Origin of the sequence: Gottfriedia sp. NPDC058432, from assembly GCF_042721555.1 — a bacterium.
Taxonomy (GTDB): domain Bacteria; phylum Bacillota; class Bacilli; order Bacillales; family Bacillaceae_G; genus Gottfriedia.
The window spans coordinates 1-57,671 of the sequence record NZ_JBHXLC010000014.1 but is presented as its reverse complement, the minus strand read 5'-3'; the positions used below and the strand labels follow the sequence as shown (position 1 = coordinate 57,671).

Genomic DNA, 57,671 nt, shown 5'->3' with positions numbered 1-57,671 from the left:
TAAATGAAATATTTCCATCGTCCCTACAACTGCCCCAAAAAATAAAATTGATATTTTAATAAAGCCTAAAATTACAAATACAATTACCGCTAGTGATTCTAATCTAGTAAAAAAGTCTCCAATGTTAATTAATGATACGCTTGAAAGGACTGGGTAAGTTGAAGCCTTAAAAATAATTTCACCTAAATTTGCAATATGAATGATTGTCGATATGATTAGAAAGAAACCCGCATAAATCATTGCTAAATAGCTCATTTTATGTACATTTTTTGGTTGTTCATAATATTGCAGTAATAATAAAAATACGATTGATTCCCCAAATGGAAAAGTTATAGTAGTTGGAAATACTGATTTTAAAACTGGTTTCCATCCATATTCAAGGAAAGGTTTTAAATGGGAAAAATTTAAAAATCCAGTTAATAATTGTGAGAAAATGAGAATAAAAACCATAATACCACTTAATAGAAAACAAACCCAAACAGTCCTTGCAAAGCTTGTAAAGCCATGCATCACAGTATAAATCAAGAGAAACATCATTAACATCGAAATTGTAAATAATCCTGTATTATCTAATGCAACTGTTAAAATAAGCTCTGCAAAATCTCTCATCACTCTCGATGCAATATATATACAATAAACCACATATAATACCCCAATAAAGTTGCCTATGTATTTCCCCCACGCTGTTTGTAAGCACTTAATTAGTGAATTAGAAGGGTTATTTTTATATATCCCCAAATATAAGCTTAATAAGATTAATCCACAAAAAAGACTGATCAAGATTGCTAACCAGGCATCTCTTCCAGCATCCTTTGCAGGGTCAACTGCTACAGCACTTCCTATTAAATAAATTGCTAACAAACTAAATAATTGCTCTGAATTAAATTTCATATTCTGCATTGCATCACCTTATTTCTTCTTCATAATTACAGGATCCCCTAATAAGCCACTGCGTTTAATAATGACCGTAGTTTTCACATTTACTTTTGCTTTTGCGAAATCTTCCGCCCAATGGTTTTTAAGTTGTTTCCATTTTTTAGGATCATTTGTATGAATCATATCTCCGAAACCAAAGACATCACTTTTATATCTTTGAGCAGATTTAATACTTTGCTCAATCTGTTGTTTAACTACTATAGCAGCTTGTTTTTCAATTTTTATTAAATCTTGAACACTTTCAATATTTACTGAACACCCCGTTTCATCAAGTAATGTAAGGAGTGTATTATCAATATATATAATTGGACTATTTCCTTTAACTTTCACATTTGATTTTATACTTTGAGCATGTAATCGAAGAGAGCTATATTTATTATTCCCACATGGTACTGCAAAATTTGTTTGTTGAATTTTATCCAATACCATTAAGATGCCTCTTACATCGCGTCCGGAGATCCAACCAGCTAGTTTACTATCTCTAAATAAAGCTAAGTTATCAATTTTTGTTTGGGCTGGTTCCATCGTTTGTAAATTAGATAACGTATTTTTTTCTTTATTCTCGTTAACAATTTCAACTCCACTAATCGCAATCTCTTTCCCTGAATAGGTAAGATCTTCTCCTAATTCAAATACATTAGGATTTACACTTTCTCCTAATGAAAAATTAACATTCTGTAATTTTGAAACCATTTCTGCTGAAGAAACTTTATTTATAGGTGTCATCGTATTTAATATTTGTTCAGCCGTTGAATTTTTAGCTACAAGAACAGACATAAAAGCAGAGACCCTTGGTTCTCGAATAATAGCGTCCACTATTTCTTCTATACCGTGCTTTGCTGCGTTCTCCCCTATTACCGTTAGGCCAACATGCGTAAAATCTTTGTTCTTCGTAATTTTTTTTCCTGCTTCTCGAATTGCTTCTGATAGTGTTTTCCCTTTACTTGTATAAAGAATTACCGGTGAAGAATTGCCACCACCATTTTGTCCGGTAGCTAATTCAGTTGGATTAATAACTTGTAATGTAACCTTAAAATTAGAATCGTCAGTCCAATCGACACCTAATCCTGTAATAAATGAAATTTTATTTAACTCCATATAATTACTACATCCTGTTAGTAACAATACAAATGACATTAACAACTTTATTTTAAGATTTCGTTTCATTATCTTCACCGTTTTTAGTTTTTTGTTGTTTTTTTGACCGAGTTGAATCTGGAACAAAATCTTTACTTGAAGTCTTCAAATTTTTCCAAGGTAAACGGATAAAATTATCTTCATTATCTCTAATTGATAATGGAGATATTGGCATTAAGTATGGCACTCCAAATGAATCGATTGTATTTAAATGAACTAGCCAAAATAAAAACATTAATGCAATTCCATACAAACCAGCAACTCCTGCACTTAAAATAAATAAATATCTGAGTAATCGTGCAGATGCAGCAACACTGTAATAAGGAAGAGTAAAACTTGAAATACCAGTAATAGAGACAAAGATAATCATTGCAGTAGATATAATTCCCGCTTGTACAACAGCTTGACCTATTACTAGTGCGCCAACAATTGCTACGGTTGATGCAAGTACTCTTGGGCTACGAATACTAGCTTCCCTAATAATTTCAAAAGCGAATTCCATTAGTAATAACTCAACGATCGCAGGAAATGGTACACTTTCTCTTTGCGCTGCAAGACTAACTAATAATGGTGTTGGGATCATCGAACGATGGTGTGTAATTAGCGCAAGATACAATGCCGAAACTAATAATGATGTAAAAAAAGCTGTAAATCTTAAAAATCGTAGAAAGGTTCCAACTATATATCGTTGATTATAATCATCAGGAGATTGGAAGAACATTGGTAAAGTAGCTGGAAGTACTAACCCCATTGGACTACCATCTACAATAATTCCAATTTTTCCTTCTAATAAATTTGCAGCAACTACATCAGGTCTTTCACTGTCCAAGACAGTTGGAAATGGACTAAAGGGTTTTGATTCAATTAAATATTCAATATCTATTGATTCTAAAACTCCATTAACTTTGGAGTTTTTTAATCTTTCTTTTAAAGTATGCAATATATTTTGATCAACCTTGTCATCAATATAGGAAATGACTACACTCGTATTCGTAACATCGCCAACTTTAATCATTTCCATTTTAAATTGAGCACTTCGAAGTCGATAACGAAGTAGCGACATATTCGTTGCGATTGATTCTGTAAAACTATCTTTCGGTCCTCGGATAATCGTCTGCGCAGTCGATTCTGATACTGAACGGAATTGCCCACTTTTTGTATCAATTAGCAATACTTTAAGCTGATTATCAATAAAAATCGCTGTGTCACCATTTAACACCGCCACCATTATGTTATTCCATTCATTTTCAATTTTAACTTGTGGAACATCAAACGTATTTTCTTTCATTTCATTGAAAAAATTAAGATCACTTAAACAGTCTAAATTCGTGTTTTTCCATCTATTAAGAATTGGTTCAACGATAAATTGACTAATCGTGTCACCATTAGAAATACCTTGCAAATGAATTAAAGCCATTTTTCTTTTTTTGGTTTCTCCAACCTCAAACTCTCTAACGATTAAATCCGCACAATATTGCAATTCACTATTTATGTTTTTTAAATTTTTTTGTAATTCGGATGATAAAACAACTGGAGCTTTAACTTCTTTTGATTGTTTACTTCTCTTCGGATATCCCAATCGCATATCAATCACCTAATTAATTTATTTATTACTATTTAAAATTTGTTAAATGTAGAAAAATTATGCTATTTATTACCAATTTTTTAAACAAGCGTATAATTACCGTGAAAAATAACCTTATTTATTTAAAATTTAGTAAACGTTTCAAATCAACAAAGTTCATTTTTTATTATGCTTTCTAATTTTCTTGTACAAATTTCTTAGGGGGTATTCTATTAGTCGTTCTAAAAGCTAAAAAGAAAATCAAAGGTAAAACTTAAGATGACATTTTGAAGAATTTAGAAATTCAATAATCAACTTTATAGAATCATAGAAAACGTCGGATCTATAGACCCGACGTTTTTCTTCCCATATACGTCTTATTGCTCAGCTAATTTATCAATTCGCTTATTCGTTGACATACTATTTCTTGTAATAAGACTTACAGCAACCATTATTAGCGTATTAATAATTAGTGCAATAATCCCTAGATTTAAATCTTTCACAAATTGTGGAAGGTGTGGAAAAGTTTGAGCAAACGTCTTTTCACCTAAATCAAAAATTGAAACAATAACACCACCAATTATAATTCCAGTTATAGCGCCCTGCTTTGTTACAAAGTTCTTATTCATTAAACTTAAGAAAAATGGCGGAGCAAGCTGCGTTATAAAATTATACGCCACAATTGCAATACTAAATAAAGAACTACCACCTTTAAAAGTAAAATATAATCCAATTAAAGTAATAAAAGGAACAATTAATTTTATTAGTTTTGTAATATGTACTTCTGATTTAGTAGGGACTATTACTTGGTATATATTTTTAACAAATAATGTGGATATTACCATTAGAATTAAAGAAGCAGGTACTAATGCAGCTAATACCCCTGTTCCTCCTATTAAACCGACGAACCATGGATCAAAAGTCTTTTTCGAAAGTAGTAATAATATTTTGTCACTATCACTTCCTTGTAACCCTTTAATTTGTAAGATTGCTGCAAAGCCCACGAAAAAAGCAAATAATAAAATTAACTGATACAATGGCATTATAATTGCGTTTTTTCTTAAAACCTTTGCATTTTTCGCTGCAAAAATAGGCGGAAATGAGTGAGGCCACATATACATCCCAATCCCACTTAATATAATAGTAGAAATATACCAAGTTAAATTCATCCCATGTTCTGGTAGGATTGTAAAGTTTGGCTTTGCTTGTTCAATAGCCTGATACATCGGCTTAATACCGCCATAAAAATGAATCGGAAAATAAATACCTAAAAATAAAATGATAGCAAGAATTAAAATATCCTTTAAAACAGAAGTCCATGCTGAACCATGAATTCCTGATAGCATGACGAATATAGTAACCCCGAGTGCGCCAAATAAAATAGCCATTTTTGAAGAAATAACTCCATAAGATGTAATCTCAACGATATAGCCTAGGCCTTTAAGTTGTAATACTAAGTAGCAAAATAAAGCCACGATTCCAACTATAGCAACAAGTACTCCAAGAATCGGACTACCGTATTTCTTCGCCATAAAATCTGACTGAGAAATTAGTTTATGTTTTTTAGAGTATTTCCAAATCTCAGGAAAAGCCCAATAAGATATAATTGATGCAATACACCCGTAAGATACGATACTAAATATGGAACCACCTTCACCGTATGCTGAGCCACTTGCACCTAAAAAGGTAAAGGTTGTATACATTTCGCCAGCTGATAATAAAAAGATGAAAAGCGTTCCCATTCCCCGGCCACCAACAGACCATTGTTCTAAGTTCATTTCTTTACCTTTTTTTGACCATATACCAATCACAATCGAAACAACGAAAAATAAGAAAATAAATAGTGTTCCAATATTCATTATATTTCCTCCTCTTTATTAGCAGGGTCAAATAAATAGATTAAACCTAAAAATGCAGTAGTAAGAAAAGACCACAGTACAATAGAGAAGTGAAAAAAAGGCATTCCAAGTACATAAGGTGTAACTTTATTCGAAAACAACGCACCTATTACAAAACCAATAATCGGAATAAAACCAAGTAAATAGATTTTCTTCATATTCTACTCTCCTTAATTTTTTAATTATTTAATATGTTAAATGCTCCTTGAACAAAAATCTTTACTCCATCCTTTAAAGCTCTCTCATCAATATTAAATTTTGGATGATGATGCGGATACACTATTCCCTCTGCCTCATTTCTTGCACCTACAAAAAAATAAGTCCCAGGAACTTCATGAAGGAATGCTGAAAAATCTTCACTTCCCATTATTGGTTTAATTAATTCACGATTTTCTTCTCCAACGATTTCACAAACAGTTTTGTCTATTAAACTAGTTACTTCATTATCATTAATGACCGGTGAGTACCCGAAATGGTATTCGATCTCGTATTTAGCTCCATGGGCATCGGTAATACCTTTTACGATTTGCTCGATCAACTTCGGTATATTCTTGCGAACTTCATGGTTAAAGCTCCGAACAGATCCACCAATAGTAGCAATATTTGGTATAACATTTACTGCTGTACCACCATTAAATTGTGTAACTGAAATGACAGCTGTATCAATTGGATCAATCTTCCTTGAGATGATATGCTGTATGTTTGTTACAACTTGAGTTCCAATCAGAATTGGATCAATTGTTTGATTTGGCAAAGAAGCATGGCCACCTTCACCAATGATTCTAATATTAAACATGTCCGCTCCTGCCATAATAGGGCCATAATTTAAACCAATTTTTCCGGTTGCCAAATTGCTTATTAGATGTGCTCCGATAATCATGTCAACCCCATCAAGCACTCCTGCATTTACCATCTCAATTGCACCACCAGGTGGTAATTCTTCTGCGTGTTGAAAAATAAATCGTATCTCACCTTTTATCTTTTCTTTTAAACTACAAAGGAGTTTCGCAGCTCCTAATAGCATCGCCGTGTGCCCATCGTGACCACATGCATGCATTATGCCATCCTTTTTAGAACGAAATTCAATTTCATTTTCTTCCTGTATTGGAAGTGCATCCATATCTGCTCTGATTGCAAGCACTTTTCCTGGATCATTTCCTTTTAGTCTAGCAACTATACTAGTCTTCGTTGGTTTAGAAATTTCTAAGTCACCAAATGATTTTAGTTTGTCATACACAAATTGAGCAGTATTTTCTTCTTGGAAAGATAATTCAGGGTTTTCATGTAAATACCTTCTCCATTCAATTACTTCATCGTTAATCGAACTTACTACATCATCTAATTTTAATTCAGAAAAAACATTATAGTTCATCGCTATACCTCCATGAATATTTCAATTTTATTTTAAGGAATATTTACGGTCTTTTTCCTTATATACCGATTTTATAACTTGAAAACGGTTTCCACAATATATTTTTGTTAAAAATTCAAAATATTAATAATATTTAACACAAAAAAATAAACACTCCAAATTTGAAATGTTTATTTTAAGCGATATATTTTACTAGGTCTCCCTCGGTAAGAGAGGGATTCTTCACCTATGCATTCTAGTAATTCAACTTCACATAAATCTGCTACAATACGTCTAGCATTTCGTTCAGTCATATTAAGTTGCTCAGCTAAACTCTTTGTTGTAAAATCATTCCACCTCATTCTCTTAATAAGGTTTTCAACTTTATGAAATGTCTTTACACTAATATTTCCTAATTTAAGCTTTTGCAACAACTCTTGGTCATCTGTTCGATAAGCATATGTAATCTCCTCTTCACTACCAAACGACTCAATGATTTCACCATTTTCTTGCACAATTAATATTTTACGATTATTCGATTCTTTTGATTGTTGAATTGATTCAATCGCATTTTTCTCTGCAGAAAAAACAGTCTCACCAAATCCAATCCCTACAGAAACGATCGAATCAGCTTCTAATGATAACTGCTCAATCGTATTTTCTAACATATTAATCTCTCTTTCAATTGCACCCCTAGAACTATAAATTAAATATTTCCCATATCCTTTTTCAATCAAAGAACCATTTAATTGTTCGCAAAGTGTTAGAAGTACATTCTTGATTCGAAGTTCGATATGCTGTAAATGATAAGGCGATTTTGATTTCCTTATAATACTCTCAAAATTCTCTATTTCAACCAATTCTACTCCAATTTGTGATTCTTTAAAATAAAGCCCTTTTACTTTCTCTATTATTAGCTTTAATGTATGTCGAATATCCACTTTACTAGTTGAAATCCATTCGACTGGAATTTCACGTTTTTTTAATTCCTGAAAAACAGATGGAAAATTAGTCAAAACACCTTCAGTTTTATTTGCGTTCCATAATTGAAGGTGAAATTGTAATATTTCCTCTAAATTAATATCTTCTTCATCAAACTTTTTTATAAAGAGCTGATCAAATGGGTTATTCAACTGCTCTAAAGCATCGTCTAATAAATTAGAATATGTAGGCATATCTACGCTTAATTGCCTAATTAATTTGCCATTAAGATACATAATATTTAACAGACTTTTATAAACAGAAGACTCTGTATGAGGAACATACAATAATTTTTCAATGGAATGTAGCGTTTTTTTTGCAATATTATATGGTAATTGCCCTGAAAAAAGCCAGACATCAACATCTCGATCATGTTTCTTTACAATCTCTTTTGTTTCCGCAGGCTCCTCATATGCAAATGGGAAAAATTCTAATTCCTTTTCATATTCTTTAGAAAAACTTAAAATTCGTTCTAAAGACCACTCCGGGCCGATCAGTCCAATACGATACATTATTACACCTACCAATTACTCTAAAATTTATATGGACTATGATTTTTTAATTTATCTAGTATTTTTTATATGCTTATTAATAATCTTAACAGTATTTCACTCGAAATGACCATGTTATTTACATATAGTTGAATAAAAAAACTTTTCATCAAGTCGTTTCTTGATGAAAAGTCTTGTTAATTCTTAAAAGTTTCCTTAGATCTGCTCCTAATATCCTTTTTAAGATTTCCTAAACATTAAAATGACCTTAAAAAATCCTTCATCTTGTTAGCTAACTCCTCAGGAGACTCATACATACTCATATGTCCGGCACTGTTTAGAGTAGCCGTTTTAATATTTTCTTTTTCGACCGAAAAAGTCTTTTCAGGTGGGATAATTTGATCGTCTTTCCCTGCCAATAAAAGTACAGGTAAACTTGTATCGCTAAGTACATGATTTCGGTCTGGTCTATTTTTCATGCTTATTAAGGCATTAACCGTGCCATCTACTGATGTTTTATACCCTATTTGCTTTGCTAAATCTATTTCGGCACTATTGGTTTGAATATTTTTTGGAGAGAATAGTTTAGGAATTAATCCGTCCACTACGTTTTTCACTCCTTCATTTTTCACTTTTTCACTAGTTGCTACTCTACCTTTTTTTGCTTCTTCACTATCCGGATAAGCAGTAGAGTGGATTAATGAAAATCCATTTAAGTAATTTGCATATCTTTGGGCAAATGCAAGTGTAATATAGCCTCCTAATGAGTGGCCAAACAATGTTATTTGCTTAATGTTTAGTTGATCAAGTAAATCTTTCAACACATCTGCATAATCTTCTATTGAATGCTCTTCTTTTATAGCTGTAGAGTCTCCATGTCCTGGTAAATCAATTGCGATCACGCGATAGTCTTCAGATAGCTTTGGAACTACTTTTTCCCAATATTCATGACTTCCCATAAAACCATGAATTAAAACGATTGGCTTCCCTTTGCCTTGTTCCTTATAAGAAATTGATAAATTTTCAAGTTCAACTTTACTATTAATGATCATTCAACTCCATTCGAGAATTTTAAAAGAATCTTATGAACAAAATTCTGCACTTAATTATTTTCTCCTCTCTTTTCTCTAAATAATCTTTAAATAGAAAAGGAGTGTCTCAAAAATGAGAGACACCCCTATTTATTAGATGGACATTAAAATTTATCTACTTTCTGATTATGAACTGCATCGTTTCGTTGAATTTTCTGACCATTATTTTTATTTATAAATAAGTAAGCCACAGATAATACAATTAACCAAGGTATACCGAATTGAAGCATAATTTTAAAGCCAGTAAACCAAGAAGTAATTGTTAGTCCCAACAATAATATTGCACCTAAAATTGTGAAGTAAGGGAATCCAATCATTTTCACTGGTAATTTTCGACCACCTGATTGTTCCCATTTCTTTCTAAAAAATAAATGTGAAATAAAGATGGTCATCCAAGTAAACATCGCACCAAACATTGAGATTCCCATCATAAATGCATAAGAGGAATCTGGTAGTATTGCATTTACGATTCCGGCAACTACAATACCAATAGTTGAAACTGCAAGAGCATTTGCTGGAACACCTTTTTTACTTACTTTTCCTAAAATATTTGGCGCATGATTAGTTTTTGAAAGTGAATAAACCATACGAGTTGAAGCATATAATTGGCTATTCATCGCTGACAAAGCTGCTGTTAATATAATAAAGTTCATAAGTCCTGATGCAAAAGGTATATTTAATATTTCCATCACCTTTACGAATGGACTTTCATCAACCCCCGCTGATTTCCACGGAACGATGATCAGCATGATTGCAATCGTTAATACATAAAAAATTGATAAACGAAAAACTGTTGCTTTGAGGGCTTTTGGAACAGCAATATCAGGCTCTTTTGCTTCACCCGCTGTAACCGCAATCATTTCAGTTCCTAGAAAACTAAATAATGATATAAAGACGGCTACCCACATGCCCCACCAGCCAAATGGCATAAATCCTCCATCATTTGTTAAGTTCTCTACACCGATATTTGAATGGTGAGATGAACCAAACAAAACATACGATCCAAGTAGGATAAACCCAACAATTGCACTTACTTTGATCATTGAAAACCAATACTCAAATGTTGCAAATGTATTAACACTAGTAGCATTTATATAGATTAATACTGCTGCAAAAAAGGCGATCCAAACGATTCCTGGTACAGTTGGAAACCAATATTTCATATAGACTGCAATTGCACTTACCTCTACTCCAACAGCAAGAACTTGAGCCACCCAATATGAGTAACGAACAAGATATCCCGCCATAGGATGAATATATTTTTCGGCAATTGTTCCAAACGAACCGCTAGTAGGATGTGCAACGGTCATTTCTGCTAAGCATCCCATGAGTAGTAAAACGATAAATGCACCAACTGCATAACTGAGTAATACGCTTGGACCAGCAGTTTTTATTGCTAGTCCGCTACCAAGGAACAACCCCGTCCCAATCGCACACCCCATTGCAATCATCGTTAGTTGACTAGTTTTCAACTCCCTTTTTAAGCCCTTTTCTTGCTCGTTTTCAATTTTATAATTAGTGGTGGATTCCTTCATGATCTCATCCCCTTGTCCCCTTAGATAGCCAACTAAACTTATGCCACAACTTCACGTTCATTTTTAAATTTTTCATATTGCTTTTCAGTCATGATTTTCTTAAGTGTTTGTACAACTTCCCAAACTTCCACATAAGAAGTGTAAAGTGCAACTGGTGCAAGTCGAATAATATTTGGTGCTCTAAAGTCAGGAATAATACCATTTTCTTTCAGAGACTTACAAATACGTGCGGCTTCTTCATGTTCTAGACTTACATGTCCTCCTCGTCGTGCATCCTCTCTAGGAGATCCAATGAAAAATCCCATGTTTGGCAATTCTTGTTCAATACAATCCATTAAATATTGATTTATTCGAAGTGATTTTTCTCGAATCGTATCAATTCCAGCTTCTGTAAAAATCTCTAAAGATCCTATTAATGGTGCACAGCTTAATACATGTGGAGTACCGATTTGATAAGCTCCAGCAGTTTCAGCAGGAGTTAGAGTGTGCTCCATATCAAATTGCTTATCTTTTCTTGAACTAAACCAGCCTGCAAGTCCTGGCATTGCACCAAAATGTTTACGATTAACAAATAATCCACCTACACCACCTGGTCCACCATTTAAGTGTTTATAATTACACCAATAGGCAAAATCAACATCCCACTCACTAAACGAATGAGGAATTGATCCAACAGAATGACATCCATCAAAACCAATTAAGATTCCTCGTTTATGAGCCTCTTCAGTTAAGCGCTTCATATCTAAAATTTGACCGCTACGGTATAAAACTGTCGGTAAAATAATCAAAGCGATTTCTTCTGTCATCGCATTAATAATATCGTCCTCTTCTAAATAGCGTCCATCTTTACTTTTTACGCATATTAGGTCTTGATCAGGATCTAATCCATGAATACGAAGTTGACTTTGAAGAGCATAAATATCTGATGGAAATGTAAGCTCATCAGCTAATATCTTTTTTCTACTACCATTTGGTTGAAAAAAAGTACCAACTAACTGATGCAAATTAACGGTCGTGGAACCGGTTACAATTACTTCCTCAGAAGAAGCACCTACTAATGGAGCTAATTTTTCTCCTAGTTTTTCAGCCATGAAAAACCATGGGTGATTTCCATTTGTCCAACCATCTATTCCAAAATTCTTCCAATCTTCCAATGATTCTAGTAAAGTACGTTCAGCTCTTTTAGAAAGTAGTCCTAATGAATTACCATCCATATAGATTGATCCAGGGTTTAAGTAAAACTCATCTCTAAACTTTCTAAGTGAATCGAGACTGTCCATTTTTACTGCGTATTCTAATGTTGTTTCTGTAACTTTCGTATTCATAATATTCCTCCTGTATCAATCTACTATTTAAATCTATTTGTGAAAAAATCATATCAAAATAACTGACATCATGTCATATTTTCTGATAATAACAAAATTTTAGATATAAAGAGATTATTTTATGTTAAACATACATAGTTTTCTGTGATTTCTTCCATTTTTATGAATTTACCTATATGCTAGAAGTAGCATATGTTGGAGGATCGTAGTATGAGTAATGACAAAGTAGAATCTAAGCGTCAATTACGTTCATTAATGACAAGACAAAAACTACTAGAAGCTGCTAAAGAAGTATTTCTTGAAGAAGGATTTCAAAAAGCAACGATTACACAAATGATAAAAAAAGCTGATATTGGTTATGGAACAGCTTATGTACACTTCAAAGGTAAAGAAGAGCTTTTAATTGTGTTAATGGAAAATGTAATGGAAAGGTTTTATGAAATTGCCGAAACTTCCTTTTTTCCAGAAACGAAAGAATCCGCTGAATCGATTATTTATAAACAAGCTACTTCTTTTCTAAAAATGGCAGAAGATGAGCGTAATATGATGCAAATTTTTGAACAGGCTATTGGAGTATCTGACGTCATCTCAGACAAATGGAAAACAATTCGTGAAAAGTTTATTGATCGCATATCACTCGATGTTTCTTATGCACAAGAAACAGGATTAGCAAGAAAAGAGCTAAATCATGAACTAGTCGCGCGTGCTTGGTTTTTTACAAATGAGATGTACTTATGGGAAATCGTTCGAAATGAACAGCATTATACTATTGAAGAAATTGCAAAAACAATCACATCACTTTATACAACTGGTCTTTATTAAGAACCAAATTTAAAAGCTCAAACTTTCACTACTTAAGTTTGAGCTCTTTTTGGTTTCTATTTTGAATTAGTGCTACAATACTTTTCTCGTAATATAAACTTCTGAACCTTACCAGATGCGTTTCGAGGAAGCTGGTCAATAAATTCAACTATTCTAGGAATCTTATACCCTGCCATTCTTTCACGACAAAAAGATCCAATCTCCTCAAAAGATAGACGATGCCCTGGTTTTAATACGACAAATGCGGTTACGACCTCTCCCCATTTAGCATCAGGCGTACCGATCACTGCCGCTTCCAAAATTGAATGATGCTCATACAAAACATTTTCAATTTCTACTGAATAAATATTTTCTCCACCAGAAATTAACATATCCTTACTACGATCAACTAACGTGATATATCCTTCCCCATCTACTACAGCTAAATCTCCTGTATATAACCAACCATCTTTAATCGTATCTGCTGTCTCTTTCGGCTTTTTATAATATTCCTTCATAATTGTTTCACCTTTTAAGATCAATTCACCAACTTCACCAGGTAAAACTTCTTCATCTTGCTTATTAACTAGTTTAATAATTGTATAGAGTAAAGGTGTTTTTCCTGTTTTTCCAAAATGGAGCTCATGATCTTCTGGTGAAAGATAAACCCCTGTAGGTCCCCCTTCTGTTAATCCACATAAGCTGAAAAATTGATTTGTATTAAATAATTTCATACTTTTCATTAAGATTTCAGGAGGCATTGGAGCTGCACCGTATGCACATCTTTTTATTGAAGAAAGATCATATTGGTCAGCATTTGGAACTTGCTGTAAATAGTTATACATTGTCGGAACACCAAAAAATAAAGTAATTTTATATTTTTCTATATCCTTTAACACATTTAACGGGTTAAAATCTCGATGAATAATATTTGTCATACCTAAATATAAACCCGGTAATAGAAAGATGACGAGCTGAGCACAATGGAATAATGGAGCAACATGTAAAAGCCGATCCTGACAGCTTTGTCCCATTACCGCACTCAATCCATTTATGAGCTTTTCAATTCGTTTATAGTCGAAAAGCGCACCTTTTGGTTGTCCAGTAGTACCTGAAGTATATAGTAAATGAAAATCATCGTCTCCTGAAATCTCTACTTGGGGATCTTCTTCAATTGATGACAACACATCAAAGAAGCTTAAACTATTCGGCGATGAAGCTAGAGGAGCAGTAATGATATTTCTTACTTTCGATGAGGATTTTGAAGCATCTAAGACGACTTTTTCTAGTTCTGAATCACAAATAACAAGTACACTATCAGACTGCTCTAAAATATATTCAACTTCTCGAGAAACAAGACGGAAGTTAATTGGAACGACAACGGCCCCTACTTTTACAGCAGCACAATAACCAATCACAAATAAGTCAGAGTTTGCCATCATAAGAGCTAATTTCTCACCTTTTTTTATACCTAGTTTCTGTAATCCCCATGCAAAACGATTAACCACTTTATTGAATTCCATATATGTGTATGTACGGTCTTGATAGACTAATGCTAATTTATCTGGGTGCCTTTTTTCGTTTAGCGATAATACATTTCCAAAACTCATTTGCTTACCCCCGTATTAAATAATTTAGATTTAATCAACTGACCTAATAATTCCTTTTTCAATGAATTGATTAATTGTTTGATCATCGTATCCTAAATTTAATAAAACCTCTTTTGTATTCGTCCCGGGTTTTACTCCAACATGTTGATAAGTAGGTTTAAACACTGAAGATTTAAAAGGTGAAGCAATTTGTAATTGATTGGTACCGTCATTTCTTTGGACGTTTACTAAAAGCCCCCTTTCTTTTACTTGCGGATGCTCACATGCTTCTTCAAAAGTTAACACTGGCTCAACACATGCATCAAATTTACTAAAAATTTCTTTAAACTCATTAAACGTTTTCTTACTAAATGCACGTTTTATTTCATTTTTAAATAAATCCACCTCATTTTTATCCTCACTAAAAGAATAAGGAAGAAATGGCATAATTTCTAATGCCTCACATAATTGTTTTCGAAATGAAGGTTCAAGACTGCCGATTGAAAAGAATCGACCATCTGATGTTTCGTAATAGTCATAAAACACGCCTCCATTTAAAAGATGTTCCTCAGGTTTTGGATTAATTTTTTGAGTTAACCAACCAGAACCCATTAAAGATTGCAACGTAAAAGTACAATCTGTCATGCTAATATCAACCCACTGTCCTTCACCAGTTTGCTCGCGATGAATTACAGCAGATAAAATGCCAATAATTGCGTGTAATGATCCACCAACTTGGTCTGCAACTTGAATTCCCATCGGAACTGGACGTTCATTCTTTCTTGTTGAATAACTCAAAACACCAGTTAATGAAAGATAATTGTTATCATGCCCTGCTCGATTTCGATACGGACCTGATTGCCCATATCCAGTAATTGAACAGTAAATTAGTTTCGGATTTATTTTCTTTAATTGCTCATAACTTAAGCCAAGCTTTTCCAACACTCCTGGTCGAAATTGCTCAATGAGTATATCGTACTCCTTTACTAGCTTATAGATGATTTCAGTACCTTCGTCGCTTTTTAAATCAAGGATAATAGATTTTTTAGAACGATTAATCGTTTGATGTGCGGCAGATTGGTCCCCATCAAATGGAGGTGAAGTTTGTAATAAGTCGGGATGAAATGGAGATTCGATTCGTAATATTTCTGCACCTAAATCCGCTAATATCATAGTTGCATAGGGACCCGGTAAAAGACGTGTAAAATCCAGAATTTTCAATTTATTCAACATATACTAAACCTACTATTCAATTTAATTTCCTCACTCCATCTCTATAATTTGTCATTGTACATTCATTATTCTAGATTACTTGGTATCTCTCCTTTTTTTAGGTTAATAAGTTTAACCATTTGAACTTTAATTCTACTAAAAAAAGCCATTCTCTAAAGGATGGCTTTAACAATTAGATAAATATATATTTAGTGCGTTACTAAATTTCCTCCGTTTTGAACAACTACATGAACTTTAAAATCTAATGTTAAATTAGGATAGTATTTCGTACGCCAATCATTTAGCTCATCTCTAGAAAGTTTATTTCTAAAAAACTGCCCTACCCCTAATATATCTGATTCATCTTTCTGTAACTTAGTAAACATATTATTAAATCGCTTTGTTAAAATATTCTCCATATCTTTTCTAATTGAATCGGCAGATACATCGCCTTTTATTTCAAGAATGCTCACTTTAAGATTAATCTTACTTTTTAAATAAGGTTTATTTTTTTTAAACATACTATCGTGTTTCATAGTATTTGTTAAAATTAGGACGCTTCCATCGTTAGTTATTTCGACCTTTCCAGTAGTGCTTTCATCATTGAATGCATTAAATAATAGTGTCTCATCTGGAGAAATCCGATCAATCATCTTTCCATTTTTCATGACTGCTGAGCCATTTAGTTCAATTAATGTTGTTTTTCCAACACTTAAAATAGGAATCGCAATGTCTTGAGTAGTAGTCTGGAAACTTCGATATGTCTCCCATACACTTGTTAATGCAATTTGAGGGGTCCATCCAGCAGTTTTTTCGAAATACTCCAAAAGAGCTGTTCCTCCTGGTTCAGATGATTCCTTCATCTTTGAAAAAAATGCATCCATATCATCTTCACATATAGCTACCAAAGTCTTTGGAGATACATCTCTTGACCTTACAAAGCCTGAAATAATGTCGTTCACGCCACTTTTGGCTAATTCTTCATCAATTACAATGACCTTTAGATGTAACAAGTCGACACTACTTTCCATATTCGTACTTATATTATCAATAGCATGTGTAATTGTCTTACCTTCTCCAATTACTACTTTAGTATTCATAGTTTTTTGATTAGGCTGAGGAATTTGGAGATAAACAATATAATTCTTATTCTTCATAGAAATCCCTAAAATTACAGGAAGTACTCTATGATTAATATCTTTATTATCCCAACATGCACTTAGAGTTAAGGATATTAGAAAGGTAGATATAATCACGCAAAGCTTCTTAAATCTTTCCAATATTTCCTTTCCCTCCTAACCGTTTACCAAAAAAGTATACTGATATCGGAACTGCAAACATGACAAAGAATCTTAAGAAAGAGTTCCATACAAAAAATTTCTCAATTGTACTCCAATCAGGTATTAATAAGCCAATAATAAAATTAAATATTGTAACCGAGATGACTATATATAAAGGTTTAATCGATGGAAAGTATGTATTTACTATTCTAACTGTATTACATAGCATTAATGAGATGAAAAGCATCGTAAAGGTCACCAGACTCAACAAGAAAAATGAAGTGACTCGATCAAACATAAGCCAATTCAATTCAACAGTATCTAATGCCATTATCAGCGGATACAATAAAGTGGATGCAGTGTTTTGTCCGAATGTAAGGAGTGGAATATATACTGCAAGAATATAGGCCGGGATTAGTATGATAGCGGCTAGAAATATTTTTTTCCGCTTAAAAGTTAGATATGGCTGAATAAAGCCTAAAAATAAAAAGCCCCCTCCAATCGCAAAAAAGCTTACATAAAATGACGACTTAGTAAAAAATAAAAATTGTTTATTCATAATTGGAAAAGCATAGTGCCAATCAGTATTCTGAAACGAGCTACAGAATATTAGGAATATAAGAGGAAAAAATAAACAAGCAATTAAAGTGCCCGTTCTAAAAATGACCTCTATTCCTTTAGTAGCTAGATAAGCTGATACAAAAAACAATATTGTCATAATTGCCCATAAAGGTGTTTTAGATAAAAAAGTGATTAATACGATTTCAGAATACGAACGAACAGTAATGATACTAAGCGTGATGAAGTAAATCATAATTGGTAATAAAAACAATATTGCAACTCCCTTACCCATGGCAAAATAAATAGAAATGATGTCTTTGTTTGGGCAATAACTCAAGCCTTTAGTATAAACGCCAATTATGATGAAATGAATAATCAACCCTATTGCAATTAGCATCCAATGACCATCATTAATGCTTGCAATTATGTTTCTTGGATACAAAAAGAAAATGATACTTAGATGAGTCAAAATATACATAATTACAACTTGCCAGCTTCGATCCATTTTAATTTTCTTCCTTTGTCAGATTTATAGAAAGATAAGGGACCCCGAAAGTACTAATCCCCGCTAAATATGTACAAATCAACACTATACCGGCCATTACTCCTAATATACCGTAGAAAGATGCTAAAATGGCTACTACATATTTAAACAATCGAACTGAATAAGAATTTTGAAATCCAACTAGAGTAGAGTTTGCAATAGTGGTAGCAGCAAGTATGATAATCAAAAGATTACTTACTAGTTTCGCCTCTACAACAGCCTGTCCTATAATAATACCCCCAACCATCGTGATCGTAGGTCCTACACTTTTAGGCAGTCTAATACTTGCTTCAATAATTAATTCTAAGATTATTAGCATTAGTATAATTTCGACTAGTGCTGGATATGGAACTCCATTACGACTTTGAGCAATTGATAATGCGATCTCTATTCGTAAAACCTCAGGGTTTACGGCTACTAAAGCAACATAAAGACCAGGTAATATAAGTGTTAATAAAAAACCGATTATTCTTAAAAAGCGCATTGTCATCATTAGTGGAATTGGATAATTCTTATCATTTTCTAAAGCAAACATATCCCAAAACAAGCCAGGAAGTACAAGGGCTAATGGTATTTTGTCTACGAATATAATAACCCTACCTTTTAGTAATGAATTTGTAGCCTCTTGGGGCAATTCCGTTGTATTAAATTTTATAACGGCCAACCAAGGAGAAAATCCTAGCATTTTTGATAAGTCTTGCAGATTATTAATGTCCATATCAAGATTCTTTTCAAGCTGTTTTTCGATTTTATTAAAAAGTCCTAGACTTGAATGATTTTCGAAATATAAGACTGACAGATTCCTTTTTCTCTCACTTCCGACAGAATAAGCTCTAATATGTAATTTCTCTGAATTTACTTGTTTTCGCATAATCCCGATATTAGAATTTATATCTTCTGTAAAAGAATTTAATGGCCCTTGAATGACATTTTCATTTGTTGGTAGAGTTATTGAACGATTTAAAGGTAGTGAAGCCGCTTCTACTATTACGTATTTGTTTTTTTCTGAATCTAAAAGTATAAGTAATTTTCCCTCTGCAATAGCTGAAATTGCTTCATTCGAATTATTCTCCTTTACCAACCCGATCCAATGCATTATTTGATCGAATGTCTTATCAGTTAGAAAAATAGATTCTATTTTATTTTGAATCGTCTTTAATGTTTGAGGTAAATCAACTAGACTCTTAAACCCTAACAGGACAACAGGAGCATTAACAAAATGCTCTTTCATTATAAAAAAATCATCATCATTACCGAAATGGTTTTTAATATCCTGCAATATTGTTTCCATACATGAAAATACCTCCTACAAAAGACACATATTTATAAATTTTCCCATTTGATTTTTTTTATTCTTTTCAACCATTTTTTGTAAAAAAACAAGTTTAATTGAAAAATACAAACTGTCTATTAAATAGTATTAGACTAAAATTTGCAACATGTATTGGAGAAAATTACACTATTTGAATATTTATAAAAGTTTTATAATAAATATACATGATTAAACATTCTTAAAACTTTATATAATTAGCACTTATAAATTTCGTTCTACAAAAGGAGATACAATATGTACCACACACATGAAAGATTTGACAATCGATTTAACGATATGATCTACACAAACACATATCCAAACGATATTTTGGATACAAAACCTCCAAAAAAACGATGATGAACAAGAATACAGCAATTAGATTAATCATTCGAACAGAATGCGATTACTAATAAATGATTTCATATTGAAAGTAAAAAAATGCACCGACCAGTAAATGGTCAGTGCATTTTTTCATTTGCTTGCACATACATATGACATTTGTACAGTTCAAGTGGAGCCGTTTGTTTTAACATGCTAAACAACTTGAACTAATGCATTTCATTTGATTAATAGTCACTCACTGCTGAAAAAAGTCACTTAAAAAGTGGTCTTTTATTCACGCATTGCCCCTGCCTCACGTGAAGTCATTGCTCCCTGTCCATGGCTTACATCACTTTGAATTTGCTGTTTTACCTTTTGAGGATTCGTTCCTGATTTCATATTAGTTCCCATATTCCCTTTACCTTGTGTATTCTGTGGCATAAAATCCCTCCTAAGATTATTCTTAACAATTATATTATTTACAATAAAAATCCTTATATCCTGTGAATCTGAGCAAAAAAATCGTTCCTTTATTTAACAGGTATTAAAAAATTAAACAATAAAATAGTTTGACTATTCAGATTTAACATTCTATAATCATATTAAACTAACTACCGGTAGTTAATAACCGGAAAAACAAATTAGGAGATGATTTTTGTGAAATATCCACTTACACCTGATGTAAAACCTGAGTTTTGTACAACTGGTACTTTTATGAGACTACCTTCAACAAGAGAAAATGCGAAATTAGCAATCGTTGGCATGCCTTTTGATACTGCTGCCTCATTTCGTGTTGGTGCACGATTTGCTCCTCAAGCTATCCGACAAGCATCTATGACTTTATTCCCATATCATCCAATTCATAAGGTATATCCATTTGACGACAGCAATGCGATCGATATTGGAGATGTATCAGTGATCCCACATAATATCCATCGAAGCTATAAACTAATGGAAGACGCAATGTTTGAATTAATGGATGGTAATATTATCCCAATTGGTTTAGGTGGTGACCACTCAATTACTTTAGCAAACCTACGAGCTGCGGCTAAAAAACATGGTCCAGTTGCGATGATTCACTTTGATTCGCATACTGACACTTGGGATACATATTACGATGAAAAATATTGGCATGGATCACCTTTTATCCGAGCTCACGAAGAAGGACTTCTAATCCCTAATAAGGTTTTCCAAATAGGTATACGAGGCACATTAAATCATCCTGGAGATATAGATGCTAGCCATGAGCTTGGCTACAATGTTATTACTACTCCTGAAATGTATGAGCGTGGTTTTGAAAGTATTTTAAAAGAAATGAAAGAAGTTATTGGAGATACACCATGTTTCTTAACTTTTGATATTGATTTCGTCGACCCTTCTTGTGCACCAGGAACTGGGACTCTTGAAGTAGGTGGATACAATAGTATGGAAACATTAAAAATGATTCGCTCATTAACTGATTTCAATTTTATTGGTTTTGATGTCGTTGAAGTACTCCCATCCTATGACCCAACTCAAATCACATCACTACTAGCTGCAACGCTAGTTCATGAATTTGCTAGTTTAGCTACATTGCAAATTAATAAAGAAAACTCAAAGTAATTTAAAAAGCTCTGTTTTTTAGACAGAGCTTTTTTCGGAGGCTTGAAGGTAGCATAGTTCATTATTTTGCTTTTTTACTACCTCATAAACCCTTTATGAGGTAGTATAGTTCAGCTTTTTCTCTTTTTACTTCCTCATGAACACTCTATGAGGAAGTATAAATCAGTTTTTTCTCTTTTTACTTCCTCATGAACACTTTATGAGGAAGTATAAATCAGTTTTTTCTCTTTTTACTTCCTCATGACACCTTTATGAGGTAGTATAAATCAGTTTTTTCTCTTTTTACTTCCTCATGAACACTCTATGAGGAAGTATAAATCACCTTTTTTTCTTTATACTTCCTCATGTACCCTTTATGAGGAAGTATAAATCACCTTTTTCACTTTTTACTTCCTCATGAACACTCTATAAGGAAGTATAAATCAGCTTTTTCCCTTTTTACTTCCTCATGACACCTTTAAGCTCTACTCCATGATTTTCAACAACATAAACAATGCTCTATCTCCTATAACCAAAGCTTTTTTGCAATAAATATAAACAATATTTAGACTTCACAAAGATTCCAGTTTATAATCTAGCTAACAAGAGTTAGTTTCGGAGGATGAAGATGACAAAGGATAAGATTATTGCAGCAGCACTTGCCTTATTTTCTAAAAATGGCTATGAAGGTACAAGTTTAACTGAAATTGCAAAAGCAGTTGGGATTCAAAAACCATCTATTTATAACCATTTTAAAAGTAAAGAAGAAATCTTTCTTACCATTTATGAGAATAGTTTATGGCTTCATGTGAAAAAAGTAGACGAGCTGATGGGAGAAATTCGTGAATTGTCAGCAAAGGAACAACTATACCAAATTCTAAACGTAACATTTGAATACTATATTGAGTTCGAGGAGCAATCTACTTTCGTGAACCGCGCTGTCTTTTTTTCTCCAGAACCATTAAAGGAACAATTACATACTCAGTTCATGGAATCGGAAGAAGCAATGTCAACTATTTTAAGATCAGTGATTGATAAGGGAATTAAAAGTGGAGAAATTAGAACAGGCAATGTAGAAGATTTTGTTATGTCTTATTACTGCTTAATTGATGGCATCTTTATTGAACTATCTTATTATGGAGCTGAAAAGATGAAGCCAAGGATTTCAAATATTTGGAGGAATTTTTGGTACGGTTTTAAAAATGAATAAAAAAAGGCGTTCGATTTTTCGAATGCCTTTTTCACTATTTTTACTGATTAGAAGTTAAATCAGATTTGAATTGCTGAACAATATCTGGTGATGCTGGTGCAGCAGGCTTGTAATAACCTTTTTGAAGCGCATAATTGTACAATGTACGTTGACGTGCTTCGTCCTGATTGCGTAATTGAATTAATGTTTGTCTTAAGTCAGAGTTTGCTGACTCATTAATAAAACCTGCATAAGCCGTTAAACTAGCGTTTAGTCCCTCTAAATAATCATTAACCATATCTTTATCTTGAAACATAATAAAATCTCCTTATCCTAAAAAGTTTAAAAGCTTTTGCTTAGATTCCATTGCTGATTGTGCATCTCTTTCTAAAAGAGCTTTAAATTCAGGATCTGAACATTGCTGCGCATATGCCTCTAATTTATTTGCGATTGTACTATGTCCTCCGATAATATGACGAAGGTTTTCTAACTCAAGTTCTGTTAATGAATTGTTCATTACTTAATTTCTCCTTTCGAACAAAAAGTTGCATAATTCTGCCTGCGCTTCTGCCCTTATCTGATTTTGATTAAATTTAAATTTTGATCGACAAGGTTTTTCAACAGTCCACACATTGACATTATTAATTTTCCAAAATCCTGTAAAAAAATACGTAAAAAAAGCTCAATCTATCCGAAGCATAGATTGAGCTTTAAACTACTTGTCAGATTTAATTATTAGTCTCTGCTGAAATCAGCTTCTTCTAATTTAACCTTCTTCGTTTTCATAATTACTTTATAGACGAGGTATCCAAGAATAAATAATGGTAGTCCAATATAAGAAACTGCAATACCATACCAATCAATTTTGTCTTCGAAAAATGCTTGATAATTCGTTCCAAGCATTGCAACTAAACATAACACTGTCGCTAAAACTGGACCAAGTGGGAACCATTTTGCTAAATAAGGTAGATCTTTTAATTTTCTTCCTTGAGCGATATACGCCTTACGGAATCGGTAATGCGTAATTGAAATACCTAGCCAAGAAATATAACCAGCTAAACCAGCTGCATTTAATAACCAAGAGTATACTGTACCATCACCAAATAATGAAGTTAAAAAGCAAAGTGCACCAATTAGAGTCGTTGCAATTAATGCACTAACTGGAACTCCACCTTTGTTTACTTTTCTTAAGAACTTTGGTGCTTTTCCTTCTTCAGCTAATACCCATAGTACACGAGAACCAACGTATAAACTTGAATTACCCGCTGATAAAACTGAAGTTAGTATAACTGTATTCATTGCTGCAGCTGCAAAAGCAAGTCCTGCATGTTTAAATACTAAAGTAAATGGACTGATCGCAACACTATCAACGTCTCCACCTAATAAGTTTGGATCTGTATAGCTTATTAAACAGCCGATAACGAAAATCGCTAATACGTAGAATAATAAAATACGCCAAAAGATTTGCTTAATTGCTTTTGGAATATTCTTTTCAGGATTTTCACTTTCCCCTGCAGTTACCCCAACCATTTCAGTTCCTTGGAAAGCAAAACCTACAATCATAAATACACTAAAGATCGATAAGAGACCACCTTTAAATGGTGCTTCTCCTTTTGTGAAGTTGTCAAAACCTCCAGTGTGCCCCTTCATAATACCGAAAATCATTAATAATCCAATTACAATGAAAATGATAATTGTAGCTACTTTAATAATTGAAAACCAAAACTCAGATTCTCCATATCCTTTAACAGATAGTACGTTTAATCCAAAAATTAATATAAGGAATATAGAACTCCATACTATACCTGGCGTATGTGGGAACCAATATTTCATAATTAAAGCCGAAGCCGATAATTCTAACGCAAGGATGATTGCATTGTTATACCAGTAATTCCAACCAACGGCGAAACCAAGAGCTGGATCGACAAATCTTGAAGTATATGTGCTAAAAGAACCCGAAACCGGAATTAAAGTTGCCATTTCTGCTAAGCTAGTCATTAGGAAATAAACCATAATACCAGCAATTAAATATGCAGCTAGAGCGCCACCAGGCCCTGCATCATGTATTGTTGCTCCACTCGCTAAAAATAGACCAGTACCGATCGTACCACCCATAGCGATCATTGTTAAATGTCTCGTTTTTAGTTTTCTTTCTAAATACTCTTTTTTAGGCGTGTTACTTTGAATAGTGAAATCACTTTTACGATTTGTATTTTGCATGAATACACCTCTTTATTTTAAATTGAAATTCCCCTAAATACGAAAAAGGCTGATCAAATCTTTAAATAGCTCACATTCCAATCTATCCATTGGCATTGTCATTTCGGTCAAAAATACAAATCACAGACTAAGTTACCTATTTTAATACTAAGCCTGGAAACTGAGCGATGTAAAGATGAAAATCCTCCCTTCTGAATTTAACAAAGGAACAAATCTTATACCATCAATGCTGATAGCGTTTTCATTTTTTTTGCTTTCATCATCGAATTGTACTTAATTAAAATTATCATAATATGGCGAAAAATAGAAGAAGTTTTTTCATTGTTTAGATAATTTAGAGTTATTTAAGAATAGTTAAATGTTCAAAAATCGTATATTTATTTGAAACAATAAATATATATTAAGTCCTAGTTTAACATTCTTCAACTATTAATTTTTAGATTGGAAAATATTATATAATGAAAGCGCTTCGATATCGTATAATGTTGAATTTCCTTATTTAATAAGCTCTACCCACGAAAGAGATTCTAAATTTAAGAATCTGTCTATAGGAAAATCATCACGTTTTTTTTAGTTAAAATGTCATGAATTTTTATCTTTAAGGGCAGAGACTATATACAAAAAAATGAATAAAACTACGTTGTTAGTTTTCTGAATTTTTAGAACAAAAAAATCAAAAAAAAACATTCTTCATATCACAGAAAGAATGTTTTTTACAATTTTTATGGAGTAACAATATTGATCTCTTTATTGAAATGATCAAATAAATTTACCATTTCTTTAAATTTCTCCTTATTCCCTGTAATGCTTAACTTTCCAGTTTCAATAGCCTGATTTACATCAAGTTTCCCAAGCATAATTAAATAAAAAGTTACTTTATCTACAAAAAGTGATGCATCAGGATTGGGGGTTGTTAAACAATTGCTATAATTAAAAACAGCATTCTGTATGTCAACTGTGTAATTTGTATTCAAATCAGTAATCTTCACATTAAATGTAAAACTTTTTTGATTTGCTTTTGGACCATTAAGTGTAATTGAAATATAATCAAAAAAATCATTTACTTCCATACCTAAGATTATCTGAGGATCTACAGTACTCATAGTTTTCGAGTCATCTAACTTCACAATCCCTTTTCTCAATTCTTTTGCTCCAGTCAGATAATAATTTCTCCAGGCTGCAGATTCGGACTGATATCCTAATTGCTCGTAAGATTTAGCTAGTAAGTTCTTTGCCTCTTTGTTATTAGGATTTGCCATTACGACGTTTTTCAAAACTTGTGCTACCCATCGATATTCACCTTTGGCAAAATCCATTTTCGCAAGTTTCATAACCTTCTTTTCTCCACCCATGTATTGAACATATTTCGTTCCAGTCTCTACTTGTGGGAGCGGGTTTAAATCTGAAGGATTTCCATTAAAGTAGCCTAAATAAAAGTTGTAAACCGCTTTAACATTTTGCTTTAAATTACCATAATATCCTCGGTTTGCCCAATATTTATTAAGACTTTCAGGTAATTTTATTTGTTCGGCTATTTCATCGGCGGTATAGCCATGATTCGCTAATCGAATGGTTTGATCATGAATATACTTATACAGATCTCGTTGCATTGAAAGTTGCTCAATTACACGAGCTTTACCCCATAAGGGCCAGCTATGTGCTGTAACTAATGCATCAATCTCCTCGTTTCCAAATAATTTGATTGTATCATCCAATGCTTTAACCCATGCAGAAGCATCACGTGTTTTTGCTCCTCTTAAAGTGTAAAAATTATGCATACTATGACCTGTATTTTCGGCCACTACTAATGTTTTATAATCATATATGTAATAATGCATTTCTGAAGGTGCTTCAGTATTTAACGTTAATAAAAATTTGAACTTAACTCCATCTATTTCCATCGTTTGTACTTTTTCTTTTATTTCAATCGTAGGTGGTAGAAAGCTGATTGTACCTGTGCTAAATCTAGGACCAATCCCATTTGTCACATATCCTTTTTTACTTACTGGTAATAGATTTCCGAACATATACTCCGCTCTTCGTGACATGATATGACCTAAAAGGAGATTCTCACTTATTACTTCCTTTGAAAAATTTAATGGAGCAATAATTGGTACATCTTCTGGATTTGTGGCATATTGTACAACTCCTTTTACTCCTCCAAAATGATCAGCATGGCTATGACTAATCACTACTGCACTGACTGGTTTTTTAGGGAGATTCGCATAATATAATTCAATTGCTGCTTTAGCAGTTTCAATTGTTGATAATGTATCTAAAATGATTAAACCTGTTTTACCTTCTACAATTGTCATCACAGATGCATCTTGGCCACGAATTTGATATACCCCATCAACTACCTTATAGAGGCCGGGAGTATCTAGTAACTGAGCTTGTCTCCATAGTGATGGATTAACAGTTAAAGGCGCGGGCCCATCATTAATAACTGAATATTGATTACTGTCCCAAATGACTTCACCTTTTGAATTTTTTATTTGGTTTTTCATTAATGGTGCGATGAATCCTTTATGAGCATCATTAAATTCTTGCTTATCTTTGAAGTTTAATTCGCTATAAATTTTTTCATTTGACTTAATTGTCTCTTTAGTAGGAGGCATGGCTTGGGAAAATACTTTTTGAGAAAAGGTGGCACTAAAAAAAATAGTTATTATTAGTAAAAATGATAAACCTTTTTTTTTAAACATGATTATACTCCTTCTACACATCAACATATAGAATTGGAACAAAAAGCAACATAAGTTCTTCAATACGTTACTCTTTGTTCCAATTTATTTTTTATGAGGATATGTATGTTTACTATTAATAAGCTTCCTTAAATCTCCTCTAAATAGCGTATCTTTCATTTCTTTTGGATTAAACGGAATAAACGGAGCCAAATAAGGAACTCCTAATGATCGGATTCTAGACATATAAGCTAGCAAAATAACTAAGCCAATTACGATCCCTTTTAATCCAAAGAAGAATCCTAAAAATAAAAAAACTAATCTTAACGTCATAACCGATCCATACAGTCCTCCTGCTGCTATCGCAATACTAGAAAGGAAGTTAATTCCTACTACTATTAGTGTTGCGGAGTGAATCAGTTTTGCAGTGACTGAAGTTTGTCCTACTACAATTGCCCCGATAAGTGAAACGATAATGACGGTCGATTTAGGAATCCTTAACGAAGCTTCTGTAAGTAACTGAAAAATAATCATGACAAATAAAATCTCAACTATAATAGGTATCATAGTATCTGACTTTGCGAAAAAAATCTTGTCAAATTTATGCGGTACCCAGTCATGATGAAAACGGACTACTGTTTCATAAAAACCCAATAAAATAATTGAAAATAACCAGCTAAAAAAACGCAAAAACCTGAAACCATATCGACCAGATTTTGTATGATATTCATCTGGTTGATGGAAAAAATGAAGAAAAAGACAAGGAACGATAAGACTATAAGGAATACCATTCACTAAGATCGCAACACGCCCCTCATATAATGCCGAAACAGTGACATCTGGTCGTTCAGACGTAAAAACGGTTGAAAAAAATGTTTTTTTCCCTTCTAAAGCGTCTTCAATTACTCTAGCTTCTAATAAATAGGTCACATCTATATTTTTTATTCTTGACCTTGTTTCATCTAATATGTTTTGATCAACGAATCCATCCATATAAATAATCGCTACATCTGTTTTTACTTCGTTGCCTACCTCTAGATTTTCAATACTTAACTTATTTGACGGTATAATATTACGGAGAAGATTTATATTAATTTTTAACTGTTCATTAAATCCTATTAACGAGCCTTTCAATGATCTTTGAGTATCAGGCTCATTGATTGACCGCATTTGCCAATCAGCAGTATCTGCTAAAATTCCTTCTTCATAACCATCAACTAAAATAAGTGTCTTTCCTTTCGATAGTCCAAACAAAATCTCTTCATAGGCTATTACCTTCATCACATCAGCAATCGAAAGATGACGGGTGATAAAAGCGTCAATACTGTCGAATTTAATAATTCTTAGCAAAGGCGTAAGAATATTATCTTGAATAGATTGTGTATTCGTTATTCCATCAATATACAAAACTGCAGCATCACGAATGACTTCATCATTTACCGTTAGTAGTCTAACTTTCAAATCAGTACCGTTATTAAACTCTTCTTTTATATAATGAATATTCTTTTCTAAACTTACTAATAAAGTAGTTTGTTCTGTGTTATTCACTCAAAATCTCCTTAAACATATTTTGGTTTAGTTTGTCCTGCATATTCCAATTTATGTTAATTTGGGTGAAGGTTTCAGTTTCAATTTTGTATTAAAAAACAATCCAGCCTTATTGGAAGGTAAAGTTGTTGAAGTTGATTTACTAAGTTATGAACCTTTAGATGTGACACTTGGTCTTTTACGTTTAAAAAAGAAATTATTATCCCCGGTTGAAAAGCAAATTCATTAGATTTATTAAATCGGAAATGAATGAATATGTAGGTTAAATAAAAAAAGATGATACCGTCAGACTGTTGACAAGCGCTTGCAATCAGTCTGATAATCAAGTTTTTAGGGCTTTGTCTACATACTAAAAGATGATATCGTCAATACGATATCATCTTTTAATCTATTCAGTTGATTCTACTTCTTTCTTCTCATGATCTGTAACACCCAATACATCTAATAAAAAGATGAAAACAGGTATCCCGATAATAAGACCCCATACGCCAAAAAATCGTTCAGAAAAAACAAGAATTAGAAAAGTATAAAAAACTGGTAAGTTCGTTTTAGCTGATATTAGCTTTGGATTTAAAAAATAGGTTTCAAGTGCATGTAAAACAAGAATCATCAAAATTACATACATGATATGTGTCATTCCACCTATTGTATAAGCAATCGTACAAAGTGGAATTAACGAAATAAACATACCAGCTACCGGGATTAGTCCAAGCAAGAAGATCAAGAAGCCTAAACCGATTAACTGTGGGAATCCCATAAATCTTAATGCGATCACCGATAAAATACAATTCACTAATGCAATTAAAAACTGAGCTTCAATCACTTTTCCAAAAGAACGTGAAAATCTTTCTCCAAAATAAGCCATCTCATAATAAAAAAGTGATATCTTACTATTTTCAAACTTTCTGGTAAATGCAATAATCCTAGGTTTTTCAAGTAGAAAAAAGAAACTTAGAACTAAAGCAATTAATACTTCAATCCCCCATTGGCTAATATTAGAGGCATACTTATATAAAAAATCTAATCCTTGCTCAGTATAACCTGATATTTCAACCTTTTTAATTGCGGTTACAATATAATTGATGATTTTCTCATCTGGTGGATTCATATAAAAGGTTTTGATTTGTACGATTAGTTGGACAACTTGAGATGTAATAACAGGTAAATAATTATAGATCCCTACGACTAAAGCTGCCACAATAACGATATACAAAGAATAGACAACTACTAACCGATTAACCGGTAAAATCTTGTTTACTCTATTAATAATAAATTTATGTACTCGATCCATTAAATAAGTAAAAATGAAAATTAGTAAGACTAAATTTATTATTTTGCGAGTTAAGATTAGTACTAGAATGATACAAGCCATCATTGCTAGTCGTCTAAACGTACTACTTTGAAAAAATTTTTTGACCTCCATTCCACAACCCCCTTACCTAGATATTATTGTGCCTGAGTAGTATGGAAATCTTAATTTTTATGATAAAAACATAACCACATCCCAAAGGAAGTGGTTCATAAAGTTGCTTCTCTTTTCATTTTTATTTAATAAAATCTTCAATTATGAATTTTCATTTAACAAATTCTTAATGTTGAAAAGCACCACTTTATATTTTACCAATTCTAATACTAAAAATAAAGATGCAGCTAAACAATTATGTTTAGCTGCATCTTTTAATTGAACTTTTTGTGTCAATAATTGTTCGCCTTCCCTTTTCATTCACACTTGGGCACTGAATGAATACTATAGGCATGAGGGTGTGATCCAATGAATGACTATAAAATTAAAGAAGATCTTCGTATTATCGCTACTCTTCAAAGAGATTTAAATGTCGCCGCTGCAGCATTATTATTAACTGGCCAAATTACGATAATAGGTGTATTTGTAACGTCTGGAGAATTTAGTCTTTCTCTAAGTGGACCCTTATTAGGTAGAGAACGTGTAGAAAGTAAATATGGAGATCAATTTACAAATGCTCTCATTGATGTATTCGATATAATAATTGCTATTTTATTATTAATAGATGAAGTTCGAGTTGTAAGCTCCGTTATAGGACCCGGTAGATTCTCACTAAATGTGAGTGGACCTATTTTTGGTGCGCCAGTTAGCGAACCGACACTTCCTTTTCTAAAAAAAACGTATTACTTTTGTAAAAAAATTGTTTCGAAACATTTTGATATTGATCCACAAATCTTTAGTAAATAAAGGAATGGTGATTATGTCTTTAACAGATATCCCTACGGTAAGACCTACTGATACCCAAGTTTTTCTTATGGCAATTTCCGTCATTTCGTTTATTTTCTTCTTTACACAACGAAAGCCAAGTGATTCAACGACTTCAACGACACAGGAGAGTTAAGAAATCACTGTTCGTCTTTTTCTAACTCATTATTCATTGGTTTTTCTCTATTTTCGATAACTGATAAAACAGCCTCCTCAATCTCTTCATAGCATGTGCATCTACAAATATTAGAAGATAACCATTCCTTCATCGTTTCATAAGTTGGATGTGGGTGTTTTAATAATAGAGAATGACAATTCATGATAAATCCAGGAGTACAATAACCACATTGAAACGCAAAATTTTCAACAAATGCTTTTTGTATAGGTGAATCTTTTAACCCTTCAATTGTTGTTATTTTTTGTCCAACTGCCTCGATGGCAAGCATTATACATGATTTATAAACTGTATCATTTACTACAACTGAACAAGCGCCACAATCTCCATTTAGGCAACCTCGCTTTGCTCCAGTTAGACCTAGTTTAGTTCGTAACACATAAAGGAGAGTATCAACTGGACGGATCTCCACTTGTCGAATTTCATCATTAATACTTAAAGAAACACTTAATTTATTGCTTGGAGACTGGTCCATTACCTTCCCTCCATTTCAATCATGATCTCTTCTATTGTGTTTTTTAGTACAAATAGTCGATACTCTTTTGAGCCTTCAACATCGTCAAGTACTTCTCCAGGAATGAATTGGATTGCTTTTTGTATTCTTTTTTCTACACTCAAGTTCGTATTATTTAACTCGGCTTCCATTTGCTTTGAACGAAATGGAAAAGGACATAACCCACTAAAAGCAAAACGCAATTGATTATCTGATTTAATAGATGCGATCGTCAGTAGTGGATAACCTGTATCCCATTGCTGACGTTTTTTTATGCTCATATATGGTAGATTGATATACTTCTTTTCCGTTAAAAGTTGGATTAGAAGTTGTCCGTCTTGGAGTTGTAAGTTTTGATTGAAGATTTGTTCGATTGGAAAAGCCTCTACACCATTGTATCCCGCAACAATCACTTGGCTATCACAAAGTAGAAAAGGTAAAACTGCTTCACGGTAAAAAATTTGACCACAAAAGTTTCCACCTAAAGTTATTTTATTCCTGGCAGTCCGGTCTGCAATTTCCATAGATGCTTTAGAAAGTAATGGAAAAAGGTTTTTTTCTTCAATATCAGTAAGTGAAATGACGGCACCTGAGATTAAAAAGTCCTCATTAAACTCAAATAATTGACACTCTTTTAGATCTTTAATATCAATAAGGGCATCTGTTTCAACCAAATTTAATCGACCAAGAGTTATGATTTCTGTACCACCTGCATAATAGATTGGCCTCTTGTTATTAGCTTTTAAATAATAAAAAGTCTCCAATGCTTCTTTAATCGTCATTGGTTTATAGTATTCTATATTAGAAGATAACAAACTAGTTCCCACCTTCTTTTACTTTCCATAATAGTTCTGGGATAATTGGCAAATTGTAAATTTCAGCCGAAATGGCTGTTGAAAGACTATTTCCAAGTGCAGCTGGCATTCCTAGTAACCCATGTTCGCCTACCCCTCTTGCACCAAATACAGCATCGACTTGTGGTGTTTCAACAAACGCAACTTCATATTTAGGATTCTCTCCAAATCGTATTGGTCGATATGTTCGTAATTGCGGATTTAGTACTTTTCCCTGCGAATCAAATTTAAAAGTTTCCCTACCGGCAAAGGATAGTCCCATACTCATTGCACCTTTAACTTGACCAGTTGCCGTCTTACTATTTAGTACATTGCCAATATCAACAGCTGTAACAGCTTTAAGAATCCTATATTCATATGTTTTCAGATTAACTTCTACTTCTACACCATGTGCACAAACCGTCCACTCTGGTCCAGGTTTTCCAGCGCCAGTTTCTCGATTAATTTTTGTTAAACCTGTTAAAATATAATGTCCCCTACCGATTATTTGTCCACCAATCGAATTTCCATTTGGAAATGTGTATCCATAAGCAATCTCTTTAATTGGTATATTTTTTGTAGGCTCATTTCTTATAAATACTTTTCCATAACCTACTTCTAAATCATCAACAGGGGCACGCAATATGAAAGAAGCTAAGTCTTTTAATTGTCTAATTAAATCCTCTGCTGCTGCTAACAATGCTCTTCCGGCCATGAATGTCCCTCTACTTGCAACGGTTTTCCAATGTTCCGGTGTATTGACTGTATTGATATTCATTTGAACATGAATGTCGTCTATGTCCATTTTAAGAATCTCTGCTAACATTTGAGCAAGAATCGTTTTAGTTCCCTGACCGAGTTCTACAACACCAGACATTAAATTAATACTTCCATCTGCATTGTAGATCAATATTACACCTGAGCTTGCATTTGGAGTAATAGTAGATGTTTTCCATGAACAGCTAATTCCTTTTACTCTTACTTTATTATTGCTTAAGTCAATAACTTGGCCTTCCTGCCAATTGATTAATTCTTTCATTTTTTCAATACATTTTGGTAGATTTCCAACTGTACTAGAATTTAATACAACTTGAGTAGGAGTTTGATCGCCTGGTTTAATGGCGTTTCTTTCTCTTAGTTCGATCGGATCCATATTTAATTTTCTAGCAAGAATATCCATCGCTCGCTCAAATGCAAAATGTACTTCGGAATGACTAAATCCTCTAAAAGGCGCAGGGTATGGATGATTCGTATACATACATAAAGAATCACACCAAATATTTTCGATATTGTACGGTCCAGTACAATCAACTGCTCCTGCCCGTGTTAAGTCAATCGATTTATCTGCATATGCCCCTCCATCCCATAAATAGAGAATTTCGGCAACCTTAAGCATTCCATCTTTTGTACATCCTAGCTTAACATTCGCTTCCAAACCGATATGTCCTGGAGATGAAAGCATATCGTTTTCACGAGTGTTATAGATTTTTACTAATCTACCATTTACAGCCCGTGAAGCAATATAGGCTAAAAGCTCTAACTGGATTGCTCCTTTTCCACCATAACCTCCGCCTACAAAAGGTGTATTTACAACAATTTTTCCGGGTTTAATGCCAAAATACACTCCAATTAGATTCTTAACCATAAATGGTGCTTGAGTTGAAGTCGTAATCTCAATTGTGCCATCATGATGAATTTGTGCAAATGAACATCTTGTCTCCATTGCAACATGGTCGGATGATCTGAATGCAAAGTTCTCATCAATCATTACTTCACTTTCTCTCCACCCTTTGTTAAAATCGCCTTTTCTAATTTTAATTCTGGTGGCAATATTTGTATCTGGCTCTGGATATACACCTTCAGTGATTTCATACTCACCTAGTTTAGGATGCACAAGTGGTGCATCTTGTTTAAGTGCTTCTTTTGGAGAATTTACTACAGGGAGTAATTCATATTGTACATTTACTAAATTTGCACCTTGATCCGCTGCATATTGGGTGTCTGCCACTACAATTGCTACTACTTCACCAAAAAAACGAACACGATCAAAGGCGATTGGATGACGATCAAGTACTCCTTCTCCTACTAATGGTAGATTCTCACCAAATATTATTTTTCTTACCCCTGGCACGTTTAGAGCTTCAGCTGCATCAATATTTTTAATGATCGCATGCGCGTAAGGACTGGTTACTAATTGAGCATGAAGCATATCATTTGCCTCAAAATCATCTGTATATTTTGCATATCCAGTAACTTTTTCGAAAGACTCTTTTCGGGGTATCCCTTTACCGATTATATGCATGATGTGTCCTCAACCCCTTTCGTAAAAACATTTCACAATGTATTTAATACTTAAGCCATATTTAATTTAAGATTTCTTTTATATGAGATACTTTAAAAATTTATGTTTTGAATACTAAAAAAATGCCCAGATAGGAGAATCGGGCATCTTAATCAGAACGATAAACAATGAAATTTAGTTATACTACTTTCTTGATAAGCTTAAATTTTGACACTTTATGCACTTTGTAAAATCTAGGACTATTTTCCATACATATCCAATTTAGATCAGGGAATAATACATATATTCTTAGCGGAGTTTTTAAGGAGTTGATTTAAATGGAAGTAAACGAAAAAACCTCCATGCTTGAAGAAGTACAAAGCGCATTTCAATCTAGTTCAGATTTTAAATATAAAAAATATTCAATCGAAGAAGTAACTCTACATTTATGTTATTTAGACACTTTGATCGATTCAGAAGTTATTCAAACACACATACTAGAACGGATTTTTTCAAAAAATAATTCAAATCGAATTATAACAACTATTTTAGAAACTGAAGATGCATATACACTAGATGAATGTATACAGTCCATTCTTTCTGGTAAGGTCATTATTTTTAATGATAATAATAAAAGTAAAGCGAAGTCATATTCTGCGCTTTCCGATAATAGCGATCGTTCAATATCAGAATCAATTTCCGAAACAGTAATATTAGGTCCCCATGACAGTTTTGTTGAGAGTCTTCAAACCAACTCAACTTTAATTCGAAAAAGATTACGTACGAAAGAATTAATCATCAAAAATATAACAATTGGTAAAAAATATCCTGTGACGCTTTCCATTTTTTATTTAAACGATATAACACCAAAATCAATGATTGAAACAATTGAACAGAAAATAAAAAAGCTAGAGACAAGTGGAAAAGTTGAACCTGTACGAATGATCGAAGCTGTACATATTCAAAATATGATAGAAGAGTATCCCTCTTCTCCATTTCCACAAGTGATGTTCACTGAAAGACCTGATCGTACAGTTCGTCATTTATTAACAGGAAGACCTGCAATTATGCTCGATAATGACCCAAGTGCCATATTATTTCCTTATGATATTTATGGTTATTTTCGTAGTGCAGACGATTTTAATTTCCGATGGCTATTCGGGGTATTTTTTTATCTTTTAAGAATATTCGCATTTTGGATTGCAGTAACAGTACCTTCAATTTATATTGCAATTATAACTTATCATTCAAATATTTTACCTAGTACTATTTTTTATACTTTAAAACTATCAATTGAAAATGTACCACTTCCACCTATCGTCGAAGCTTTTTCAATGATCATCATTTTAGAGTTATTGAAGGAAGCAGCTATAAGACTTCCGGGTCCTATTGGGGCAACGATTGGTACAGTTGGTGCGATTGTTATAGGGACGTCTATAGTACAAACAAATTTAATCTCAAATTCTATGGTTGTTATCATTTCAATTACTGCCGTTGCCTCATTCGCACTACCATCAAAAGAAATGTCTATTGCCTCAAGAGTAATGGGTATACCTCTTTTAATCCTTGCATCAATTTTTGGATTTATTGGTATTACACTTGGCATTTTTATGATGCTTGCTCATCTATCAAAAATTAGAGCATTTAGTTATCGATATGTAGAGAATCCAGGTTTCTCCGAATTTGTTTTACTAAAACAAGGAAGGGAAAAGCAAAATGATCAATAATAAACACCTATTTTATTTAATTATATTTACACAATTCGGCGTTGCCATTACTAACCTTCCAAATGCAATTTATAAAAAAGCAGGGCACGATGGCTGGATTTCGGCACTTATTGGTGGGTTAATCGTTCAAATTATACTATTTCTTTATTATAGTTTGTATAAGAAATTTCCAAATAAAAGTTTTACAGACTATACAAAAATTATAACGAATCCGTTCATTGGAACTTGTATTAATATTAGCTATTTCATCTATTTTTTGTATGTTGTAATCGTAGTTTCTTTGAGATTTTCTGATATTATCAAGATTTGGATTTTTCCAAAAAGCCCTGCTTGGCTTATTCTCATTTTATTTTTAATTACAGCCTATATTGTCGCGAAAAATGACATCTTAACAATCGCTAGAACGTATGTACTTTGCACATTTATCTTTCTGATATTTATTTTATTTCTACTAGTTTCTTATACAAATACTCATATAGGTAGAATATTACCAATTGGTCAAGCTCCAATTACAAAGATCAGCTCCGGTGCATATTCATCCTTTACTGAAATGTTAGGCTTTGAAATCTTTTTATTTTTACCGCCATTTTTTCAAGATACAAAAAAGAAATTATTCACTTTATCTTTAGCAAATTTTTTTACGACAATAATGTATACCTTTATTATTTTCACGTCCTATATCAGATTAAGCAATAAAGAAAATAGTTACATCATTGACCCCATACTTTATATATTTAAAACTTATCAGTCAAAAATGATCGAAGCTCTAGATACTTTGTTTTTAAGCTTATGGATCATTGTAATTTGTGCAACAGTAATTAGCTATATTTTTATCATTAGTGAAGATGTACATAAGCGTCTATCTTTAATCGTAAAAAATAGAAAAAGTATATTATTTTTCATCATATTAATCATATTTGCTTTTTATCCTTTAATTTCTTCACTAGTAATCAGAAGAGAAACAATTGCGAATTTAGCCAGTTATTTAGATCCCATCTTTATTATCATTATTCCATTTCTACTATTCTTAATTAATAAAGTTAGGGGGCTAATAAACTGATGAGTAAATTTTTAAAAGTTATTAGTTTATGTTCCATTCTTTTATTAGCTACAGGTTGTTGGGATAGTAGAACAATTACTGATAAGACGTTAGTTAATGGAATTAGTTTTGATTTAGATCAAGAAAAAAAAATTGAGGTCAATGCGCTAATACTTGATATAATCGGCAAGGGAGCTGGCATATTCGATTTCCAGAGTGAAACTGTTGATTCCAAAGGGGTCTCAGTGTCTGAAGCTTCAATGCATTTACAATCATTTTTACCAGGAGATATAACGACATCAAAAACTAAAATTATCTTATTAGGTGAAGAGTTCTCGAAAACAAAAATTACTCATATTTTAAGTACTTTTAGACGGAGACCGTTTTCAAATCTAAATGTAGCTGTCGTAATAACAAATAAACAGGCTGCAAAAAACGTTTTAAAATTAAAAACGGTCGGAACTAAACCGTTATCGGTTATATTGAATCAAACTATAAAGAATGCCGAATTCATTTCAATCGCTCAACAAATTCAGCTTTTTAATATTTTTACATATAATTCTGAAGAAGGTATAGACTTTACTTTACCAGTAGTAGATGTAACACCAACCGAACGCGTAGAAGTTACTGGCGCAGGTTTAATGCATAATGGTAGCTATACCGGACATTTCATTTCTTCTGAACAGTCACCGCTTCTTCTAATGATGATGGGGCAATATGGCTCTACCGGTAATTTTATTACAAAGCTTCCTAAAAAATATGAACCACCTTACAATATACTTAGTTATAATATTATTCGACCTAAAAATACATTAACAGTTTCGACATCCAAAGATAAAATAGAAGTCAATTTAAAAGTTAAAGCTAATGTATCTATAGATGGATTATCTACATTGAAATTTTTAGGCGAGGATGAAATGTGGTCAATTATTAACAAAGATCTAAATAAAAGGGCTCAAGAAGTTATTAAAGAAATTCAACTTGCTAATAGTGATGTACTAGGGATTGGTCGATATTTAAAAGAACATCACCCAGAAAAATGGCGAAAACTTAATTGGGAAAAAGAATATCCAACAATTAAAATCAAACCTAAAGTGGTCGTAACTATATTAAGCACAGGTGTTATTGGTAAAGAAACTCAGTTTGAAGAATAATAAAATAATGAAGATTCGCCGATTGGCAAGGCTTTAGGCGGACAGAATCGCAGTTGCACTTATACTTAATTCCTAAAATTGGCAACTACGTCGAGTTTTCTTCTCTGCTGCCAATTTATGCTTTCTGGTATAAAAAAGATAGTGTAGTCAGTTTAAAACCTGCCTCCACTATCTTTTTAATTACTTAAATGAAATTGTTTTTTTAATTCTTCAATAAATTCTTTTGCCAAAGGTGATAAAGGTTTTGTTTGTAAATAAATTAACCAAAAATCAAGATCAAAAATTTCTTCATCCTTCATAGGAATTATTTTTATATCTCCGTTTATAACCATTGGTCGATTGCGAATCGAAAATTCATGTAGATATAAGATGGCTTGACTTTGCTTTATCAACTCAAACAGTAAGCTACTACGATTTGATTTTAATACTACATTTTTAGGATTCATTTTCGTAAATTTTAGTAATTTTTTATAATCCGAGTTTTTGTACATTACGATTTTTGCATTTATTAAGTCACTAGGAGATACAGATTCATACGAATAAAAAGGTGATTTATTTCCTACTGCAATACAAAAATGCCCATTATGTAAATGTTCAAATTCAATAAACTTTTCTTTTTTTAATTCTTCAAGTGTTCCTGGAATAAGTGCAAAATCATAATCTTGCTTTATAAAATTTTGAATCATATTAGCTGGATTTTCTTCAACTACTTCAAATGTAACTTCATCTTCTTCCTCTTTAAAATTTACAATTGTTTCTTGAAGAAGAAACGAGAAAGTAGGTGCAGTTAAGATTTTTAAATGAGTTTCACTTCTATTTTTAAGATCATAAATCTCTTTATTAAGCTCTTTAATCGTACTCAATAAAGTCATTGCCTTTGCGATCACTATTTCCCCTTCAAAAGTGGGTGAAACACCTTGTTTTGAACGGTTAAAAATTTTGATGCCAAGCTCATTTTCTAACTGAGTAATTGATTGGCTCATCCCAGAAGGAGATATAAATAATTTTTCAGCAGCTTTTGTGATTGACATTTCTCTTGCTGCACTTACAATATGTTCCATTTGATCAAAATTCATTTTTACAATTTCTCCTTAAGAATACTAAATCTATTACTTTTTTACAGAATTTAATTTTATATTAGCGATTTTTAAAAAAATCTATTATTCCTTATTATTAACATATTTAGCATCAACATGCGTAATAATAAGTTTGAATTTATTTAGTAACCCACTAAAAAAAATAAGACAAGAATAGATTAAATCATATTCTTGTCTTTAAATATTTTTAAGGGAAAGTTTTCAGATTTGAAAAAAGATGATCTTATCATTTTATTTTTCCAAAAAGGGTGTTTAATCATAAGCACCCTTTTTGGATGAGAGTAAATTGTACTGCCTGTTATTTCACTTTTTATAGTTTAATAGACATTACGTTTGTCCACTCACCATAAATTTTTTGTGTTCCAACCATTTTGTAAGAACGGATTTTGTAATAGTAAGTTTTACCTTTACTTAATCCTTTGTTCGTGTAATTAGTTGTTGTCACGCTAGTTAGGTGAGAATATGATCCTGTTTTTGATGTTGATTTAACAATTTCATATCCTGTTGCACCTGATACTTTTGACCAAGTTAATTTAACAGAATCTTTTCCAGCTTTTGTTAATTTCGCATTTGATGGTTTTGCAGGAATTGCTACCCATTTCGCGTAAATTGTTGTGTTTGCTGTCACACGATCTTTTGCGAAGTTCCAAGCTACTTTACCTGCAGCATCTTTGTACCATCCAATGAATGCATAGCCTTTTCTTGTCGGTGATTTCGGTTGGCTAATTGTTGCATTGTAAATTGCTGTTTTAGAAGTAACCGAACTTCCTCCGTTACTGTTAAATTTAACTGTATACGTGTTAATGTTCCATTTTGCATAAAGTGTGATGTTGTTAGTTAATGTTACAGAATTTCCTACTTGCGTTTTTAATGAAGCATCTTTATACCATCCAGCAAATGTATATCCTGTTTTTGTTGGTTTTGGTAAATTAATGACGCTATTGTAATTCGCAGTTTGAGCAGGAACTGTAGAACCACCATTGCTCACATAGCTCACTTTATACGAATTGATTTTCCACTTCGCATATAACGTAGTGTCGTTTGTCACTTTATCTTTTGCAAAGTTCCAAGCTACATTACCTGCAGCATCCTCGTACCATCCAACGAATGTGTAACCCGTTCTAGTTGGTGTCGGTGCAGTGATGCCAGTGTTATAATTTGCTGTTTTGTCAGCTACTTGGCTTCCACCATTACTATTAAAGTGAACCGTATAAGAGTTAACATTCCACTTAGCATATAGAACCGTGTCACCAGATACTTTGTCTGTTGCAAAGTTCCAAGGTGTTTTACCTTCTGCATCTTTATACCAGCCAACGAATGTGTAGCCTGTTCTTGTTGGTTGTTTTGTTTCATCAAGTAATGAATTGTACTCAGCTTTTACTGAAACTACTAGTCCAGCATCTTGCGTGTCATAGATGACAGTGTATTTTACCGGTTTCCATGTTCCGTAAATTGTTTTTGCAGAGTAAATCGAATTTGTGAAATCCCAAGGGATTGTACGATCTGCATCAGCGTACCAAGTCAACTCATAACCATGAACAGTTGGTGCTGTAATTCTGCGTGCTACAATTTGATCTTTTGTTCCATCTTTTACTTCATTTGGTGCATCACCTGGAAGGACGAAATGCACATTATATCCATTTCCTACTTTTTGAACTACTGTCACATCAGCATAGTCAGTAGCATTAATCATAATCGTATAATCTCTCGTTCTTGTGAACAAGCTCTTATCTAGGGTAATCGTTCGATTAACTTTGTCCACACTGTATTTTGATCCATCTACCGCACTACTGTTAAGTTTAATGCTTGTAATCGCAGTTGCCCATTCATTATCACTGAACTCTAATACGATATCGTTCCCTAATACATTATCCGTTGTATCTGCTGTTACAACAGAACCAGCTAACGCATATTTCGCATAAAGTGTGATTGGTTTTGTTACAATCGTATCAAAATCATATGGCATTGTTAAATTTTGATCTGTATACCAACCATAGAACTTGTAGCCAACTTTTGTTGGATCAACTGGTTTTGTCGCATTTCTGTCTACGATTTGAGCTGGAACTGGATCTCCACCATTTGATGCAAAAGTTACCGTATAACCGACAACTTGATCTGTTACGATAACATCTTTATAACCTTCTGAAACAATCGTTACATTGAACTTTTGTCCAACTGTGAACAGATTTGCTTTAAGTGTAATATTATTATTTGAGATTGTGTAATCCTTATTTAGAACTAATGTTTTAGCGCCGATTTGTACAGCCTTAATATTGTTTTTCCATGTACCGTCATCAGTAAATGGTAATGTAATATCGCTACCTACAATGTTTCCAGCAACATCTTTATTTACCGTTGGTGGTACTTTCATCCAGCATAGATAGAAAGTAGTATTATCTGTTAGTACTTTAGAGACTGTTGTTGAAATATCTGACTTCTTATCACTAGATCCAGCTGCATCCAAATATAGGTCTTGACTAATTGTTAAAGTTCCATTTGTTACACGTGTTGCACCTGTACTCAAATTAGGCGCATTTATTTTTGTAGTGACTAATGCATCAGAGAAGAATGTATCATTTGCATTCTTTAACGTACCGCCGTTTAAATCAATATGACGTCTATACCCAAGTTGAATACCTGGAATTGTGACAATTTCGCCTGTTGTCGATGTGATCGTTAAATCATATCCTGTCGGTGACATTTCACTAAATGCGAACTTTTCTCCTAACTTGGTTTGACCTGCTTTTACAGCTTGATCATGTGTAGCTGTTTTGAAGGATAGAACTCCGTTACTTCCGTTAGACGACAAGCTATAAGTGCTTGGGTCTAATGTATACGGATCTGCCGCTACTGATGAACCATCGCTTTTCACCTGATAGAATTTCGCATCAATTTTTGCAATTTTGTCTTTACTTGTTAACCAAGAAACATTCGTTAAATAATCTGGGATGTTGATTTTTAAATCACCTTCACCAAGCACCCATCCTTTTCCACTTACAGCGCCGTTACTTCCGTCAAATTTTACTCCATCCGGGTTCGCTTTATCAACTGGTGAATAATTTTGAGTTGTATTCATTTGCCATTTTGCATAAACTGTTTTGTCCTGGGTTAAAGCAGCTGATGAATCCCACGACGTTATACCTTCTGGCTCATTATACCAACCTAGGAATTTATAACCAGATTTCGTTGGTGCAGGATCTTTTGGTGAAATTAAACTACTATCTGGACCATTTGATCTACTTGCATTCGCTCTGTATCCCACTGCCATCGGCTTTATCGCTGATCCACCTTGGCTGTTAAAATTAATCGTATATCCAACTGGCTGTTGAGCTGTGTAAACAGGGTCATAACCTCCAATGACATCTGGATAAACAGTTCCATCTGCACCTACTGAGCCGATTGTAAATCTGTATAGTTGTGGCAGATAGCTTTTCCCACCAGGGTTGACAGTAGCTGCACCATAGGTATCAGGTTTGTTCGGATCAAGAGTCGAATCTGTCATAAATGTTTTCGCATTGAACGTAATTTGACCTGGTTTACTAATATCATAATATTTTTGATTTGTATCTGGATTGATTAAATTACTAATATCCATGCTCTTACCATTGCCAGTTGTCACAATTACCTTATTGATTCCATTACGCCATTTCGCATCTTCTGAGAAGTTTAATGTTAAGTCCTTCCCGATATGCGCTACAGTTGGGTCTGTGATATTTGGAATTGATGGCGTCGGTATTGGTACTGCTGATACTGTTAAACTTTTAGTAACATCTTGATATCCTGTCGCCTTCACTGTAATTGTGTAATTCGTTGCCGTCGGGAATAAAGAGCCCGGGAACGTAATTTTTGAAGGCATTGTTTGCGCTGCACCATTTGCGTCATAATAAATATATGCTGGGTTAATAGTTACTAAATTCGTTACATCCGTTGAACCTAGCATAATTTTTGTAATTGATTTTCTCCATACTACATCATCAACAAACACCGCGCTTGTAGGAGAAAGAGAGATTGATGCCCCATTTTGCAAGTCTTGTAACTTTGGTGTTGATGAAATTGTTTGTGCTGGAGCTGTAAAATTAAGCTTTTGCATGATTTGCTGTACCGTATCACCTGCATTTAACGTGATAGAGCCTGCATAGTCTGTTGTAAAAGTTGTATCTTTATCTACTGTTAATTGTGCAGTTGGAACAGTTAATCCAGCATCAATTGCACTTTGATTTTGTTGACCAAAGTTTTTGAAGATGAAATAGAAGTCATTATAATCAATTCCATATCCAAAACCTGTAGGCTTAATCCAATAAATATCTTCATCACGGTTCGTGTTTAAGAATGCTGTTTTGTTTGCTACATTATTTAATGGATTATTAAAATTATTTAGGTTTTTATATTGATAATAAACATCTATTTCCTTCATCAAATCTTTCATGTCGATTACGTTGTCACCGTTAACATCTCCACCTAAAAGGATCGGGAATAAACCTCGAATATCCTTTACAGTACCTGATTGATAACCGAATTTGTTTTCACCAATTACAGGTGTTTTTTCATATCCTTTAAAGTGTCCTGGTACACTTGCTTCAACCGAATATGGCTTGTCACTAACACCCATTGTCAGAGCATAATATGGGTTGATAAACGTATATGCCATTGTATTATTAAATGATGTTGGTTGGTCTGTTGTAAATTTATTCCCTTTATCATCCGTCGCAGTTACCTTCGCACCGGAATCAACCGTGAATTGTGGATAATTGTTGTTTATATTATTTCTTGCGAAAGATTCCGCTGCTATTTGCCCTCTAAGTACAGAGATATTCTGTCTTACATAAGGTACATTTGTTGGGAACCACGCTACTCTTGTATCTTCACCTGACAAAGTTAAATTCGCTTGTAGTAATTGATACTGGAATTGCCCAGTTATTGGATCAGGGCTGTTATAGGTCACGTCTGCTTCTATAATCGGCATATCATGATCAAGTGCACCCGCTGCAGCTATATTTGAAATCGTTACATCAGTTGTTAAGCCAACTCCATAAACTGGATGTTTATATGGTTGACCTACCGTAAGAACTTTAGTCGGATCAATCCCTTTACTGACTAAGTAATTTTTATACTCATCTGTTAAACGGATATTACTGAATTCATAGACACTATTAGTATTTAGCAAGAATTTACCGCCGGTCATTCCTACTCCATACTTAGTTGTCATTGTCATTTTGAATGGTTTATTATTATCAACAACTACTTTATCTTCATTACCTGGTCCTGCATCTACTCCATTAGATGAAGTTAATGTGACATACGGATTTCCCTTTTTAATGAAATAATAAGTCTGTCCGTTTACATCTCCATCACTTTCACCTGAATAATCCTGAGGCTCAATATAAAATTCACTACCCAATTTATTTGCTACATCCTCAGTAGTCACTCCAAAATGGAAGCGACCTTTCTCATTTGTATTAAAGTAAACAGTTGGGAAAATACTATCTTGATAACCTATAACACTGTTCAAAGCTTGATTTACAGGAACTGGTGTTACGCCATCCTTAGGGCTTGGCACTGACGTTTCTCCATTATTTTTCATTACGTCTATATTTGAGTCATAAACCGTACCACTGAATCCCTTGATTTCTTGTCCAGGTAGGTACCCTGTCGGATCAATTTCATAAATTCCACCCTTGGAATCTTTATCCATTGTCATAGTTGGTGGTGTACCGTCAATATAGACCGTATCTTCCGCTGTGTAACGTTTTCCATCTTTACCAGTTGCAATTAACTCCAGTGAGTAAGCACCTTCTTTTAAAACTTGCACTGAGTTTGAGATACCAGACGCATCATACGTTCCATCGTATGCCTTTGTAAATGGAAGATACCATCCATTAAAAAGAGTTAAAAGTGGTCCATACTGAACACCTGGGATCAAATTACTACCGCTTGATAACGTGTTAGCTATACCTATATATTTTCCATCCTTGTCTTTTATGGCAATATATAAGTCTTTCATTTCGTTATTTACCGATAAATTATAAGCTGAAATACTTCCTTCTGCCGCCGCTTTTATCGCTACTTGGAATTTATTAATTCCTTTTTCCGCAACTGTAATCGTAAACGGAATACGATAAGTTTCTGATGGGTCCTTTGAGTTTACAAGGTTAATATAACCTTCGTAAGTACCATCTAATGAATTTGACGGAACTGTAATTTTTGCCGTTGCTTTAACAGTACTTCTTCCGCCCACATTAATAGAATTCACATTTTTCCCATCAACAGAAAAATCGATTTTCACATCATTTCCTGTGCCAGGACCTACTTTATTCGATCCAGCAAATTTTGATGTAATAAATGCAGTACTTACATTAAATGTTTTACTACCAGTTCCTAGATTGGAAACGTTAAAATCTTTTGAAGAAACCACATCATCAGAACCGTTCGTTGCACCTTCTCCTCTACCTTTAAACCCAAAGAACATGCTTCCTGTCAGGTTATCAACTTCATGTGCCGTTGATGCATTTGAAGGATCGTCAAAAGTAACTGTTTTATCTAAAACTTGGACTTTAACATCTGCAGCGATTGCACGAGCCGGATCAACACGTCCAGCACCTACTTGATATACGCTATAAGTCTTTGAATCTGTGTCAATACTCTTTGCTGTATTCATTAATGCCGTCTTAACATCCGCAGGTGTATAATCTGGATGCGCCGCTAAAACTAATGCCGAGATCCCAGCCATATGTGGTGTTGCCATTGAAGTACCAGACATAATCTGATACGCAAGTTTATAATCATGAGTTTTATCGTTTTGTGGCTCCCAAATATCGTATGGAGCTGTTGAAGAAATATCAACACCAGGAGCTACAACATCTGGCTTAATTGTCCAATCTTTAACAGGGCCTGTAGAGCTAAAACTTGCCAATTCATCCCCACTCTTACTAATCGGTGTATCGAGTGTAGAAGGGAACGTAATGTTAGCTGATTTCGGATCTTTTTTAATCGCATCTGACAGAGCTTGTCCTTGTGTTTGTGTCAATGAAACCGAATAAACATTATCCATGCTGACACCTAAGAAGTTAGGTATATAACCTTGGCTATCTGGATCATCCGTATTATCCCAGATAATCATACCCGCTGCTCCAGCATTTTTAGCATTTGCCATTTTTGTCTGTAAGTAGTCCACTCCACGCTTAACTAGAACAAGTTTACCTTTCACATCAATTCCACTATAATCTGCTACACTTCCTAAACCAACATCGACGATTGGTAGTGTTTGCCCTTTATAAGCATCGTCTGATTGTGAAAAGTCTTTACCGAATAAACGTGTTTTATAAGAAACTGAACCATTCTTAATTGTCATTGTTGCAATTTGTTCAGGGATTGTACTTGCGCCTACAGTTATTGCTAATGCTGAAACCCCTGGTGAACCAACTGTAGCTTGTCCAGGACCCGAATTACCTGCTGCAACATCACACACAACACCTGCTAAAGTAGCATTATTAATGGCGATACTAGTTGGATAATATGGGTCATTAATACTTGCACCAAGAGAAAGATTGATCACGTCCATGTGATCTTTTACTGCTAGGTCAATACCATTTAATACAGATTCTGTTGTACCATGTCCACCTGGTCCTAATACACGATAGCTATAGATGTCTACATCTGGAGCTACACCATTAGCCGAATAAACATCATTATTATTCGTTGTATTCGCTGCAATCGTCCCAGCAACGTGAGTTCCATGAGACGTAATATATGGCTTATAATCTGCAGGAGGTGTCCCAGAGATTACATCGGGATCCGCTCTATCCGCTAACCAATCCTCATAAGTTGTTTCCATTGGATCATGGTCATCTACGTATTTAACGTTTCCGTTTGCATCTAATCCTTCATTATTAACTAAGTCATGTCCACCTTTATAAACAGCCTTCAAATCTGGGTGATTATAATCAATACCAGTATCTAATATACCAACCTTAACCTTTTGTCCTGCACGTGGACCTGATTTAATGATACCAGTATTACCTTCAGCTTGAAGTTTATCAATACCTAAAAAAGAAAGCCCACCTGTTGGCTTACCGGCAGATCTACTTGTCGCTACAGCTTGGGAAGCATTATCTTCTGGAACAGAAAATTCTATTTCCGACCAAATAGAAGCAACATCTGGATTTTCCGCAAGCTTTTCTACTTGATTTGCAGGTAGAGTTAAAGATACTCCATTAAATGCATCTGTGTATTCACGAGTAATACCCATAGAAGTATTGACAGACTTCCCGCCAACTATTTGCGTCTTAGGCTGTCCATTTACAAAGCTTTTAAATTTAGCATGAGAATCTGTTACCTTTTTTTGTGCATCAGCATATTCACTTGCAAATGTTTGACTATTTGCAGTCGCTCCCCCTTTAGCTAGAGATTGCTTTATGATTTGTATCTTAGCTGGATCTTCTTTAAATTGAACGATTACATTAATCTTTTTTGAACTAGTTAAATCCTTTTTGTCTACATGAATTTTCTGAGCATTATCTGCCCCAGTTAGCTTATTAATGTTTGCTTTTTGTTCAGCAGTAAGACCGTCAAGAATACGGTTTACTTCTTTCGCATCAAAAGTATTACTAGATGAATCTTGTTGATTCAGTTTAGTCTCAGCATTTGTACTTGCAAAACTTTGAGGAATCGCAACGTTTAAAAACATCGAACTCAACGCAAAGACTGAGATCATCTTTTTAGTTGGCTTCATACTCTTTCTTGATAATTTTCTCTTTTTCATGTTTTCCCCCCCAATAGATACGAACTCAATTTAAAATCAATTGCTAGATATTTTTACAGAAAATTCATGAATAAAAAAACTATTCTTAACAATTGAATAATTAAATATTACTCCAAGATTCACTTGTCTTGTATTGGGGGAATTTAGCGTTTTTTGATTTAATTTTGAATGAGAAAATGTAAAAAAATAAGATTATTTAGAGGAAAAAGGAGGTTTTCAGGCAGATAGGACTAAAAAAACCTTAATTTTTAAATATAAACAAAGTTAAATCATAAAAATTTTAAATTTGTTTAAATTTGGGGGAATTTTGAAGAATTCTAGGATTTTAATTGAAAAATTTTAAAAATTACAAAATTCCAATTTATACAAAAAAAATACTATCAATCTTTAAGTTAAAAAAGAATGATAGTATTTAATAATTCTATAATTTTCTAGTCATTTTATAACATTTTCAAAATTGTTCACTTATTTTAAACCTAATTGAGTTAACACGTCGTCAAGTGTTACACCTTTATAAGAAGTCTTAGCTTTAGGTGGATTTGGTACCGAACTATTTTGTAAACCAAAGTTTTTAACAACGTAATCCATATCCTTTTTGTCTACTACACCATCGAAGTTCAAATCAGAACCTGAATGGCTCGTACCCCAATAAGTTTGTAAATTTAATGCATCTAAAATATCAATAACGTTATCTTTATTTGTATCCCCAGCTTTTGCCTGACCTAAGCTAAAGCCTAACCATTTTCCAAGCGCTTCTCCGCGAACATTATCTGATAACACTAATTGTCTAGACAACGTAAAGTGACCAGGTGCATCTATCTTAACTGTATATGGTTTTGTATCAGGATCCAGGTTATCTGATACGACATAAGTTCCATTTTTGCTTGTCCAGATTGCATCTTGAACATTTTTCCCATCATATGAGGTAATTGTCACTTTAGCACCTATATTTTGTTGATCTAACTTATAATTCATCTGACCAGTAGCTGGATCATACGCTCCTTCTAATTTCATTGTGCCAGTATATCTAGACATTGTTTGTTTTATATCAAACGATTCCATATAACTGTAAACCTTATTTGTTACTACATTTGATTGATCGGTTGTCTCTCCAGTAATTTGATCCAAAACTGCAGGGAACTCCCTGTTAGTGTAACGTTTAGCTGTTACTAAGTCAAAATTAACTAATTGTATATCTTCAGGTAAAGATTTATTACCTAAATAGTTAAATGTTATTGTATATGTTGTTGAGTAATTAGGTTTAGTTATTGATGATACAGATACTTGTGCATCACCGTATTGCTTTACAGCATCACTTATTACAACATTTTCAATTTTTGCATAATCTTTGTATTCCGATACTGCAATTGGAATTGTAATTTTCGCAGTTTTTAGATTTTTGATATTATTAGAACGCAGAGAATAATTAATTGTATCTCCAGATGAAGCTTCTTGTTTATTTGCTTTTAAGTAAAAATACGGATACGTTTCTGGAACAAACACTACCTTTAAAAATCCCGTAGCATTTGATGTAAAGTTTCTTGCAGCATCAGCCCCATAAAATGACCATTTATATGGTACTATATTTTTTGGAACTTCTAATTGTTCTTTGAAGTCTCCATTTTTATCAGTGCTAAATGCAGGTAATGGGTAACCATTATTGCCATATACAGTAACTTGATTGCTAGACTGATCAATTGGAATTCCTGCTTTATTAGCAGCTTCTACTTCTGGATCATGAACATTGATATTAAAGTCATACAAAAATTTTCCATTTGAATCAAATTGACTCTCTTTATATTCAATAACCTTTTGATCTAACGAATCAAAGCTTGAAGTCATCGTTGGTTTGCCTTTTTCATATATGAAATCAGCTGATTTAGAGAATGTTTTACCTTGATCATTTGTACCAATCGCTCTTAATTTATAATGTCCTGTTTTTGCTAATACAATTGAATCACTTATTGGATTTTTTGGATCACCAGTGAACGGGAAATATGCCCCTGAAAATCCATTTGGCACTCCGCTAAGAACGTTTTCCGGAAGTCCACGTGTATCATATGATGCAAGTAAACCTAGATCTTCACCAGTAGTTCCATCTTGGACCACAAAATCGAGGGTTCTCATATGTGATTTTAACGAAATCGCAAATAGAATTTGGTTAAATCCTCTACCTGGTACAGCTGCATCACCTGAAAACATATTAGTGTTTAGTTTAAAAGTATCAATACCTTCATCAACTACTCGTCCACCAAATGGAATTTGATAAGTTTCTGTTGGGTTAGCTGCATTTGTAAAAACGATATATCCTTCATATGTGCCTTTTTCTGCTGTTTTAGGGATATTTAAATTAAACTTAATATTTTTTGAGCTAATTCCATTTAATTTAACTGAAGTCGGTCCAGTTAATGTTACACCATTTAATGCCGCATCTTTAGATCCTCTTAAACCTGTTTGGAATTTAACATTTACATTAAATGTTTTCGCTTTTTCACTTCTATTTTTCAATGTAACAGTACGGTCATCAGTAATATCTTGGTCATTAAATCCGAATGAACCGAAGCTAATGCCACCTGTTAATTCTTTTATCTTTTTTAATTTACCTTTATCACTTATTGTCGGAGTTTGATCATTAACTTGTAGTTCCACATTTGAGTGTATAGCTTCATAAGCATCAACTCGTCCGCTTCCAATTTCAAACACACTGTAATTTTTTGATAATGGATCAGCTGTGTTCATTAAGATTGATTTTACATCAGCTGGTTGCAAATCTTTGTTCGACTGTAATAACAATGCAGATACCCCAGCAACATAAGGTGTTGCCATTGAAGTTCCAGATAAGCGTTCATATGCATATTTATAATCTTCTGGTTTTGAACCATCTACTGTTTTATTGTTTACATAAAACGGTACCGTTGACATGATCGAAACACCAGGTGCTGTAACTTCTGGTTTAATATCATAGTTAACACGAGAAGGACCTCTTGAACTGAACGTAGCTAATTCATCGCTAGTTGAATGGATTATTGAATAGTCCCCAAACGAGAAGTTTGAATTACCTGCTTGAAGCGCTGCTAAAATTTGTTTTCCATCACTATTTGATATTGTAAATGATGGAATTGCATCGACTGATTCACCTAAAAATGCATTAATTGGCCCTTCAGCTTGGTTTAGCTCATCGTTATACATAATGACTCCGACTGCGCCCCTCGTTTTGGCATTTTTAATTTTATCAATTAATGCATTCGTTCCACGCTTAATGAATGCAATATTTCCATTTAGGTCTTTGCCGTTAAAATCAGCTGCTGTTCTAGCTAGACCGACATCTACTAATTTGAATGTTTTTCCTTTTAATTGAGTTAAATCATCCGAGTAATTTCTTACTAACTGTCTTAACGTGTAATTAGTACCATTTTGCACACCTGCATATTGATAAGCATTAAGTGAAATGGATGATGCACCAACTGTCAACGCTAATGCAGCAGCACCTGGTGATCCTAATGTATACATTTGGTCTCCAGAATTACCCGCAGCAACAACTGTAGTCACACCACTTAAAACAGCATTGTTTATAGCAATTGATGTCGCATAAAGTGGATCATTTAACGAGTTACCTAATGACAGATTAAGAACATCCATACCATCCTTCACTGCTCGATCTATCCCAGCCATGATCGCATCAGTTGTTCCGCTTCCATATGGACCTAAAACACGGTAAGAGTAAAGATCTGCTTCTGGTGCTGCACCAAGCATTTTGTATTCACTATCCGCTTTACCACGACCACCGATAATACCAGCAACATGTGTACCATGTTCTGTATAATAAGTAGTTCCACTACTAGGATTAGTTTCTGGTTGTCCTGATTTCTTCCAATCAGCATAGGTTGTTTCCATTGGATCATTATCGTTGTCGACGAAATCATATCCGCCTTTATAAGCATCCTTTAAATCTGGATGATTATAATCCATACCCGTATCCAAAATACCTACTTTAATACCTTTACCTGTGAATCCTTCTGCATGTAAGCGATCTAAACCATCATAAGGCGTGTAGTTTCCAACTTTTGCTTCATCAGCTTTTAATTGTTCGTTATCATCTGCAGTTGGTGGTTCAACTGAAAACGTTTCATTGCTCCAAACTGTTTTAACTGCTTTAGATTTTAATAGATTTTTTATTTGATTAGCTGGTAGGTTCATAGAAACACCATTAAAAGCATTTTTATATGAACGAGTAATTTTAAAATCTACCTTCTTATTATTGTCATCAATTAATAGTTGATCTACATCTTGATTAAACGTTTGATGATCTTGATCAATTAATTTTGTAGATTCATCTGTCGTTAACGTTTGTCCTTCAAGACTCGCTTGAAGCTGAGCAACTTTTGTAGGCTGATTTGCAAATTGTACGATGACTGATGTTTGTTCAGTAGACGTTTGATCAATATCAGCCGGAATTTGTAGACCTATTTCTTCATTAGCTGAAAGCTGGTTAAGTGCATCTCTTTGTTGTGGAGTTAAGTTTGCAAGAATATCTTCAGTCTTTGAATAGCCTGCAGCTTTTGTAAGATCTAAATGCCCAATAGATCCCAAAATAAAACTAGATGATAGAGCAACTACAGATAAGCTTTTAACAATTTTACGATTGTAAGACTTTTTCCCCATTTTCATCCTCCATGTCACTGTATTTTTATTACATATGCGAGTGTTCAATGTATAACGATACGTTAATTTAATGGTGAAAAACTGCAATAGCTCTCATTAAATTTTGTACTGTTTCATTACAAGCACATATTTTAATACTATTATTGAAAAATAAAGGTTTGGAGTAAATTGGGGAAATTTGGAGTTAGCTCCTTATTACAATAGACTTAATTGCAATCCATCCTTTAATAAAAAATTGTCGTTAATGAACATATTTTGTAGAAAAATTATCTTTTTTTTACACAGTTCAAACTTTTTCTTAATGAGATTTGTAGATTTTTGTAATTGTTCTAAAATCGAATTTGGGGGAAATCACCAATTTTCATTAAAATTATTGGAGAATCATTAAAAATCAAAATATTAAAACTATTCAAAATATGATATTTGTCCTATCTTTTCTCTTTAAATCTAGTGAAGAACTTTTAGAATAATAATAAAAATTCGTAAAAAAAAGAGTCTTTCGCAGACTCTTTTTTACAAATTGTTTTGTTTTCTACTAATAAAAACACTATTTTCTCAAATGATAAGGAACCGTCGTAACAACTACATCCTTTTGACTTATTAACCAAAGTCGAAGCAAAAGTGCCGTTTGATTATGAAGAAGATTATGCCACCATTTTTTAGGTATAAATTGTGGAATCACAATTTGGATGTGGCTATCTGGCTCGTTTCCTTCTATTAATTTAATGAATCTTGAAATTGGTGCAAGTACTGAACGATACGGGCTTTTTAGAACGACTAAGCGACAAGGATTACCCCATTCTTCCCATTTTTCTTCCATTCTCTTAATTGATTCATCATCAAATCCAACATAAACAGCTATCGGTTCTGTTGCAATACCTTTTGCAAATGATAATGTATTATGCACAACTCGATGCGTTCCTGAAACTAATACAACTGTAATAACTTTATTTGCTTCCGGTTGAAAAGAACTTAAATCGATACTTAATTCGCTTGATACATTTTGATAATGTTTATAAATAGCTAATGAGAAGAGTATTATTGTTGGAATGACAACTAATACAACCCAAGCACCATCTACAAATTTTGTAACTGCAAAGATTACGGTTACAACAGATGTTACAATTAAACCAATAATATTGATTGCTAATTTGACTTGCCAATTCGGCCCTTTTACTCGTTTCCATCTTCTCGTTAAACCTAATTGTGCAATGGTAAAAGATAAAAACACACCAATAGCATACAGTGGAATCAGTGCATTTGTATGTGCTTGGAATGCAATGATTAATATACTTGCGGCTGCAGCAAGTGCAATAATTCCATTTGAGTAACCTAAACGATCCCCTCTGTTTGTAAATCCTCTAGGTAAAAAACCATCAGCCGCTACGATCGCAGCTAACTGAGAAAATCCTGTAAAAGTTGAATTTGCTGCTAAAATTAAGATGATAAATGTAAACCAAATAATAACTTGATAAAGTATCCCGTGACCGAAGTACACCTTTATTAATTGAGATAACATCGTATCGTTTGGATTAGGTGAAATTCCGTTCACATATAAATGATATGCAAAGCCTAAAAGTGTAATTGAAGTTATAATTCCTAGCGCTATATATGTTTTAATTGCATTTTTTTGACGAGGTTCTCTAAAAACTGGTACTGCATTTGAAATGGTTTCAATACCTGTTAACGCTGAACATGCAGAACTAAATGCTTTTAAGACAAGTAATATACTTAAACCTTGTGGTACTGTACCAAATGTCGGTGTATGATGCTGTATAAATCCATGTTGAAACTCATCAAAGAATCCAGTAAAAATCAGAAGTAACATACAAATCATAAAGCCAAATGTTGGCCACGCAAATATTTTAGCTGATTCAGCAACCCCACGAAGATTTACAACTAATAATAAAAATACACAAAAAATTGCTAAAACTGTTTCATAAGGCACTACAGCCGGATATGCAGATGACACAGCTTCAAGTGCAGCAGAAACTGAAACCGCAACTGTTAAAATATAATCAACTAAAAGCGAACTTGATGCAATAAGTGATACCCATCTTGGTTTAAAATTGTCTTTTGCAATAGCATATGCTCCGCCACCACTGGGATAAGCTAAAATCCCCATAATATATGAAAGAATTAGTAACCCTAATAATAAAACAGTTGCTATTGTGATCGGTATGATATACCAGTGTGCTTTTCCCCCTAGACCAATCAACTCGGTCATTCCCGCCTCTGGTCCATACGATACAGATGAATACAAATCGGCTGCTAGAATTGGTAAAGCAATAAACCAAATCAACTTATTATGCTGTGCATGAATTTCAGCTGTTCTCATAGGTCTGCCAATAAATACGCGTTTTACACTATTAAAATTTGATATCGAATAATAAATCCCAAAAATCGCTAAAATAAACAGTCCAATTTCTATATATTCGGACGGATGATGCATAAATCTCTCCCCTTTTCTTAAAAAAGCAAATAAAACTAATGATACATTGGTAAAAACTTCTAATTTTTACTTTTTTGCACACAAAAAAACACTAAGCTTTACTTAGTGTTTAAAAACAATACTAAATAAACCCCTTTCTTTAAATGCTTACGAGGTTAGCTGTCGGATTCGGGATTAAAGAATACCCCTACCTTTACAAAAAAAGGATTCACCCCAATAAAGAAATGGTTCCCCCGCTCTTTTTAAGATTAAGCAATTATGGTTTTGAATAGAAATATATGAATTTAATAGTAAATATATAACTTCAGGTTAAATTTGTAAATAGACTTTTACTAAAATTTATCTAAATATGAGTTCTCTGTATTATTAGCGTACTTGATTCCAAACGATTTGTTCAGATTTACTTGTAGATAAAGTGTTCGTTAATACGTTTTGCACTTCAATTTGATTAAACGTTGAGATCTTTTTATTAGCATCTGACATATTCGTTTCGTACCCTGTCAGTAAAATAGAAAATCCACATCCTACTACTAAAGATAAAATTGCTTTTTTCATTTTGTTTTCTCCTTTCGATTTTTTTCATATAAAAAAACCATGACCTATGGCCGTGGTTTGACGTTCGTTTTTAAACGTAAGACCCGCTCAGTTGAAATTTCACGACTAATTAGCGTGCTTGATTCCAAATGATCTCTTTTGTTTGGTCAACTGTTATCATGTTTGTTAACACGTTTTGTACCTCAGTTTGATTAAACGTTGAGATTTCTTTTTTAACTTCTGACTTATTCGTTTCGTACCCTGTCAGTAAAATAGAAAATCCACATCCTACTACTAATGATAAAATTGCTTTTTTCATTTTGTTTTCTCCTTTCGTGATTTTTAAATATAAAAAAACCATGACCAATGGTCGTGGTTTGACGTTCGTTTTTAAACGTAAGACCAACTTCGGAAGTTTCGCGACTAATTATCTCACTTGATTCCAAACGATCTCTTTTGATTGATCAACTGTTAAAGTGTTTGTTAACACGTTTTGTACCTCAGTTTGATTAAACATAGAGATCTCTTTATTAACTTCTGACTTATTCGTTTCGTACCCTGTCAGTAAAATAGAAAATCCACATCCAATTACTAAAGATAAAATTACTTTTTTCATTTTGTTTTCTCCTTTCGCTATTTTTTAATATAAAAAAACCATGACCAATTGGCCGTGGTTTGACGTTCGTTTTTAAACGTAAGACCAACTTTATCATGATAAAAATCAGTCGTCAAATGGTTCTTTTTGGAAATTTGAATGTAAACGATTACTTAAAATAAACGATTTTTGATGGTTTATTTTTGGTAATCGTTTACATATTTATAGTTTTTTTCGATGGTAGTTTAAATATAAGAAAGTAGGGAAATCTCTCACGAGACTTCCCCCTTATCAAACCGTACATGCCCTATTAAGGCATACGGCTTACCCATATGTTGTAATGATTATCATGAGGATGCATTCCAGGCGTTTTGCATCTTTTGGAGACGAAGATAGTTGTAATATTCTTCGCCTTTTTCTTTTGCTCTTTTAATTCTATTCTGTAACCTGCGTTTAGCTTTTATCTTCCATTCATTTAAATACTGTTCTT

General features: G+C 33.3%; 41 protein-coding genes and 1 riboswitch (1 of these 42 running past the window's edge). Of the genes, 8 read left to right on the top strand and 33 right to left on the bottom strand.

Features of this window, described 5'->3' with window-relative positions:
* The 10 genes from ACFWM3_RS15360 to kynU form a co-directional block, all read right to left on the bottom strand.
* Positions 1-900: the 5' portion of a GerAB/ArcD/ProY family transporter gene (locus ACFWM3_RS15360; protein ID WP_390311955.1), read on the bottom strand. The gene continues 198 nt to the left of window position 1, outside the view; the window shows 900 of its 1,098 coding nt (coding positions 1-900); it begins with the start codon at positions 898-900; its stop codon lies off the left edge, out of view.
* A gap of 9 nt (positions 901-909) precedes the next feature.
* Positions 910-2,034, bottom strand: a complete 1,125-nt coding sequence (locus ACFWM3_RS15355; RefSeq protein WP_390311954.1) for a Ger(x)C family spore germination protein — start codon at positions 2,032-2,034, stop codon at positions 910-912.
* A 52-nt stretch (positions 2,035-2,086) separates the two neighbouring features.
* The gene (locus ACFWM3_RS15350; protein ID WP_390311953.1) at positions 2,087-3,658 is read right to left on the bottom strand and encodes a spore germination protein; all 1,572 of its coding nucleotides are present in this window, start codon (positions 3,656-3,658) and stop codon (positions 2,087-2,089) included.
* Between the two features lie 356 nt (positions 3,659-4,014).
* Positions 4,015-5,496, bottom strand: a complete 1,482-nt coding sequence (locus ACFWM3_RS15345) for a sodium:solute symporter family protein (protein ID WP_390311952.1) — start codon at positions 5,494-5,496, stop codon at positions 4,015-4,017.
* Positions 5,496-5,693 (bottom strand): DUF3311 domain-containing protein, encoded by a 198-nt coding sequence (locus ACFWM3_RS15340; protein ID WP_056473942.1) that lies wholly within the window; start codon positions 5,691-5,693, stop codon positions 5,496-5,498. The genes ACFWM3_RS15345 and ACFWM3_RS15340 overlap by 1 nt, the downstream gene beginning before the upstream one ends.
* Before the next feature lie 20 nt (positions 5,694-5,713).
* Positions 5,714-6,907 (bottom strand): M20 family metallopeptidase, encoded by a 1,194-nt coding sequence (locus tag ACFWM3_RS15335; protein ID WP_390311951.1) that lies wholly within the window; start codon positions 6,905-6,907, stop codon positions 5,714-5,716.
* A gap of 170 nt (positions 6,908-7,077) precedes the next feature.
* Complete coding sequence (locus ACFWM3_RS15330) at positions 7,078-8,379, bottom strand: hypothetical protein (RefSeq protein ID WP_390311950.1); 1,302 nt, start codon at positions 8,377-8,379, stop codon at positions 7,078-7,080.
* Positions 8,380-8,615: 236 nt separating this feature from the next.
* Positions 8,616-9,410, bottom strand: a complete 795-nt coding sequence (locus ACFWM3_RS15325) for an alpha/beta fold hydrolase (protein ID WP_390311949.1) — start codon at positions 9,408-9,410, stop codon at positions 8,616-8,618.
* 143 nt (positions 9,411-9,553) lie between these two features.
* Entirely contained in the window at positions 9,554-10,984 is a 1,431-nt protein-coding gene (locus ACFWM3_RS15320) for an amino acid permease (protein ID WP_390311948.1), read from the bottom strand.
* A 38-nt stretch (positions 10,985-11,022) separates the two neighbouring features.
* On the bottom strand, positions 11,023-12,309 hold the full coding sequence (gene kynU, locus ACFWM3_RS15315) for a kynureninase (RefSeq protein WP_390311947.1): 1,287 nt from the start codon (positions 12,307-12,309) through the stop codon (positions 11,023-11,025).
* A 210-nt stretch (positions 12,310-12,519) separates the two neighbouring features.
* On the opposite strand from kynU, the gene ACFWM3_RS15310 reads away from it, so the two are divergent.
* Complete coding sequence (locus tag ACFWM3_RS15310) at positions 12,520-13,131, top strand: TetR/AcrR family transcriptional regulator (RefSeq protein ID WP_056473934.1); 612 nt, start codon at positions 12,520-12,522, stop codon at positions 13,129-13,131.
* A 56-nt stretch (positions 13,132-13,187) separates the two neighbouring features.
* Here ACFWM3_RS15310 and ACFWM3_RS15305 read toward each other — a convergent pair whose 3' ends face one another.
* The 6 genes from ACFWM3_RS15305 to ACFWM3_RS15280 all read right to left on the bottom strand — a co-directional run bounded on the left by ACFWM3_RS15305 (position 13,188) and on the right by ACFWM3_RS15280 (position 20,373).
* Positions 13,188-14,720, bottom strand: coding sequence for a long-chain-fatty-acid--CoA ligase (locus tag ACFWM3_RS15305; RefSeq protein ID WP_390311946.1), 1,533 nt, complete (start codon positions 14,718-14,720; stop codon positions 13,188-13,190).
* Between the two features lie 30 nt (positions 14,721-14,750).
* Positions 14,751-15,932 (bottom strand): CaiB/BaiF CoA transferase family protein, encoded by a 1,182-nt coding sequence (locus ACFWM3_RS15300; RefSeq protein WP_056473931.1) that lies wholly within the window; start codon positions 15,930-15,932, stop codon positions 14,751-14,753.
* Between the two features lie 188 nt (positions 15,933-16,120).
* Entirely contained in the window at positions 16,121-17,191 is a 1,071-nt protein-coding gene (locus ACFWM3_RS15295) for a Ger(x)C family spore germination protein (RefSeq protein ID WP_390311945.1), read from the bottom strand.
* Positions 17,178-18,257: a GerAB/ArcD/ProY family transporter gene (locus ACFWM3_RS15290; RefSeq protein ID WP_390311944.1), complete on the bottom strand. Its 1,080-nt coding sequence runs from the start codon at positions 18,255-18,257 to the stop codon at positions 17,178-17,180. Before ACFWM3_RS15290 ends, ACFWM3_RS15295 begins: the two co-directional genes overlap by 14 nt.
* Position 18,258: 1 nt before the next feature.
* The gene (locus ACFWM3_RS15285) at positions 18,259-19,587 is read right to left on the bottom strand and encodes a spore germination protein (protein WP_390311943.1); all 1,329 of its coding nucleotides are present in this window, start codon (positions 19,585-19,587) and stop codon (positions 18,259-18,261) included.
* Between the two features lie 636 nt (positions 19,588-20,223).
* Positions 20,224-20,373 (bottom strand): hypothetical protein, encoded by a 150-nt coding sequence (locus ACFWM3_RS15280; protein ID WP_390311988.1) that lies wholly within the window; start codon positions 20,371-20,373, stop codon positions 20,224-20,226.
* A gap of 216 nt (positions 20,374-20,589) precedes the next feature.
* Between ACFWM3_RS15280 and speB the strand changes: the two genes are divergently transcribed.
* Entirely contained in the window at positions 20,590-21,534 is a 945-nt protein-coding gene (gene speB / locus ACFWM3_RS15275; protein ID WP_390311942.1) for an agmatinase, read from the top strand.
* Between the two features lie 607 nt (positions 21,535-22,141).
* Positions 22,142-22,723, top strand: a complete 582-nt coding sequence (locus tag ACFWM3_RS15270; protein WP_056473925.1) for a TetR/AcrR family transcriptional regulator — start codon at positions 22,142-22,144, stop codon at positions 22,721-22,723.
* 40 nt (positions 22,724-22,763) lie between these two features.
* On the opposite strand, the gene ACFWM3_RS15265 is transcribed toward ACFWM3_RS15270, so the two are convergent.
* From ACFWM3_RS15265 to ACFWM3_RS15235, 7 genes are all read right to left on the bottom strand, one after another.
* The gene (locus tag ACFWM3_RS15265; protein ID WP_335414232.1) at positions 22,764-23,018 is read right to left on the bottom strand and encodes a spore coat protein; all 255 of its coding nucleotides are present in this window, start codon (positions 23,016-23,018) and stop codon (positions 22,764-22,766) included.
* A 12-nt stretch (positions 23,019-23,030) separates the two neighbouring features.
* Positions 23,031-23,219, bottom strand: coding sequence for a hypothetical protein (locus ACFWM3_RS15260; RefSeq protein ID WP_056473922.1), 189 nt, complete (start codon positions 23,217-23,219; stop codon positions 23,031-23,033).
* 218 nt (positions 23,220-23,437) lie between these two features.
* Positions 23,438-24,922, bottom strand: a complete 1,485-nt coding sequence (locus tag ACFWM3_RS15255; protein WP_390311941.1) for an amino acid permease — start codon at positions 24,920-24,922, stop codon at positions 23,438-23,440.
* Between the two features lie 722 nt (positions 24,923-25,644).
* Positions 25,645-27,627 carry an alkyl/aryl-sulfatase gene (locus ACFWM3_RS15250; RefSeq protein ID WP_390311940.1) on the bottom strand — a complete coding sequence of 661 codons (1,983 nt, stop codon included), beginning with the start codon at positions 27,625-27,627 and terminating at the stop codon, positions 25,645-25,647.
* Between the two features lie 84 nt (positions 27,628-27,711).
* Positions 27,712-29,154 carry a spore germination protein gene (locus ACFWM3_RS15245; protein ID WP_390311939.1) on the bottom strand — a complete coding sequence of 481 codons (1,443 nt, stop codon included), beginning with the start codon at positions 29,152-29,154 and terminating at the stop codon, positions 27,712-27,714.
* A gap of 388 nt (positions 29,155-29,542) precedes the next feature.
* On the bottom strand, positions 29,543-30,577 hold the full coding sequence (locus ACFWM3_RS15240) for an AI-2E family transporter (RefSeq protein ID WP_390311938.1): 1,035 nt from the start codon (positions 30,575-30,577) through the stop codon (positions 29,543-29,545).
* Positions 30,578-30,718: 141 nt separating this feature from the next.
* The gene (locus ACFWM3_RS15235) at positions 30,719-30,853 is read right to left on the bottom strand and encodes a hypothetical protein (RefSeq protein WP_390311937.1); all 135 of its coding nucleotides are present in this window, start codon (positions 30,851-30,853) and stop codon (positions 30,719-30,721) included.
* A gap of 72 nt (positions 30,854-30,925) precedes the next feature.
* Here ACFWM3_RS15235 and ACFWM3_RS15230 point away from each other — a divergent pair, with 72 nt between their 5' ends.
* Together ACFWM3_RS15230 and ACFWM3_RS15225 are read left to right on the top strand one after the other, a co-directional pair.
* Positions 30,926-31,363: a hypothetical protein gene (locus tag ACFWM3_RS15230; RefSeq protein WP_390311936.1), complete on the top strand. Its 438-nt coding sequence runs from the start codon at positions 30,926-30,928 to the stop codon at positions 31,361-31,363.
* A 13-nt stretch (positions 31,364-31,376) separates the two neighbouring features.
* On the top strand, positions 31,377-31,517 hold the full coding sequence (locus tag ACFWM3_RS15225; protein ID WP_390311935.1) for a hypothetical protein: 141 nt from the start codon (positions 31,377-31,379) through the stop codon (positions 31,515-31,517).
* A gap of 4 nt (positions 31,518-31,521) precedes the next feature.
* Here ACFWM3_RS15225 and ACFWM3_RS15220 read toward each other — a convergent pair whose 3' ends face one another.
* From ACFWM3_RS15220 to ACFWM3_RS15210, 3 genes are read right to left on the bottom strand one after another with little or no spacing between them, the layout of a single operon-like run.
* Positions 31,522-32,031: a (2Fe-2S)-binding protein gene (locus tag ACFWM3_RS15220; protein WP_390311934.1), complete on the bottom strand. Its 510-nt coding sequence runs from the start codon at positions 32,029-32,031 to the stop codon at positions 31,522-31,524.
* Complete coding sequence (locus tag ACFWM3_RS15215) at positions 32,031-32,864, bottom strand: FAD binding domain-containing protein (RefSeq protein WP_390311933.1); 834 nt, start codon at positions 32,862-32,864, stop codon at positions 32,031-32,033. The genes ACFWM3_RS15220 and ACFWM3_RS15215 overlap by 1 nt, the downstream gene beginning before the upstream one ends.
* A 1-nt stretch (position 32,865) precedes the next feature.
* Positions 32,866-35,184: a xanthine dehydrogenase family protein molybdopterin-binding subunit gene (locus tag ACFWM3_RS15210; protein WP_390311932.1), complete on the bottom strand. Its 2,319-nt coding sequence runs from the start codon at positions 35,182-35,184 to the stop codon at positions 32,866-32,868.
* A 317-nt stretch (positions 35,185-35,501) separates the two neighbouring features.
* Here ACFWM3_RS15210 and ACFWM3_RS15205 point away from each other — a divergent pair, with 317 nt between their 5' ends.
* Genes ACFWM3_RS15205 through ACFWM3_RS15195 form a run of 3 tightly spaced genes read left to right on the top strand, consistent with a single transcriptional unit; the run spans position 35,502 to position 39,083 of the window.
* Complete coding sequence (locus ACFWM3_RS15205) at positions 35,502-36,890, top strand: spore germination protein (RefSeq protein WP_390311931.1); 1,389 nt, start codon at positions 35,502-35,504, stop codon at positions 36,888-36,890.
* Complete coding sequence (locus ACFWM3_RS15200; protein ID WP_390311930.1) at positions 36,880-37,950, top strand: GerAB/ArcD/ProY family transporter; 1,071 nt, start codon at positions 36,880-36,882, stop codon at positions 37,948-37,950. The genes ACFWM3_RS15205 and ACFWM3_RS15200 overlap by 11 nt, the downstream gene beginning before the upstream one ends.
* The gene (locus ACFWM3_RS15195) at positions 37,950-39,083 is read left to right on the top strand and encodes a Ger(x)C family spore germination protein (protein WP_390311929.1); all 1,134 of its coding nucleotides are present in this window, start codon (positions 37,950-37,952) and stop codon (positions 39,081-39,083) included. The genes ACFWM3_RS15200 and ACFWM3_RS15195 overlap by 1 nt, the downstream gene beginning before the upstream one ends.
* Before the next feature lie 176 nt (positions 39,084-39,259).
* On the opposite strand, the gene ACFWM3_RS15190 is transcribed toward ACFWM3_RS15195, so the two are convergent.
* The 7 genes from ACFWM3_RS15190 to ACFWM3_RS15160 all read right to left on the bottom strand — a co-directional run bounded on the left by ACFWM3_RS15190 (position 39,260) and on the right by ACFWM3_RS15160 (position 57,202).
* Complete coding sequence (locus ACFWM3_RS15190) at positions 39,260-40,159, bottom strand: LysR family transcriptional regulator (protein WP_390311928.1); 900 nt, start codon at positions 40,157-40,159, stop codon at positions 39,260-39,262.
* A gap of 331 nt (positions 40,160-40,490) precedes the next feature.
* A complete protein-coding gene (locus ACFWM3_RS15185; protein WP_390311927.1) occupies positions 40,491-48,938 on the bottom strand; it encodes an InlB B-repeat-containing protein in 8,448 nt (2,815 codons plus the stop codon).
* A gap of 465 nt (positions 48,939-49,403) precedes the next feature.
* Positions 49,404-53,600, bottom strand: coding sequence for a S8 family serine peptidase (locus tag ACFWM3_RS15180; RefSeq protein WP_390311926.1), 4,197 nt, complete (start codon positions 53,598-53,600; stop codon positions 49,404-49,406).
* Between the two features lie 547 nt (positions 53,601-54,147).
* Positions 54,148-56,052, bottom strand: coding sequence for an APC family permease (locus ACFWM3_RS15175; protein WP_390311925.1), 1,905 nt, complete (start codon positions 56,050-56,052; stop codon positions 54,148-54,150).
* 128 nt (positions 56,053-56,180) lie between these two features.
* A riboswitch (cyclic di-AMP (ydaO/yuaA leader) is annotated at positions 56,181-56,317 on the bottom strand.
* 101 nt (positions 56,318-56,418) lie between these two features.
* Positions 56,419-56,607 carry a hypothetical protein gene (locus ACFWM3_RS15170; protein ID WP_390311924.1) on the bottom strand — a complete coding sequence of 63 codons (189 nt, stop codon included), beginning with the start codon at positions 56,605-56,607 and terminating at the stop codon, positions 56,419-56,421.
* Positions 56,608-56,716: 109 nt separating this feature from the next.
* Positions 56,717-56,905 (bottom strand): hypothetical protein, encoded by a 189-nt coding sequence (locus tag ACFWM3_RS15165; protein ID WP_390311923.1) that lies wholly within the window; start codon positions 56,903-56,905, stop codon positions 56,717-56,719.
* A gap of 108 nt (positions 56,906-57,013) precedes the next feature.
* The gene (locus ACFWM3_RS15160) at positions 57,014-57,202 is read right to left on the bottom strand and encodes a hypothetical protein (protein ID WP_390311922.1); all 189 of its coding nucleotides are present in this window, start codon (positions 57,200-57,202) and stop codon (positions 57,014-57,016) included.
* Positions 57,203-57,671: the final 469 nt, after the last annotated feature.

What these genes read in the sequence shown, in the direction of transcription:
- ACFWM3_RS15355 (WP_390311954.1), bottom strand. Translation starts at nt 2,034, where the DNA reads ATGGAGTTAAATAAAATTTCATTTATTACAGGATTAGGTGTCGATTGG.
- ACFWM3_RS15350 (WP_390311953.1), bottom strand. Translation starts at nt 3,658, where the DNA reads ATGCGATTGGGATATCCGAAGAGAAGTAAACAATCAAAAGAAGTTAAA.
- ACFWM3_RS15345 (WP_390311952.1), bottom strand. Translation starts at nt 5,496, where the DNA reads ATGAATATTGGAACACTATTTATTTTCTTATTTTTCGTTGTTTCGATT.
- ACFWM3_RS15340 (WP_056473942.1), bottom strand. Translation starts at nt 5,693, where the DNA reads ATGAAGAAAATCTATTTACTTGGTTTTATTCCGATTATTGGTTTTGTA.
- ACFWM3_RS15335 (WP_390311951.1), bottom strand. Translation starts at nt 6,907, where the DNA reads ATGAACTATAATGTTTTTTCTGAATTAAAATTAGATGATGTAGTAAGT.
- ACFWM3_RS15330 (WP_390311950.1), bottom strand. Translation starts at nt 8,379, where the DNA reads ATGTATCGTATTGGACTGATCGGCCCGGAGTGGTCTTTAGAACGAATT.
- ACFWM3_RS15325 (WP_390311949.1), bottom strand. Translation starts at nt 9,410, where the DNA reads ATGATCATTAATAGTAAAGTTGAACTTGAAAATTTATCAATTTCTTAT.
- ACFWM3_RS15320 (WP_390311948.1), bottom strand. Translation starts at nt 10,984, where the DNA reads ATGAAGGAATCCACCACTAATTATAAAATTGAAAACGAGCAAGAAAAG.
- kynU (WP_390311947.1), bottom strand. Translation starts at nt 12,309, where the DNA reads ATGAATACGAAAGTTACAGAAACAACATTAGAATACGCAGTAAAAATG.
- ACFWM3_RS15310 (WP_056473934.1), top strand. Translation starts at nt 12,520, where the DNA reads ATGAGTAATGACAAAGTAGAATCTAAGCGTCAATTACGTTCATTAATG.
- ACFWM3_RS15305 (WP_390311946.1), bottom strand. Translation starts at nt 14,720, where the DNA reads ATGAGTTTTGGAAATGTATTATCGCTAAACGAAAAAAGGCACCCAGAT.
- ACFWM3_RS15300 (WP_056473931.1), bottom strand. Translation starts at nt 15,932, where the DNA reads ATGTTGAATAAATTGAAAATTCTGGATTTTACACGTCTTTTACCGGGT.
- ACFWM3_RS15290 (WP_390311944.1), bottom strand. Translation starts at nt 18,257, where the DNA reads ATGGATCGAAGCTGGCAAGTTGTAATTATGTATATTTTGACTCATCTA.
- ACFWM3_RS15285 (WP_390311943.1), bottom strand. Translation starts at nt 19,587, where the DNA reads ATGGAAACAATATTGCAGGATATTAAAAACCATTTCGGTAATGATGAT.
- ACFWM3_RS15280 (WP_390311988.1), bottom strand. Translation starts at nt 20,373, where the DNA reads ATGCCACAGAATACACAAGGTAAAGGGAATATGGGAACTAATATGAAA.
- ACFWM3_RS15270 (WP_056473925.1), top strand. Translation starts at nt 22,142, where the DNA reads ATGACAAAGGATAAGATTATTGCAGCAGCACTTGCCTTATTTTCTAAA.
- ACFWM3_RS15265 (WP_335414232.1), bottom strand. Translation starts at nt 23,018, where the DNA reads ATGTTTCAAGATAAAGATATGGTTAATGATTATTTAGAGGGACTAAAC.
- ACFWM3_RS15260 (WP_056473922.1), bottom strand. Translation starts at nt 23,219, where the DNA reads ATGAACAATTCATTAACAGAACTTGAGTTAGAAAACCTTCGTCATATT.
- ACFWM3_RS15255 (WP_390311941.1), bottom strand. Translation starts at nt 24,922, where the DNA reads ATGCAAAATACAAATCGTAAAAGTGATTTCACTATTCAAAGTAACACG.
- ACFWM3_RS15250 (WP_390311940.1), bottom strand. Translation starts at nt 27,627, where the DNA reads ATGTTTAAAAAAAAAGGTTTATCATTTTTACTAATAATAACTATTTTT.
- ACFWM3_RS15240 (WP_390311938.1), bottom strand. Translation starts at nt 30,577, where the DNA reads ATGGAGGTCAAAAAATTTTTTCAAAGTAGTACGTTTAGACGACTAGCA.
- ACFWM3_RS15230 (WP_390311936.1), top strand. Translation starts at nt 30,926, where the DNA reads ATGAATGACTATAAAATTAAAGAAGATCTTCGTATTATCGCTACTCTT.
- ACFWM3_RS15225 (WP_390311935.1), top strand. Translation starts at nt 31,377, where the DNA reads ATGTCTTTAACAGATATCCCTACGGTAAGACCTACTGATACCCAAGTT.
- ACFWM3_RS15220 (WP_390311934.1), bottom strand. Translation starts at nt 32,031, where the DNA reads ATGGACCAGTCTCCAAGCAATAAATTAAGTGTTTCTTTAAGTATTAAT.
- ACFWM3_RS15210 (WP_390311932.1), bottom strand. Translation starts at nt 35,184, where the DNA reads ATGCATATAATCGGTAAAGGGATACCCCGAAAAGAGTCTTTCGAAAAA.
- ACFWM3_RS15205 (WP_390311931.1), top strand. Translation starts at nt 35,502, where the DNA reads ATGGAAGTAAACGAAAAAACCTCCATGCTTGAAGAAGTACAAAGCGCA.
- ACFWM3_RS15200 (WP_390311930.1), top strand. Translation starts at nt 36,880, where the DNA reads ATGATCAATAATAAACACCTATTTTATTTAATTATATTTACACAATTC.
- ACFWM3_RS15195 (WP_390311929.1), top strand. Translation starts at nt 37,950, where the DNA reads ATGAGTAAATTTTTAAAAGTTATTAGTTTATGTTCCATTCTTTTATTA.
- ACFWM3_RS15190 (WP_390311928.1), bottom strand. Translation starts at nt 40,159, where the DNA reads ATGAATTTTGATCAAATGGAACATATTGTAAGTGCAGCAAGAGAAATG.
- ACFWM3_RS15185 (WP_390311927.1), bottom strand. Translation starts at nt 48,938, where the DNA reads ATGAAAAAGAGAAAATTATCAAGAAAGAGTATGAAGCCAACTAAAAAG.
- ACFWM3_RS15180 (WP_390311926.1), bottom strand. Translation starts at nt 53,600, where the DNA reads ATGGGGAAAAAGTCTTACAATCGTAAAATTGTTAAAAGCTTATCTGTA.
- ACFWM3_RS15175 (WP_390311925.1), bottom strand. Translation starts at nt 56,052, where the DNA reads ATGCATCATCCGTCCGAATATATAGAAATTGGACTGTTTATTTTAGCG.
- ACFWM3_RS15170 (WP_390311924.1), bottom strand. Translation starts at nt 56,607, where the DNA reads ATGAAAAAAGCAATTTTATCTTTAGTAGTAGGATGTGGATTTTCTATT.
- ACFWM3_RS15165 (WP_390311923.1), bottom strand. Translation starts at nt 56,905, where the DNA reads ATGAAAAAAGCAATTTTATCATTAGTAGTAGGATGTGGATTTTCTATT.
- ACFWM3_RS15160 (WP_390311922.1), bottom strand. Translation starts at nt 57,202, where the DNA reads ATGAAAAAAGTAATTTTATCTTTAGTAATTGGATGTGGATTTTCTATT.